Genomic DNA, 57,671 nt, shown 5'->3' with positions numbered 1-57,671 from the left:
ACTTCATCGGGGTAAAGCTTGCGCAGGGCATCTGTCCAGCCCTGGTCTACCAGGTTTTTAAAGGCCAGCCGGGTTTCGGGTCTAAAAAGCGCATCGTCCAGCCAGCGCTCGGGTTTGTATACGTCCAGCTCGGTGGGCATCACATTATAATCGCCCGTTAAAACCACAGGCAAGCCCGATGCGATCAGCCCGGCGGCATGGCTGGCCAGGCGCTGAAACCAGCCCAGTTTATAATCAAACTTTGGCCCCGGCGCAGGGTTGCCGTTTGGTAAGTACAGGCAGCCGATAACCACATCGTTAATAACCGCTTCTATGTAGCGGCTTTGTATATCTTCCGGGTCGCCGGGCAGGCCCTGGCGCAGCTCTTTAATTTCCAGGCCGCGGGCCAGTATGGCAACGCCGTTCCAGCTTTTTTGCCCGTGCCAAATGGCATTGTAACCGGCATCGTTTATAGCTTGCAGCGGAAAATTCTCCTGTGGTGCTTTTAGTTCCTGCAGGCAAACCACGTCGGGCTGGGTTTCCTGCAGCCAGCGCAGTAATACCGGCAGCCGGCCATTTACACCGTTAACATTATAGGTAGCTATTTTCATATGGGCTGTTTTGGGGATGTGGCGGATAGATGCGACCACGGTATCAAAGCTATCAAAACGCTGCAAAAGATAAAAGTATGTGCAGCGTATAAATGCAAAAACCCCAAATGTTAAACTTGAGGTTTGCGGTGGGGCCCTGTAAGGGCACCCGCTTATATATCGAACCGGATGCGGTTAAGCAGCCAGTAGTTGTTTTATAAACGAGAGGTTCTTTTTGCGTTGCTGCTCGGCTTTGTATTTCTGCAGGTCGGCGTCTATGATTCTTTTCAATTCAATATCGAATGCTTTTAACAGGATAGTGGTGTGTACTGAAGTTTTCATATTCTTAGCGTTTTTTGTTTTAGTTGATACTTAGATATAATAAGAACAATGCCAAAATTCGAGAGGGTATATTTTTAAAGAAAACCGCCTTTAACAGGCATTCAGTGCCTATTTTACTGTATGGTAAAACATACAAACCGGTATTACGTTTAGGATAAATGCGGCCAAATATAATCACCTGCAAAGGCCTTATATTTGCTGCTGTTAATAAACATTAAATCACCATGAAATACACCGCATCGCGCCTGTCTGAAGGCAATAAAGTATTCCCCGCCGAAATTTATACCGAAGAGAACGGCGTTACCATTAAGATCCCCGGCTTGTTTAGCAGCGATACCACAACCATTGCTTACGAAAGCATATCGGCGGTTGAAATAGATACGCCGCTAATAGGCTTTTCCACAATCCGTTTTTACCATAGCGGTAATAAGGTGGAGGCGCACGGCTTCACTAAAGACGACGTAGAGGAAATAAAGACCTACATAGAAAGCGGGCGCAACCGGGCGAGAGGGTAGTTAGTTTGCCGGAGAGTGCTTGCCAATAGCATATAGGTTAAAGGCTATGTGTACACTAAAGCACTATAAAAGCTTGTATACCTATGTTAACCCCGCAAAAATATAACTTACTGATTGATAGTATTTTATAAAGTTAACATCTGGAATTGTGTTAACTTTTGTAAACTTTTTTATCCTAATTGAAACCGGCGCTATTTTTTAATGATATAAAAATGAATGGTTTTCCGGGTAACAAAGCCCAGGCTTTCGTAAACCCGGATGGCGCGCTTATTATCATAACGTACATGTAAAAACGGGATCTCCCCGGCGGCGAGGATCCGCTTCACCTGGAATTGCAATACTTTTTTTGCGTAGCCGCGCCCCAGGTAATCGGGGTGTGTACAAACAGCGCTGGCTTCGGCATAATTAAACACATGCATGCGCTGCCCAGCCATGGCAACCAGGTTATCGCCATCAAATATGCCGTGGTAATGCCCAAAATCAATAGTACGTGCTGCAAAGGGGCCGGGGTTGGTGAGCTTGGTCAGGGCCAGCATTTGCGGCACGTGCGCTTCGGTTAAAGGGACAAGTTCTGCCTGCGCGTCAATGGCGTCAACAGTGCTTTGGTTATGCACCATCTGCAAACACCTGATGTACAGCGGCACTTGCCAGGGCGCGGGGATCTCCATTTCTACAGGCGAGATAAAGCCGTAGGCCCTATCGGCAGGCGCCAACTCATACAGCTGCTGAAAGTTAGCCGCGGTGTTTTCTTCGAAGCCAACAAAGGGCGAAACCTCCTCGTCAAAATACCTGATCTGCCCGCTACCCTTGGCGAGATTTTTATTGCCCGAAATTAGGGCGTTCCAGGCGGGGTTATCCAGTACGTGGTCCATGTGTTTATACTATGGGGTAATAGTACAAAAAAGATAGGTACGCCCAAACGCGCAATTAAAACGGGACATAATAATGACACGCCGCGCCTAAATGATTATTTTTACCCGTCTATCCTCAACAACTTGCGCTACTTTTTTCATATCGGTTACCTCGGCACCAATTACCACGGCTGGCAAAAACACCCGGACGGCATCAGCGTTCAGCAGGTTTTAGAGGCCTGCCTTAGCCAGGTATTTAAAAAACCAACTTACATAACCGGTTGCGGCCGCACCGATGCGCAGGTACATGCCAGCCAGTTCTTTTTCCATATGGATGCAGATGAGCCCTGGGATTTCGACCTGGTCTTCCGGATGAACAATATCCTGCCGGATGATATCTCGGTTTTTGACATCATCCCCATGGAGGGCCTGCCACACGCCCGCTTTGACGCCACCGAGCGCAGCTACGATTATTTTATCCATACCTATAAAGACCCTTTTCTGAGCAATTTTAGTTCGATGTACCTGGTTAAGGATTGGGATGTAAGCAACATGCAGCGCGCCGCCGGGTTATTGCTCAACTATACCGATTATCACGCCTTTTGCAAAATGCCTGGCCGGAACGAGCACACCATCTGCAACATCAGCGAAGCAACGATCTTTATCGATAGCACGGGTGATAGGCTGCGATTCCATATTTCGGCGAACCGCTTTTTAGGGCGCATGGTGCGCATTATCACCGGTAAGCTGATGGAGATAGGTACCGGCAAATTAAGCGTTGATGAATTTGAGGCACACCTCATCAATCCGCAATTGCTGCAGTTGATCAAACCAGCCTATCCGCAGGGATTGTATCTTAGTAAAATAAAGTACCCGTACTTAGATCTGCCGCTACGCAGCGATTTTACCCAGATGCTTGCCGGCGGGGCAAATGGATGGGTAACCAATAGTTAAACTACCTGATGAAGAAATTAGCCTATATACTTTTATGCCTGTTATATTGCCTACCGCTAAGCGCTCAAAAACAGGCGGCAGTCCCTGAAAAACCCTGGTGGAAGCAAAATAACCTGCGGGTGATACAAACCAACCTGCCCGATTACGAAGCCGCTACCCTGAACCCTGATTCGCTGGTGGCCGATCTGGTGCATTTTTCGGCAAATACACTCATCATCAACGCGGGTGGCATTATGGCGTTTTATCCCACAAAACTCGATCTGCAATACACCAACCCTTATATGAAACCCAACATGCTGGGCGATGTGGTGCGTAAATGCCACGAAAAAGGTATTAAGGTGATCGTTCGGTTTGATTTTAGCCGCGTGCACGAAAGTATTTTTAAGGCCCACCCGGATTGGTGCTATATTTCGCCAAAAGGCGAGCGTATCATCAATACCAATATGTACGCGGTATCTATCAACGCGCCTTATGTACAGCAGGGCGCGTTTAAAATTATGGGCGAAGTGATGGATCTGTACCCTATCGACGGGATCTTTTTAAATATGCCCGGCTACCAGGTAAACAATGCCTACGAAGGCAAATACCTCGGCATCGATCAGAACGAAGCCGATAAGAAACGCTTTTACGAATATAGCCACGGACTAACCCTTCCAACCGAAGAAAACCCAACCGATCCCACGTACATCAAATACCTCGAATTTAAAAAGCACACCGGCGACGATTGGTCCAAACGCCTGTACGACCTGGTAAAATCAAAGAACAGACAGATAGCCATTTGCACCTATACCGAGAAGTATGTAGATATCATCCGCCACGAATCGCAGGCCAATAACGGCGTGCCATACTGGCCGTACACAGCATCGGACAATGTGAATAACGCTTCGCATTCCTTCCCCGATCATATCATCAGCAACGCCAGCATTCAGCAAATAGGGTTTCAGTCGAGGTATAATGCGGTGGAGCCTGCAGAGGTTGCTATCCGTTTGTATGAAAATATTACCAACGGTTCGGGGCTTGATCTGAGCCTGATGGGCGATATGCGGGGCTACGAGGATGAACGCAATTTTAGCGTTATCAGCAAAGTGTACGCGCTCCATAAAAAACATGAGCAGTATTTTGGAAATTATACCTCCACCGCAAAAGTGGCGCTAATAGCACCCGGACTATGGCCCGGCGGCCTCCCCATGCAGGAGCACCGCGGCATACAGCTGATGCTGAAAGAAGCGCATATACCCTTCGATATCATCGTAAGCGAACAGATAGAGAACCAAGCGGATAAAATTAAAGAATACGGACTGATCATCCTGCCGGAAACAACCGGGCTCACCGCGGCTGCCATACAGGTTTTGAAAGATGCCCTTGCCCGTGGCAGTAACATCATTGCCACTAACACCGCAATGAGCGATAATCCGCAAGCCCTGCTGGATATTTTTGCAGCAAAGGCAATAGCCAAAGATTACGATGGCAGCGGCAATTACCTGCAGCCCGATAACGCCGCCATTTTTAAGCGATTGAAGTTGCAGCGCATGATCATGCTGAAATACAACCTGGCGCAATATGATCTCGCTGCTGCAGACAGCCATTACCTGCCTATCCTTAGCAAAGGCCGCCCCGGCCCGCCCGAGATTATTGGCGGGCATACGCTAACGGGCAATTATGCCATGGCGATGAAGAAAAACGGGAAAGGCACAGCGGTAATATTACCGTTTAACATTGGCCGCCTGTATTACCAAAACGGCTACCAGGAACACAAGAATATTTTTTTAGATGTGATGGAGCATGTTTACCCCCAAGCCATGCAGGATGTAATTACCAACGCGCCCGAAAAGGTAGAAGTAATAGTACAGCAATACGGCAAAAACAACGCCACCGCGAGCAGTAAAAGAGACGGGCTGATCTTGCACCTGGTAAATATTACCGGCTTTAGCGGCGCAAGCTATTTTGAGCCCTTACCCGTGTACGGATTAAATTTTAAGATCCGTTGCGATTTTAAACCGAAAGAGGTAGTAATGTTGGCTACGCATCAGCCTATAAAATTCACCTGGCAAAATGGAATGGTGAATTTTGCGGTTAAAAGCCTTGCGGATTATGGGGCGGTGTTGATAAATAAATAATTCATAACCCAATCGTCATGTTGAACCTGTTTAAACACCCCATCATAAAAGTAACTACTACGCTAAACGGCTTTGCACACCCGCGAGCCTTGCATGTGGGATCCTGAAATAAATTCAGGATGACGGTTGGATAGCGCTTTACACTACCTCAAACAAATGAAAGCCATACGGCTCAATAATTAAAAACTTCTCGTTGCTGCCAACAGTAAACTCCCGCTCCGCCCAATGGTCGTATACCTTATCAAGCTCATTATTATGCTCTCTAAAGGCATACCAGGTTAAAAAGGCTTCTTCGGCACTAAAGTTAAAAACACAGAACAACTGCTTGCCGTTATGCTGGCGCAGGTAACCCGCTACATGGATATTATAGGGTGCCAGCCAGGTGATGTTGGAATGATCGGCCACTACAGGCAATTTCCTGCGGATACTGATCAGTTTCTGCGTTGCCGCGAAGATCCTTTGCTCGGCGGTGCCGGGTTTATCTATCAGTTTGTTCTTTTTCCAATCAATAACGGGGCGGTGCATCCAGCGGTTATCGTAGCTTTTGCCTGGGTCGGTTAAGTAAGAGTAATCGTTGGTGTAACCCAGCTCATCGCCATAAAATAGCATGGGCACCCCTCCTAAAAAGAAACTATGCGCCTGCATCAATAGAATTTTACTTAGCGCGGTTTCGACGGCGGGTTGGTCTTTCTCTGCCGAAGCTTTTTCCAGTCCGCACATAGCAGCCAGCGAACCGCTTATGCGGGCATCGCCCGTTTTGGGGTTTACCGAGAACAGCGCCCCGGTTGAGGGGCTGCCCGGGAATTTACCCGAATAGTATTCCCACAAAAACCGGCGATGCTCATACGGCTCAAATCCACCCATCCTGATGATGTTATCATCATATGCCAGCCCGATATCATCGTGGCAGCGGGTGTAGGTTATCCAGGTTGCGCCATGCGGTTTCTGTGCAATATCGTGCTGGGCACCCAGCATTACGCGGATGGTGCCGGTGGCCAGCATATCCCATTGCAGCGCCATTTGGGTGGCGTTGTAGGCGAAATCGCATTCCTTGCCTTTAAATAGCCCGGTGCCAAAATATTTCATGATATCTTTTGGCGCGGCAATAGCTTCGGCCAGCAGGGCCATGCCGGGGGTTGCTGCAAGCACGCATTGTTTTATCAGGCGTAAAATGGTGTGTGTTTCGGGCAGGTTCTGGCAAATGGTGCCTAATTGTTTCCAGATAAAGATAGGGGCATCTATCCTCAGGATATCCACACCCAAATTGGCGTAGAACAATACCGTATCTACCATATCAACAAATACGGCTGGGTTGGTGTAGTTCAGGTCCCACTGGTAGCCGTGGAAAACCGTCATCACCCATTTATTACACTCGGGCACAAACGTAAAATTGCCGGGCGAGCTTTCCGGGAAGATCTCGGGCATGTGGCGCTCAAACTGCTCCGGTATGGGGCTGTCGGCATCGTACATGTAAAAGTAGTCCTGGTATTTGGCATCGCCTTGTTTGGCTTTCTCTGCCCATTCGTGGCGGCTGGAGGTATGGTTCAGCACAATATCCACCATCAGGTACATATCCGCTGCTATCATTTTTTGCTGCAGGGTGCCAAGGTCTTTCATGGTGCCAAAGCGTTTATCCACCTTCCGGAAATCGGATACCGCGTAACCACCGTCGCTTTCACCTTCGGGGCTTTCAAATATGGGGAGGAGGTGTAAAAAGTTTACGCCAAGCTTTTCAAAGTAATCCAGTTTATTGCCCAGGTTTTTCAGATTGCCGCAAAAGCGGTCAACGTACAGGCTCATGCCGGTAATGTCGTTACTCAGGAACCAATCGCCCAGGGCGGCCTTTTCATCGTCTTTTCTTTTTAAGGCGGCGCCGCGTGCCACGTAGGCTTTTATCACCACATCTATCAGTTGATGAAAAAGCTGTTCGCCAGCCGGGTGCCGGGCATATAATTCGTTATAAAGCTCCTGCATGGTTGCCGCGCTGGCTATCATCCGCACATAAAAGGCGTTATCCGCGCCGGCTATGTCTATCTTGTTCCTTTTTAAGGCAGCGTTAACCTGTTGATGTAATTGCGAATTATACACGGTGTCAGAATTTATATTTTATCAAAAAATTAATGCCCGCCGCCTACGGGTATAGCCACCTCGTCGGCATCGGTAACCACGTTTTTTTTAATGCGGGTTGTTGCCAGCGCGGCTAATAACAGCAGTACGCCGGCAAAGTTTATCGCGTTTGCGGGGTCATCGCCAAGCAGGTGCTTGTAAATATACCCAAAGCTAAGGGTTTGTAATATCATGGGCACTACTATCATCATATTTATAATGCCCATGTATACCCCGTAACGCTCTTTGGGGATGCTGCCCACCACCATAATGTAAGGCACGCCCATCATGCTGGCCCAGGCAACGCCGAAGCCAATCATCGGTGCAAATAAAAGTGTAGGATTGGTAATGTGTACAAACAGCAGCAAGGCTATACCCGCCATGGCTAAACAGGCGATATGGACATATTTAGCGCTGAATTTTCGCGCCAGCCAAACCAGGCCAAAGGCCGAGCAAAAGGTGATGATATTGTAAAAGCCGTTCACTTCGCCGGTTAAAACTACCGCTTGCTCGTACAGGTGCTTGTCGCCATCGGGCGTGGTATGAAACACCGATTTGGCAATACTGAGCGATACGAACTGCCAGTAACAAAACATGGCGTACCATTGAAAAAGGTAAACCAGCGCCAGTTTCCACATTACCGGTGGCATGTCTTTTATCGCAGCAAAAATTTCTTTGATGGGTTCAAAAGCGCCCCGCTTTCGGGCTTTCAGTTCGGCGAGCTCTTCTTCGGTGGGCGGGATCTCCGGCGTGGTTAGTACCGACCATATCACCGATACGATAGAACAAACGGCCCCTACAAAAAACGAACCGAACACCCAATACGGGATACCCGAGCGGCCATCATCGGTAAGGGTTTCGCCTTTAATGATGCGCTGAAAAAAGCCCAGCGAAAGGTTGGCCAGCGTAATGCCCAAACCGGTAAAAAAGCTTTGGGTGAGAAAACCCATGGCGCGTTGCTTCTCGGGCAGTTTATCGGCTATAAAGGCGCGGTAAGGTTCCATGGCGGTATTGTTAGCAGCATCCAGTATCCAGAGCAAACCCGCGGCCATCCAAAGCGATTTACTAAAGGGGAACGCGAACAGGCAAAGGCTGCAAAAAATAGCGCCGATTAAAAAGAAAGGCTTGCGCCTGCCCCAGCGCGGGCTCCAGGTTTTGTCACTTAAAGCACCTATAATGGGCTGGATAAGTAAGCCCGTCATCGGCCCTGCTAAGTTTAACAGGGGGAGGTCCTCCGGGCGTGCATGCAGAAAGGTATACAAGGGGTTGATGGCGCTTTGCTGCAAGCCAAAACTATATTGGATGCCGAAAAAACCAACGTTCATGTTGATGATCTGCCAAAAGCTGAGTTTCGGTTTAAAAAATGCCATAATAAGAGGTATGGTTAGGAATAATTGGTTGATTACAAGAGCAGAACAATATACGATTAGCTTTTACAGGATAAAATTTATCGCTATTAAAAAGGGATTATTTATCGCATCAATTAAATAAGCCACGGGCCATTTGCCGATTATGTAAAATTAAGCTGTGCTATGCCTGGATATTTGGAGGTGCGGTAATTTATATCCAATTTACAACCGGCAGGCAACGGTATTTTACAACCATACGAAGCCGTGATTTATGAACTAAATAGTATGAGCGGCATTACTGATATCCAAACCCTCCTGAAAACCATGACGCCCGAACTGAATGCGGGAGAATATGTTTTTTGTGCGGTGCCAACAGTTGATGGGATCAATATGAAAGATGTTATCTGTTTTTTCAGGGAGGCGGAGGCGATAACCATTATAATCAACAAGGAAACCGCGGATGCCTTAGGCCTGTCATACGATTATGTTGCTGCCTGGATAACATTAACCGTCCATTCATCTTTACAAGCGGTTGGTTTAACCGCCGCATTTTCGGCAGCGCTGGCTAAAGCGGCTATCAGTTGCAATGTAATAGCAGGGTATTATCATGACCATATTTTTGTGACTTACGGCGATGCAGAAAAGGCAATGGAGGCTTTGAAAGCCCTGCAGGATTAATTTAGTCCCCCTCTTCCTGCAAACGCTCCTCTTCCAGGTCGAGGCGGTTCTCGATGATGCGGATGATGTCATCGTCGAAAGCGTCATTTGTGCGGAAGGTATGCAGGGCGGTACGTTCGTGCTCCATCACTTCCATCATCACCTTTTTAAAGCGTTGCATCATCTCATTGGTTTCTGCGCGCTTTTCGGCATCATTGGCCGAAGCTTTAAAAAGCTCTACCTTATATTTAAATAATTCGTGCCTGCTTTTCAGCATCGTATTGTTATCGAGGTCGGTTTTGTATTCGTCGCTAAGTTTGGCAACGGCTGCCGAATACAGCTGCATTTCTATTTCCAGCAACTGCTGCTCGTCTGTTTTTTCGTTTTCCAGGCCTCCTGGTTTTATCCATTTAATTACCAGGGGCAGCGTAAAGCCTTGCCCCACCAGCGTAATAATGATCACCATAAAAGTAATGAACAATATGAGGTTACGATTTGGAAAGGGGTGCCCATTCAGCATCAGGGGGATTGAAAGGGCCGAAGCCAGCGAAACCACCCCGCGCATACCTACCCAGCTTAAAACAACCGGGTTGCGCCAGCCGGGTTTGTTTTGGGCTACAGTAATATACCTGCTGATGAATTTGGTAAACACGGCCGAAAACAAAGCCGAAACTAATCGCACCAATATAACCACACCCGTAATGATGAGGGCGATTTTAAAGGCTTCGCCCATAGATACTGCTTTAACGCCTTCAATAATGCCCGGTAACTGCAGGCCTATCAGGAAAAACACCACGGCATTCAGCATAAAAACGATAGATGGCCAAACCGCGTTTGATTTTAGGCGGCTGCTATGGCTAAGCACATAATGATTTTTGTAAGAAATGAATAGCCCGCCTGTAACCACCGCGAGCACGCCGGACGAATGCACGGTTTCTGCAGCCAGGTAAATGAGATAAGGCAATACCAGGGCAAAGGCGATATCCAAATTGCTATTGGTAGGTACCCAGCGGTAAATGGCGTAAAACACCAGGCCAAGCACCAAGCCAATGGCAATGCCCGATAGGGTAACCAGCACAAAACCGCCGGCCGCGTTGTACCAAACAAAACTGCTGCTGATGATGGCAGCCAGCGCGAAGCGGAAGATAACCAAGCTGGATGCATCGTTCAATAAACTTTCGCCCTCCAGTATAGCTACCATTCCTTTTGGCAATTTGGTGAACTGCAGTACCGATGTTGCCGCGGCAGCATCTGGCGGGGAGATGATAGCACCTAATAAAAACCCCTGCGCTAAAGTAAACCCCGGTATGAGTAGCCAGCTGACCCAGGCCACGGCACCCGCTGTAAGCAGTACAAAACCCAATGCCATCACAATAATAATTCGGCGCCATTTCCACAGCGCCTTCCATGATGTGTTTTGGGCCGCATCGTATAAAACAGGCGGTAGTATGATCAGGAAAACCAGGTCGGGGTTAATCTGCACATCGGGGATACCCGGAATAAAGCTGATGACCAGCCCGGCTATCACCAAAAAGATGGGGTAAGCTACTTTTAACTTTTTTGAAAGCACCACCAAAAACGAAACGCTAAGGATGAGGCTTAAGCAAAGGAGTAAAATTTCGTGCATGTACAGGCGAAGCTAAGTATAGGTGAAATGAGCCTGTAAGTTAAATGTTTAAAACTGGAAATAAAAACAAGTGCGGGGACTGTAGGGTTATTCCCCTTTTTCTACCATTTTTTTTAATCCCTTAAAACCTTATCCCAACCTTTTTTTGAGCGCTTATACCTTTTTTCGGCATCGGGAATGCGATCCGGCAGGTAAAGAGCCAGCGCTCAGCTTAGTTCTTATAAGGCACCACGTTGGTTTTGTCGGTTATATCGCCAATAACGCTATCAAGCTCGTTTGCGGATAGTGTTAAATATCCTATGATCTCTTCCCTTGCTTCCGAATTGTCTATCGCATCGCTTAATAAAGGCACAAGGCCCATAATGCGGGCGAGCGGGGCCCTCACCAGGTGCGATTGCATCCAGGATATCTCTTTAAGTTTCTCGTTCTGTTGCTCTATAGCGTTGATGTACTTTAGCCGGTCGGTAATATCATTTGCCAAAATAATGCGGGCATTTTTCCCCTGGTACTGGATATTGGCGCTTTTGATATCAACCATAATAATCTCGCCGCTCTTTTTCACATGCCTGATAACGCCGGAGACGTTATACAGCGGATTGTCTTTATATTTATCTAAAATGTCATCCAGTTGTGGTATGTCTTCAGTCGGCCTGATATCTTTAATGGTCATGGATAAAAACTCCTCGCGGGTGTAGCCATACAGGTCTATTGCTGCCTGGTTCATATCCAAAAACCGCAGGGTATCCGTATCAAAAACCCAGTTTGGCAGCGGGCTTAGCTGGAATAGTTCGCTGTAGCGTTTTTGCGAATCCAGCAAAAGTCCTTCGGTTTGCTTGCGCTCTGTTATATCCTTAAAATAAACAGATAGCCCGTTGGCAGATGGGAAGGCGCTTATTTCGTACCACTTTTTTAAAGGCGGATAGTAATCTTCGAAATGTACAGGCTTGTTGATCTCTAAAGCAAGGTGGTATTTATTGTACGATTCGGAGCCGATAGCATCTGCAAATATGTCCCACAAATTATTTTGCAGCATTTCGTCTTTTGATTTAAACAACACCTTTTCAGCCGTCTTGTTCCAGTAGTTCACCACCCAGTTTTTGTCTACCGCGAAGAAAGCGTCACCAATACTTTCCAGTATCACGTTCCTTTCTTCCAGCGCAGTTTTGGCGTTAATTTCTGCTTTTACGCGGGCATCAATATCCTGGAAACTGCCGTAAATCCTAACGCATTTGCCGTCAACAAATTCCGGTTCGCCTACCACCCTCACCCAACGGGTGTTGCCTTTGGCGGTAATTATTTGCAATTCTACATCGGTAGGGCTGCCTTTTTGGATGGATTCATCCAGTAACCGCACAATGGTATCCCTGTAGTCCCCTTCCCGGTAAAAAGCAATACCACTTTTTAAGTCGGGCTGAAAATTGGGCTCTACTTCATGAATTTGCTTGGTTATTTTAGACCAGTAAACGGTCCCTTTTTGCAGATCTATCTCCCAGCCGCCCACCATGGCCAGGCTGGTGACCTTTCCAAGCAGGTTCTTAAGTTTTTTCTTATCGGTTATATCCTTGCCAACGGCAAATATTAAGCCCTCTTCGCTTGCGTTGCTGGCCGTCCACGAGAGCCAGATCACCTTGCCCGATTTGGTAACAAAGCGATTTTCGAAATATAGCGTTTGCTTTTGGTTGATGAAGCTTTTTAGCCGGGTTTTGCTGGTTTCCAGTTCATCCGGGTGCAGAAAACCGCCCAGCGCTGTTGATAGGATCTCCTCTTCAGAGTATTCCAGCAGGGCGCTCATCGCGGGGTTAACCTTTTTAAAACGATGATCGGTGCCGATGATACAAAGGATATCCGGCGCAAAGTTAAATACCTGGTTTAGCTCCTGCTCCAGCTGCTTCCTTTTTATTTCGGCACCAAAATAGGTGCTAAAATCTGTAAATAGCTTTGTTAAATTATCGTCGGCCTCTTCGCCCTCGCCCAAGCCAAGCAGCAGTGCACCAATTGTTACATTGCCGGATATAAGAGGTATAGCATAGGCTTTTTTTAAGCCCACTTCGGCTGCTGCATCTTTCCTTACAAAATCATTTCTTTTATCAAGATCATCCCAAAACTGTACTTTGTTGGTTTTCCATGCCGCCCCGGGAAGCCCTTCACCCTTAACAAATCCCTTTAAATGCGGGGTTTTTTGGTAAAATGCTTTCATCTCATCGGTGTGAGCAACATAAGAAACCAGGCTGATCCTGTTTTTATCGGCACCTATGAGCCAGATCTCGGCAAATTTAAAATGCCCATAGATAACTAATCTATCCAGCATCCGGTCCAACGCTACCGGCAGCTCCATTTGCTCGTTAAACAACAGGCTGATATCGGCGAATAAGGCACTTTGCAGCTCTTCGTTCTTGCGTGTTGTTACATCGCGTTCTATCGAGATCCAATGGGTGTACCAGCCATGTTCGTCGGCAACGGGTGTGAGCGTAAAATTGATCCAAAACTCTTCCCCGCTTTTTTTATAGTTCAATAAGGTTGCTTCGCAGGGCTGCCAGCTCCGGATGGACCTGCTTAAACGGGCAAGTTCTTCTTTATCAGTTTTAGGCCCCTGAAAAATGCGCGGCGAGAGGCCAACCACTTCTTTTGCCGTGTAGCCGGTCATTTTAGTGAAGGCTTCGTTTACGTATAAAATGCGCGGCCCCGGGTCATCAAACGGCTCGGCTTCGGTAATTAATACCGAATCGGTAGTGTTGGTTATTACCGATTCTAATAGTTTTAAATGATGTTCTTCTTTCTTTTGTTTAGTAATATCCCTGATAAATACCGATACGCCGCCGGCCGAGGGGTACACCCGGTTTTCCTGCCAAAGCTGTAGCGGGGCGTAAAAATCTTCGTTGCAAACGTATTTTTTTTCGATAAGCGCGGTTTGGATAGCCTGGTACGTTGCGGATCCAACGGCATCCGGAAAAACGTCCCAGATGTATTTCCCAAGGAGCGATCTCAGCTCCATTTTCACCATTTTCAATACCTGCTTATTGGCGTAGGTGTAACACAAATGCTCATCCAGCGATATAAAACCGTCTGTCATGGTGTCCAGCAACTCGTTTATCTGGTAGCTCTGCTTCTTAAATTCAAATTCGGTTTTTTTCTGCTCGGAGATATCGGCAAAGTTGCAAACTATCGCTTCTATGCCGGGCTCATGAAGCATGTTGGTAAAGGTGCTTTGCAGCCAGATGTAGTGCCCCTGGCCATGTTTTAACCTAAAACTGCAGTTTTGCGGAACGCCGGTATCTAAAACGCTCTGCATTAAGCCGGTAACATATGGGCGCTCGTCAGGATGTATGGCGGTAGGGAGGACGGGAGGATACCGATCGGCATCTGTCCAGCCATTAATTTTACGGGCAGAGTGACTACTGTACAAAATGCCGAAGGATGTATCGAGCAGCAGCAGGCCGAAATAGCTATTTTCCAATAGCTTTTCGATGCGAATGTCGGTGTCTATCAACCTTTGGTTTATCATGCAACAGAATCAAAAACTAAAAGGAGCTAAACGGGGGGACGAGTGGCTATAAACAAAGCTAAATATTAATAGCGGTTTATTTTTACCGGTACAGTTTATTGTTAACATACAGTACTATAGCTACTTAAATTGAGTTTTTTGCAACTATCTGTAAATAAACAGATGATGCTGGCAAAATTGGTAGCTTGTTGTACGTTGCAGCCGGTATAAGGTTTCTAAAACGTGGTAAATAAAATTAAAAAGGAGTCTTATTTCAGCGCCTTTTTTATGGCTTTATCCGTTGCCCCGGCCATAATTTTATAGCCAGCCACATTAGGGTGCACACCATCGAGGGTTAGTTCGGCTTTTTGGCCGTTGCGGCTATCTGCAAGCGGGGTAAAATAATCAAGCAGGGTGATGTTGTTGGCAGCAGCGAAGTCTGTTATCTGTTTGTTAAGCGCTATGATCTTACCGGCTGGCTCAAGGCCTTTTCGCCAGGGGTATTCGTACACGGGCAGGTAGGCGCATAGTATCACTTTAATATGGTTCAGTTGTGCCAGTTCCACCATCGAGCGGATGTTATCCATAATGCGGTTGATGGTTACATGCCCCTGTGTACCTGCAAGATCGTTACTGCCCGCCAGTATAATTACCGCCGCCGGGTTAAGGTTTATCACATCCTGCCTGAAACGGAGCAGTAATTGCGGCGAGATCTGCCCGCTTATGCCGCGGTTGATGTATTGTTTATTATTAAAATATTCGGGCACCAGGGCTTTCCAGCGCTCAAAAATAGAACTCCCTAAAAAAACCACACGCTTATCGCCCGGTGCGGGGAAGGGGAGCGCTTTATTTTCGGCTTCATAATGGCGCAGGTCGGCCCAGTCGTCGCTAAAGTCTTCTTTTACCGCTATAGCTTTCTTAACTGTATCGGGCGCTTGCTGGGCAACCAGGGTAGTTGATAGTAACAGGGCCGGCAACAACAGGGCTAATTTCATTACAACAGGCTTAATGTGTGGATAGGCAAAGCTACATTCAATTTATAAAAAAACAGAAGTGTTTTAAGCTTGATTTTTATGGCGGATATTTATTATATTGGGTACATAAATCGCCTTATTATGAAACCCGCCAAGTTGATACTGCCCCTGATGCTTTGTGCCGTTGCTTTTGGCTTTAAAAATCCGCCCCGGTCTGATAAATGGGAACAATTATTTAACGGAAAAGACCTCAGCGGGTGGGATACCTACATAGGCCCCGATCTTGACGATAAAGGCAAACCCATTACCGGCGTACCCATTGGCCTTAATACCGACCCGAGGCTGGTTTTCACCATTGTAAAACAGGATGGCGACAAAGTTATCCGCATCTCCGGCCAAAACTGGGGAGCCATATCCACCAAAAAAGAATACGCCAATTACCATTTACAGTTGCAGTTTAAATGGGGCGCGCTTACCTGGGGCCAAAAAAAGGGGCAGAAGATGGATAGCGGCCTGCTGTACCATTCGGTTGGCAAATACGGCGCGGACTACGGTGCGTGGATGCGGTCGCAGGAGTTCCAGATAGAACAGGGTAACAGTGGCGATTACTGGGGCGTAGCCGGGGGCATGGCCGATATACCGGTGATAAGGCGATACGAGAAAGATTACATTTACAACGTTGGCGGCATGATGAACACTTTTGCCGAAGGAGGCAAAGCCGGGCGGCACTGTATAAAAGGCAGCGATGCCGAAAACCCTAAAGGCGAATGGAACACGCTTGACCTGTATTGCAACGGCGATACCAGCATCCATGTAATAAACGATAAGGTGATGATGGTACTGTACCATAGCAGGCAAATGGAGAACGGGCAACCGCAGCCACTTACCAAAGGAAAAATCCAGATACAATCTGAAGGCGCCGAGGTTTTTTATAAAGAAATTATGATACAGCCTATTACCCAATTGCCTGTAGAGCTGGTTAAGCAATAGTGCCTATCTCCTGGTTGTTTTCTGCCTTTTCGTACGCGTAATTATGCGCAGGATAAGGCACAATAAAGGTTTGCTCCACCCGCTCCGAACGTTTGAAGTACGAGATCCACACAGCCGCGTAAATGATCTTCCTTACCATCGAGCTTGCCGTATCATCACTTACATCGCCATTTAAAGCGGTGGCAAAAATGCAGTCGGCCACGGCAAATACCGCTATATAAGCATAAAAACCAGTGATGTATTTAGGCAGGATATCGCGTTTGTTTATTAACAGCACAAGGCAGAATACAGCGTAGCAAATGGCAAACACGTTACCCGCGGTTTCGAACGCAAATAAGGCTTTAAATGCAGCATCGTTAATACCCGCCGTATGGGTGTTCCAGGTGCGCACATCAAAGTAATTGCCAAATATTAAGGTATAACCAACCATAAACGGCGTTAAGGCCAGCCCAATGGCAATAATAATGAGCCAGCCGCCAATTGGTATAAACGTTGCGCCGGGTGCAAACAGCACACCGTGCGTTTCGGTACGGTAAAGCCTTACGCCCAATAGCCCTAATAAAACGGCCAGCCCAACAGCAAAAGCCAGCATCCAATAGTTTAAGTGGAAGGGCACTTTGGTTACATCGGGCGTGTAGGTAAAGCTATACCCCAGTTCGTCATCGGCTATCTTCTTGAAGTCGGTACGCGCCTCATCCTGGTCGGCAACGGCAATAAAACCCTTTAAGCTGCTGAATTTATAATCGAGCGTAAGCGTGTCTGCTAATACCGAAATCTGCGAAGAGAAGTTATAGGCATCACGGGCGATAGTGGTAGTGCTTTTGTCTATGTTCCATCCGTTGTTCATTACTACGTTAACCTTGTACTCTAAATTGCTGGGGTAGTTAAGGGTAACCGGCAATTTGGAATTGCTGCTAATATCCGGCAGCTGATTATTGATGTAGGCAGCATAAAACGACGCGTAATATTGCCCGGGCTCTTTATCCGCTTTAAAGTAATTTGGAATTTTGTAATGCTCAATAGTGGTCAGCTCGTTATTCTCCGTGTCGTCCTTCACGGCAATCGAATCAGCAGCATATTCAATCTTCGGGTAGCTTCTGGCATAAAAATTCAGGTAGGATTTCTCTGTTTCGGCCATGCTGCCCGATGCCAGTTTATCGCGCACCCTATCGGCCTCGTTTAAGGTATAGGTTGATATCACTTCCAGTTCGGCTTTGCCTTTGGCATCTTCGGGCACGATGAAATTTTCGGTAAGCACCATCCGCCCGCTTTTTGATGGAGCAATGCTTGTTAAGCCATTAGTGCCAGGTTTTAGTACCAGGCCTTTAACATAATTAGGGAAATAGATATTGGTACCGCTGCCGCGCTGGTAAGCAATGGTGGCATCCACATAAACCGGTTTGTTGTTCATGATGGCCACGCAGGTAGCATGATCAAATACCGTAGGCGATGGAACGTAATCGCCCAATGTTTTACCCGCCGAGGAACTGATCAATACCATGTGCGCCTCAATACCGTTTGCCATTAAAACAGACGCTAATAGTAGGGCTTTATCCTTACAATCGCCATAGCGTTGGTTGTAAACCCGCTCCGGCGTGTTGGCACGGTGCGAATATTCGCCAAGTTCGATACCCATATAGCGTACCTCATCCTGCACCATCTGCACCGCGTTGCGGAAATATTTTTCTTTGTTTCCACCTGCATCGGCTTTTAGTTTGGCAACCCTGGCAGCAAGACTGCCTTTTAGGTTGGTAGCTATTGGGTTTACTTTTAAGGCCCAGTCGGTAACTTCCTGCCAGGTGGCGTAATCGCTTACTTGTATATGCTGGTAATTATCAAACCATCCGGGTTGGTTATCGGCATAAGGCGGTACTTTGGTTTGCAATACATTCCACTCGTAACAGGTTAGTCCGTTTTTATTGGAGATGGCCGCTGCAGGCGCATTATTAAAAGCTTTAAAATTTAGTTTTCGCTGTGGCGATGCAAACAGGGCCTTATATATCTGGGCGTAAGGCTGGTTTAGCTGCAGGTAAATATCATCGGTAAATTTGCTGCCGAAGATGGGGTTGCGGCCGGTAATGGTGTACGAATATTCTATCCGGTCGCCTTTACGGATATCATCCAATATGCAAAAAGCCGAAAAGCTGCCCTGGTAAATAAAGCGGGATAATTCCTTTTCATCGGCTATAACCTTAAATGATTTTAGGTTGAGGCGGCTGCTTGCCCTGCCATTGCGCCAAACGGTGATATCGTGTATATCAAGCCGCTCGTAAGATGGGTTGAACGAGATAGAGATCTCCGAGCCATTTTGTATACCCGCCGATGATACAATTTCGCGTATTACACGTTTATAATCGGCTTGTTTTTCTACGTGGATCTGCTCTTCAAAAAGCTGGTAAAAGAAACCGTTCTCTACCTGCCTTAGGGGCAGTTTTTTATCCGAAATCTTAAAAGGGTTTATCCAGGTTGGCCGTGCAGAAATATGTACGGCGGGCGTATCCGCATTTGCCGAAAATATATTACATAGCAGCAGCAAAGCACTGCAGGCCAAAACCAATAAGGGGCTTAATCTTTTACACATACCAGCCCTGAAAATAATAAAACTTAAATTATTTACCAATAGTTTAAAAAAATTTCGGCGGCGATATAAGCAAAAAACAACGAAAGTCAATATCAACGGGCATTAAGTTAATGCACTATTTATTTGTCGAGCCCAGTATATTCCGGTCAATAAACGCTAACCGTAAATAAAACATTAAGCTATACTTTAGGCCTTCAAATGCAGTTTGTAATATCTGGGCTGGTTTTGTTTTTCTTGTTTAGACTGATGGCTTGGTTCGGTTGCGTATTGGCTGTTTTGGCACCATCGTTTTAAGCATGTAAATAGGAAACCTTATTGTTTTTTGTACAGGTAAAATCTGGCCGAATCTCCCCGATGGGCAACATTTAATGCGGCGGACCTTTCCCAGAACGTGGTAAGTTCATCCGGCGTAAATAGCTGTTCAACCGGGTAGTCTTCATGGGTATCGGGTAATGTTAAAGGAATATCTCTTTTGTATAATTCGCTTCCCAAAAACTGAAACGCGGTGGAGTCGAAAATTGTTTTCGAGACCTTAAAGCCGGTTCTCTCTGCTAAAATTCCCATGCTGTTTATGGTATGCAGTACAAAATGCCTCGGTGCATCTAACTGCACCCAGTTTTCTTTGTAAGTATCCCAGGCCTCGCCCAATACCGGCACGCATATCAAAAACACTCCGCCGCTTTTTAACAACCTGTGGCATTGTTCCATTTCCTTAACCTGCTCGTCCACGTGTTCTAAAACGTGGTGGGCTATCAGCACATCGTATGTGTTTGATGGTAGTTCGGACAGGTCCTTCTTTAGCACCTTTACCCCAAAGCCATAGTCTATTTCGTTACCTATAAATTTATCTACGCCGGTAACATCTTCAAAGCCGAGGTTAAATAATTCGCAAATAAGCCGTCCTTTACCACAGCCTATGTCCAATATTTTTGCACCGGGCATGGTGTTAAAAGGCCTTAACAGATCCAAAGGGCCGGTATTCGGTTTGCTGTATTTCCTCTTCATCCGCATACGGCTTACCAGGCGTTTCAAAAAAGGCTGCCTTTTCAGTGGCGGCACGGGCTGGTTAAATGCCATGTAATACGGCGGATAGTGCTTCTGAATATCGGCAGGCACGTCCATTATTTGGATGCTGCCGCAATGGGGGCATTCGCCATACGGGAATTGCTTACGGGTGCCAAACATCATTTCTTTAAAAATGTAGCTGGGTTCAACAGGCGTATCGCATATCCTGCAATTTATCAGCGCTTTATTGTTCATATAGGTATGGCCCAAATATAGGCTAATTACATTTCAGTTTAACCAGCTGGCCAGTAGCTAAAGAGCAATTGCCCGTAGTTGAGATAAATACTTTAACGCTTGATATTTTAAATTATAATATATATTATTGTGTGCCAATGACACAATAATCGCACATTGTGTTGAATACCAATAATTAATAGAAATAATTTTTATGAGAAGAAATTATCTAACGCTGCTTGTGCTGCTTCCTGCCCTGGCATCGGCACAAACCAAATACACCGAAAGTAAGAACGGCGATGTGGTAACCGTGGTAAACACCGGCGGCCAAAAGCTGGGCTACTCGGCATCATCTGGCGTTAAAGTTTTAACGGTTGATGGACTGGCCTTTAAAGACCTTAATAAAAACGGCAAGCTGGATAAATATGAAGACTGGCGCTTGCCGGTTGATGTGCGCGCAAAAGACCTGGCAGGTAAAATGAGCGTGGAGCAAATTGCCGGGCTGATGCTGTACAGCCGCCACCAAATGATCCCCTCTATCCCGGTTGGCCCGTTTGCGGGTACTTATAACGGCAAAACGCTGGCCGAAAGCGGCCTGAACGCCTGGGACCTTTCCGATCAGCAAAAAACATTTTTAAAGAATGATAACGTGCGCCACGTGCTCATCACCTCGGTACAAAGCCCCGAGGTAGCAGCCAAATGGAACAACAACGCGCAGGCCTATGTAGAAGGCATTGGCCTGGGTATCCCCAACAATAACAGTTCTGATCCAAGACATGGTACTTTAGCCACAGCCGAATTTAACGCCGGTGCCGGCGGTACCATTTCCATGTGGCCAGGCTCCTTAGGTATGGCCGCCACTTTCGATCCATCTGTTACCGAAAATTTCGGCCGCATAGCTGCGCAGGAATACCGCGCGCTGGGAATCGCCACGGCACTATCTCCACAGGTTGATATCTCTACCGACCCGCGCTGGAACCGTGTGAGCGGTACCTTTGGCGAGGATCCGCAGCTGGCAGCCGATATGGCGAGGGCTTACATTGATGGTTTCCAAACCTCCACCGGAGATAAAGAAATAAAGAACGGCTGGGGATTCAACAGCGTAAACGCCATGGTGAAACACTGGCCGGGCGGCGGTGCCGGCGAAGGGGGCCGGGATGCGCATTACGGTTTTGGTAAATATGCCGTGTACCCGGGCAATAACTTCCAGGAACATTTTATACCTTTTACCCAGGGTGCCTTTAAACTAAAAGGTAAAACAGGCATGGCCGCGGCGGTGATGCCTTATTACACCATCAGCTTTAACCAGGATACCAAAAACCACGAGAACGTGGCCAACAACTACAACAAATACATTATTACCGACCTGCTGCGCAACAAATACAAATATGATGGCGTGGTTTGTACCGACTGGCTGGTTACCGGCGACGAAACGGTGATCAACAGCTTCCTTTCCGGTAAATCGTGGGGGATGGAAAAAGCCACCCTTGCCGAGCGACACTACAAAATTTTGATGGCCGGTGTTGACCAGTTTGGCGGTAACAATGATATGGTGCCGGTAATAGCCGCTTACCAGATGGGCGTGAAAGAACATGGCGAAGCATTTATGCGCGCCCGTTTTGAGCGATCTGCCCTGCGTTTGTTAAGGGGCAGCTTCCGCACAGGCTTGTTTGAAAACCCTTACCTCGATGTAGAAACCACAAAGAAAACCGTGGGGAATGCTGGTTTTATGGCAGCAGGTTACCAGGCGCAGCTAAAATCGATAGTGATGCTGAAGAATAAGGCAAACGTATTGCCTTTGCAAAGCGGCAAAACGGTGTACGTGCCTAAGAAATTCACCCCTGCGGGTAAGAATTTCCTGGGTATGCCTTATCCAGAGAAAACCGAATACCCGGTAAATATGGAGACCGTGAAGAAATACTTTAAGGTGACCGAGAACCCGGATGAGGCAGATTACGCGCTGGTATTTATTGCCAGCCCTATAGGCCACGGTGGTTACGATGCCGACGATGTTAAAGCCGGCGGAAACGGTTACCTGCCGGTATCTTTACAATATGGCAAATACACCGCCGAAACTGCCCGCGAAACCAGCTTAGCCGGTGGCGACCCATTGGAAAAATTCACCAACCGTGGCTACAAAGGCAAATCGGAAACATCAACCAACGTAACCGACCTGGCCATGGTGACTGATACTTATGCTAAGATGAAAGGCAAGCCTGTGATCGTATCGGTAAACTTAAGCAACCCAATGGTTTTTGCCGAACTGGAAAAACAAGCCAACGCCATCCTGGTAGATTTTGGCGTACAAGGCCAGGCGAGCCTGGATATCCTGACGGGTAAAGCGGAACCATCAGCCTTATTACCATTACAAATGCCTTTGGATATGAAAACCGTAGAAGCGCAGTTTGAAGATGTACCGCATGATATGAAGGTGTATACCGACAGTGAAGGCCACAACTACGATTTTGGCTATGGATTGAACTGGAAAGGTGTGATAAAAGATGCGCGGACGGCTAAATATATAAAGGCTGTAGCGAAACCATAGTACACGGATTAAGACAGTTGTAGAGATTAGGGAGGATTACATAACAAGCGCTAAGAAAAGATTGGCCGCAAAGATCATAGAGAAAAGGCATAGCGTACACACAGCATACACAAAATTATAAGATTGAAAATCTAAATCAGTTTAAACAAACGGAAACCGGCAAATTGCAAGTTCGCAATTTGCCGGTTTAATTTAAATAGTATCTGCCTTAGTTTACAATTAATATTTAAACGGGTAAACTCCCGGGCCTGGATTTGCGGTATAGGACTTAGCAAAACGGCCATAATTAGGGCTTTGAACACCGTCATCGGTGCGGCTATCAGCCAGGTTAACCGTTGATAAGGTGCCGTTTCCGTTTACTCCATCAGATATGATGGCTAAATTTCCTTGGTTAGTAAGAACCAGCATAAGATTTCGTGGATTTTGTGTGCCACATTTATAATAATACGTTTGCGATTCAAAAATGGCAGTGGTGCCCTGGTATACAACTAAATTCATATCCGGCTGCAAGTACATTTTTGTAGGCGCTGTGGTGTATTTATTGCTCGCCCATAATACCTTCTTTGTGTTATATTCGTACACCACCAGGTTTCCGTCATTTTGGAAGTCAAATTCATACGCACCAGCCCGCCATGCCCCTTTAGGAATTTCTACGTAAGGCGAAGAGGATGATAAAGGAAACCGGCCTATTATAGTGTAATAGCTTGGCGCATATGGAGTAGTGCTTCCTGTTAGCGATAGCTGGCATGACGTTGCATTTAAAGTTTTTGGTAATTCTTTTTGCGTCTGAACGGTAAAGGTTGTTGAGCTATCGCCTTCTGTAGCATTGGTTTTTACATCGATAGTTTGAACAACATTTTCCTTGGTCTGCGCCTTTGTTTCGGCAATGGGGTTTTGGCTTTTAGAACAACCAACAATTAAAAACAGGGCAATAATAAATAATGCATTTTTCATGTGTGACTTGATTTAGATGAATTTATGCTTCAAAGGTAAAGAACAAGAATGAAATTTTCTCGATAGTTAATAATAAAATAATTATTTATTTTTTTGGTTAATATTAATTTAACTTAAATGTTGGTTGTAGACTATAGTTCCATTGTAACGCAGTAAATTACAATGCGGGATTTAGCAATTTTGCCTTAAATTAGTGAACGGAATTACCAACCGCCTTTAAGCCAATGATAATGAAACGCTTCCTCATCCTGCCGCTTACCCTGCTGTGTGCTTTTGCATTCGCGCAAACGCCGTTTAAAGTTGTAAAAACCGATGCCGGGCAGATCTCGGGCACGGAGAGCAACGATGTGAGCGTACATATCTATAAAGGCATTCCTTTTGCGGCCCCGCCGGTTGGCGATCTGCGCTGGAAAGCCCCACAGCCGGTAAGATCATGGGATGGAGTAAAGGCTTGTACCGAATTTTCTAAAAGCCCAATGCAGGGCAAGCCCAACGAGTTTGGCGTTTACACCCGCGAATTTTTAATAAAGGACGAGCCGCTGAGCGAAGATTGCCTGTACCTTAACGTTTGGACAGGTGCAGCCGCACCATCAGAAAAACGCCCGGTGCTGGTATGGATCTACGGCGGTGGTTTTAGTAGCGGCGGCGCCAACGTGCCTATTTATGATGGCGAAGCCCTGGCAAAAAAGGGAATAATATTGGTAAGTATTAATTACCGGGTAGGCATCTTCGGCTTTTTCGCCCACCCGGAACTAACGAAGGAGTCGCCAAACCATACCTCCGGTAATTACGGACTGATGGATCAGCTGGCCGCCTTAAAATGGGTGAAGAAAAACATTGCAGCCTTTGGCGGCGACCCTGCTAATGTGACCATTGCGGGGCAGTCTGCAGGTTCTTTTGCGGTAAACTACCTGGTGGCATCGCCATTAGCCAAAGGCCTGTTTAAAGGCGCCATTGCCGAAAGCGGCGCGCACATGCTGAAAGGCCCAAACAGCGGCGTAACTTTAGCCCAGGGAGAGCAAAGCGGGCTGAAGGCAGCCGAGGCATTACACGCTGGCAGCCTGGCTGAACTGCGAAAATTACCGGCAGAGGAATTATTGAAACAAAACAATTTTCGCCCGATAGTGGATGGCTATTTTTTACCGCAGGTACCGGCGGATATTTTTGAGGCGAATAAGGAGAACCAGGTACCGCTCCTTACCGGCTGGAACGAGGATGATGCCTTTATTGGCAGTATAAAAAACGCAGCTGATTATACCGAAGGCATTAAAAAACGCTTTGGTGATAAAGCTGCGGAGGTTCTCAAACTTTACCCCGGCGGTACAAATGCCGAAGCCGAACGTTCGCAGATCAACATGTCGCGCGATATGACCTTTGGCGTGCATAATTACATTTGGGCGAATGTGCAAAGCGCCAAAAACAAGGCGAAGGTGTATATGTACCGCTTTACCCGCCGGATGCCGGCTACCGAAGCGTTTAAAAAGTACGGGGCCTTCCATACCGGCGAGGTGGGTTACGTGTTCAACAACCTCAAATTTTTAAACCGCCCTTTTGAACCGGTGGATCAGCAACTGGCAGATACCATGTCGAGCTACTGGGTAAATTTTGCTACGTCGGGCAACCCTAATGGTCCCGGTTTGCCCGCATGGCCTGCGTATAACAGTAATGGTAACCAAACCATGATACTGGGCGAAAAGCCTACCGCCGTGCCTTTACCCGGTAAGGATGCTTTAGATTTTATGTATAAGGATATGGTGAAATAAACCCGGTTAAGCCATGGCCCATTTGCCCCGTGGCGGGTTGTTCGGGGTTGTTCGGGCTGTTCGCGCAAACAAACGAACGCGAACATTTAAATCTTTGCTGTACCTTTAGCTAACCTGTTATAAATTTTTCTGCATATGAAGTTTATCTGCACCGCTGTATTGGCATTGGCTTGCTTTACTTTTTCAATAAATGCCGGGGCGCAAAGCGTAAACCCCGAGCTGTTATCCCGGCAATGGAAAGCTTCCTGGATAACCGTACCAAACGAGCCGGCGCACGACTATGGCATCTATCATTTTCAGAAATCGGTAGACCTGCCAACTAAGCCGGCGAAGTTCATTATCAATATTTCGGCAGATAACCGCTATAAACTATATGTAAACCATACGCTGGTATCCTTAGGCCCCGCCCGCGGCGATACCTACTACTGGAACTATGAAACCGTTGATATTGCCCCATACCTTATTGGCGGGAAAAACACCATTGCTGCTGTGGTTTGGAACGACGGCGAGTTTCGCCCGGAAGCCCAGATAACCCAGCAAACCGCCTTTATTTTGCAGGGCGATACCGGCATAGAAGAAGTTTTTAATACCGATGCTAGCTGGAAGTGCATCCGCGATAATGCCTACAAGCCCCTGCTTGGCGTGGGCTACAGCACCTACTACGTTGCCGGCCCCGGCGAGCTGGTAGATATGCACAAAACGGTTAAAAATTGGCAGGATAGCGACAGCGGCTGGCTCAACGCACAAAGGATAGACAGGGGTAACCCTAAAGGCATCACCAACGCCTTCGGGTGGATGCTGGTACCATCCCCATTGCCGCAAATGGAGATGAAACAACAGCGCCTTGCCGCCATGCGGAAAGCTACAGGTATTACGGTTCCGGCTTCCTTCCCTGCGGAGAAGACGGCCATTACCATCCCTGCCAATACCAAAGCCTCGCTACTGCTGGATCAGTCTTTTCTTACAAACGCCTATCTTACCGTTAGCTTTAGCGGCGGCGATAATGCAGGCATCTCCTTCACCTATGCCGAATCGCCGATGAAGAATGTGGGTAACACCTACCAAATTGTAAAACCAAACCGTAACGAGGTGGAGGGCTATAAATTTGTTGGCCGTAAGGATAGTGTGATCTCTGATGGTACTTCCAAGCAAAGCTTCACTACGCTGGCCTTCCGCACCTACAGGTATATTTTGGTGAATATTTCTACTAAGGACGAACCGCTAACCATCGATGACATTTACGGCACCTTTACCGGCTATCCCTTTAAATTCAACGCCAAACTAAATGCAGGCAACCCCGAGATGCAGCAGATGCTGGATATTGGTTTCCGCACCGCCCGTTCCTGCGCCATGGAAACCTATTTCGATTGCCCGTACTACGAGCAGCTGCAATATATAGGTGATGGCCGCATCCAGGCACTTATCTCTTATTACAACACCGGCGACGATCGCCTGGCCCGCAACGCCCTCAACCAGATGGATCATTCGCGCCTGGCGGAGGGTATTACGCTGAGCAGGCATCCGTCGTTTAGTCCGCAAATTATTTCCACGTTCTCGCTTTGGTACATCAGTATGCTGCACGATTACTGGATGTACCGCAACGACGAAACCTTTGTAAAAGATAAGCTGGATGGCGCGAGGCAGGTGCTGGCCTTCTTCGCCAAATATCAGCAGGCTGATGGCTCGCTAAAAAACCCACCATACTGGCGTTTTGTAGATTGGGTAGGAACAAAAGGCTGGGATTTTGGCCAGCCGCCAAAAGATATCAACGGAAACTCCGCCATGCTGGATATGCAACTGCTGTGGACACTGCAGCAAGCCGCCGAAATGGAAGGCAAGATAGGCCTGCCCGTATACGCCGAAATGTACAAAGCCCGCGCGGCAAAGTTAAAAGCCACTATTCAGCGTAAATATTGGGACGCGGGCAAAGGCTTTTATGCCGATGCAAGCGATAAACAAACCTGGTCGCAGCATACCAACGCGCTGGCAATCTTAAGCGGTGTTGCCGGGGCTAATACCATTTCGCTCGCCAAAAAATTAGAAGGGGATAGCAGTCTGGTAAAATGTACCATCTATTTTAAATACTACCTGCACCAGGCGCTGGTAAAAGGCGGGCTGGGGAATGATTATATGAACTGGTTGGATATTTGGCGAAACAACATTAAAATGGGCCTGACTACCTGGGCAGAGATCTCCGACCTGGAGCACGACCGCAGCGATTGCCATGCCTGGGGAGCCAGCCCCAATATCGAGTTCTTTCGCACCGTGCTGGGTATAGATAGCGACGCGCCCGGCTTCAGCAAAATAAAAATTGAACCACGCCTGGGCAAAATGGAGAATGCCTCGGGCGAGATCCCGCACCCTAATGGCGTGGTAGCGGTTAATTATGCAAAAAGCGGTAGAAAATGGTCTATTAATATCAGCCTGCCTATGCGTACCAATGGGGTGTTGGTGTGGAAGGGCAAAAACTACCCGTTAAAAGGCGGGAAGAATGTATTGAGTATTTGACCATGATTCGCCTGATTTAAGGATTGCATGAGCACCGTTATGTTCTAATCAAGTAATCTTAAAATCAAGTGAATCAAGGTTCAGAAAAAAGCATTAGGGATAGGCGTGGATACCGGCCCGGGGATAAGGCCGGTGCAGTATGAGCATATAGCCCGGCCTGCCTGCCGGTAGGCAGGGCCACAGGGCGATGCCCGAATAATGTAAATGATGTTAGTAACCCAATTCTTGTTTTTTCAATGTCATAAAGACGGCATAACCCCGCGGCAGCAAACCTTTTACAAAATAAAAGACTTAATTAGCCGTGTTTCTTAATTATGAAGAAAAATTAGGTAGGTATCATTTTAAATGTATATTTGACACTTATTAAATGTATAGTGTTTTAATATACATTTTATACAGATTTATTATTAAAAATGTGATATTTACAAACTTTAAAACCCAAAAACGGCTATAAACACTACCGGTTCATGAAAACAACACCTTCCCAGTTAAAAATCCTCTCTATTGATATCGGTGGTTCCAGCATTAAAGCCACAATTTTGGATAACAAAGGCAATCTGAAGATGGATTACAAGAAAGTGGTAACGCCAAAACCGGCTAATCCCGAAAATGTCATCAAATCGATAAAAACACTGGTGAAGGATTATCCGCCGTTTGATAAAGTATCAGTTGGCTTCCCCGGTTATGTACGCAACGGCGTAGTAAAAACCGCTCCAAATCTGGGTAACGATTTTTGGAAAGATGTGAATTTTCGCCAAAAACTGGAAGAAGCTTTGGGCAAGGATGCACAGGTAGTGAACGATGCCGATATGCAGGGCCTTGGCGTTGTAAGCGGCAAAGGGCTGGAGATGGTAATTACCCTTGGCACCGGCTTTGGTACGGCATTGTTAATGGATGGGCACCTGCTGCCGCATTTAGAGGTAGCGCATCATCCGGTATCAAAGGGCCGCGATTATGACGAATACATCGGCGATATAGCCCTTGATAAAGAAGGCGTAAAAAAATGGAACAGCCGTATTAAAAAGGTTTTTAAGATCCTGAAAACCGTGTTTAATTACGACTACCTATATATAGGCGGAGGCAACTCTGATAAGCTTACTTTTAAGCTTGATAAAAATATGAAGATTGTAACCAATGCCGATGGCATAAAAGGTGGGGCGAGATTGTGGGCAGAAGATAAACACCCGGTTACACACACTGCAATGGCAACCCCAACTAAATAACAAACCTTTCTTTTATACGATGATGGAAAAACCAAATGAAGCACTCGAAAAATTAGCGATAGATACCGTAAGGATCCTTTCTGCAGATGCTGTACAAAAGGCAAATTCGGGCCACCCGGGCACCGCAATGGCATTGGCCCCAATGGGCCACGTATTGTGGACCAAATTTTTAAACTACAATCCCAAGAACCCTGATTTTGCAAACCGCGACAGGTTTATCCTTTCTGCCGGTCACGCTTGTATCTTGCAGTACAACTTCTTGTATTTAACCGGTTACGATCTTTCGTTAGATGATATTAAGGCTTTCCGCCAGTTAAACAGCAAAACTGCCGGCCACCCCGAATACGGTTTGGCACCTGGTGTTGATGTTACTACCGGCCCGTTGGGCCAGGGTTTTGCAAACGGTGTTGGTTTTGCCATTGCGCAAAAACACCTTGCTGCACGCTACAACAAACCTGGTTTCGACCTTTTTAATTATAACATCTATTCCATCGTAAGCGATGGTGATATGATGGAAGGTGTAACTTCTGAGGCTGCTTCTTTAGCCGGCCATCTTCAGTTGGGCAACCTGATATACTTATACGATGATAACCACATCTCGATAGAAGGCAGTACCGATATCGCCTTTAACGAGGATGTGAGCGCCCGTTTCCGTTCGTACGGATGGCATGTGCAGGAAGTGCCTGATGTGAACGATACCCACGCTTTAGAGCTGGCATTGATCAACGCAAAATCTGAAACACAAAAACCATCGCTGATCCGCGTTCGTTCGTTGATCGCTTACGGTAGCCCAAATAAATCGGGTACTGCAGGTTCACACGGTTCGCCACTGGGCGCCGATGAGATCAAATTAGTAAAAGAATTCTTCGGTTTCGATCCTGAAAAATCGTTCAACGTACCGGCTGAGGTATTGGAATATTACCACGCAAAAGGCGCAAAAGGCGCTAAGGTGGAGCAGAAATGGAATGAACTTTTTGCCAAATACAAAGAGAAATTCCCTGAATTAGCCGCCGAATACGAAACCGCGTTTGCCGGCGAATTGCCAGCAGGATGGGCCGATAAACTGCCTGTATTTAAAGGAAGCGACCCTAAAATGGCAACCCGCCAGGCATCTGGTAAAGTGCTTAACGCCATTGCCGCCGGCCTGCCAAACCTTATTGGTGGCGCGGCCGACTTATCGCCATCTACTGAAACCAACTTAAAAGAATACGATTCATTCACGTCAGAAAATCGCGCGGGCCGCAACTTCCACTTCGGTATCCGCGAGCATGCTATGGGTTCGGCCCTTAACGGTATGGCTTTAACAAAAGGCTTATTGCCCTTTGGTGCCACCTTCCTGCAATTTGCAGATTATATGCGCCCGCCCATCCGTTTGGCGGCCATTATGAAGATCAGTCCAATATTCGTATACACCCACGATAGTATCGGTTTAGGAGAAGATGGGACAACCCACCAACCCATAGAGCACTTAGCAACATTGCGCGCCATTCCTAATGTTACCGTTATCCGCCCGGCAGATGCAAACGAAAGTTCATTTGCATGGAAGGTAGCCATAGAGAAAAAAGGCGGCCCAACTGTATTGATATTTACCCGCCAGGGATTACCAATCCTCGATCAGGATAAATATGGCAAGGCATCGGGCGTAGAAAAAGGCGCTTATGTTTTATCTGAAGCAAGCAAAGAGATCGACCTGATACTACTGGCAACCGGTTCTGAAGTAGCCCTGATCATGCAGGCACAGGAAAAACTGGAAGCAGAAGGTATCTCTACCCGCGTGGTAAGTATGCCATCGTGGGAGTTGTTTGAGAAACAGGACGCTGCCTACAAAGAATCGGTATTGCCAAAAGCAAGCCGCAAACGTTTAGCTGTAGAAATGGCATCCCCAATGGGCTGGCACAAATATACTACCGATGAAGGCGATACACTTTGCATGACCACCTTCGGCGAATCGGCACCGGCAGAAGACCTGTACAAACACTTCGGCTTTACGGTAGATAACGTAGTTAAAAAGGCGAAAGCGCTGTTGTAGACATAAGAAATCAAGAGTCAAGAATCAGGATTGGAGCCTCCTTCTTGCTTCCTGGCTCTTGACTTCCTGCTTCTCTTCAAAATATGAGTTTAATAAGCGAGCTTAAATGGTCCTCCGAGATCATCAATCCAAGCGGTAAGCAAAAGGTAGCGCAGCAAATTGCCGGTATGGTGAAAGATGGCGATATACTTGGCGTGGGCTCGGGCTCAACGGTGTATATGGCCTTGCTGGCTATTGCCGAACGCATTAAAGCCGAAAAGCTGAATGTGCTGGCTATCCCGACATCGGTAGAGATCTCGATGTTTTTAAGCAAGCTGGGCATACCGATGACGACCTTGTTTGAGCACACGCCCGATTGGCTTTTTGACGGAGCCGATGAGGTTGACCCCAAAAACAGCCTGATAAAGGGGCGGGGAGGGGCAATGTTTAAGGAGAAACTTTTAATAGCAAGCAGTCCGCTGAATTATATTATTGTGGATGATACCAAGATAGTGGATAAAATAGGTACAAATTTCCCTATCCCTATCGAAGTTTTTCCGCAGGCTTTATTACATGTGGAGGCTGAATTGAAAAAGCTTGGAGCTAACAGCATTGTGCTTAGGCCCGCAAAAGGTAAAGACGGCCCGGTGATAACCGAGAACAACAATTTGATACTGGATTGCCGCTTTGATGAAGTGCCCGATACCATGGAGCGCGACATAAAATCGATAACGGGAGTGATAGAAAGCGGGCTTTTTATAGGCTACAACCTGCAAATTTTAGTAGCGGCCAATAGTTAACCGGTTTTTTACGCTGCTGTAACGGAAGGATGAGATTAGTTTAACAATATATCCCCGGATAATTAAGAACTTTACATAAAATAAAGAGGCTATCTGCCTCATAAACAACAAGAAATAGAAACATTAATAATACCTGATATGGCAACTAACAACGTTAAACAAATACACGATTTTGGCCAGAGCATTTGGCTTGATTTTATCGACCGCGAGATCATTTCGTCGGGAAAATTGCAAAAGCTGATAGATGAGGATGGCGTAAGAGGCGTTACCTCTAACCCGGCAATCTTCGAGAAGGCCATCTCCAGCAGTTCTGACTATGATGCTGATATTGCAACTTTTGGTAAAGATGCAGGCACGACAGAAGAGTTGTTCTTTAAGTTGGCCATAAAAGACATTCAAGCTGCCTGCGACCTTTTCGATCCGCTTTATAATGAAGGCGTTGTAGGTGCCGATGGTTACGTAAGCTTGGAAGTATCGCCGTTTTTGGCGCTTGATGCCGAAGGTACCGCTGCACAGGCAGAATTGCTTTGGAAACAGGTTGACCGCAAAAACGTAATGATCAAAATTCCGGGTACCAAACCGGGTTTAAAAGCCATACAGGAATCTATTGCCAAAGGCATTAACATCAACGTTACTTTACTTTTTGGTTTAGAGCGTTACGAAGAAGTAGCCAATGCATACATTGCCGGTTTGGAAGAGCATTTAGCTGCCGGCCATAAAATTGCACACATATCATCAGTAGCCAGCTTCTTCTTAAGCCGTATCGACGTAATAGTTGATCCGTTATTGGAAGAAAAAGGTGCTAAAGAACTGGTTGGCGAAGTTGCCATCGCATCTGCTAAAAAAGCATACGAAATTTACAAAAGAGTGTTCAGTGGCGAGCGTTGGGAAAAATTAGCCGCTGAAGGCGCAAAACCACAGCGTTTGCTTTGGGCAAGTACCGGCAGCAAAAACCCTGCATTTAAAGATACTAAATACGTTGAGGCTTTGATAGGCCCGGATACTGTTGATACCGTTCCATTGGAAACTGTTGACGCGTTCCGCGATCATGGCATTGCTGCCAACACCTTAGAATTAGGTTTAGACGAAGCAACAGCCACCTTAGCAAAACTGAAAGAGCTGGGTATCGACCTTGATGCCATCACCCAACAACTGGAAGATGAAGGTATCGAGAAGTTTAACAAACCTTTCGAAAAATTACTGAAAGCGATAGAAGAACAAAAAGAAAAGGTTTAACGATTAAGTTCCCCTCTCGAGAGGGGTTAGGGGTGTGTTCGTCTGCATGGCTAACACACCCCTTCCACCGCTCGCACACCCCCTCTCAAGAGGGGAGCAATAAAACATCTGCCAATAAATGAAATACACACACCTCAAGATCCTTTTTTTTGACGTAGGCGGCATCTTGCTGACTAACGGATGGGGCCACGAATCGCGTAAGGAAGCAGCGAAGAAATTCGGGCTGGATTACGAGGAAGTGAACGCCCTGCATAACTTCATTTTTAATGTGTACGAAATTGGCAGCATCACGCTGGATCAGTACCTGGATACGGTGATATTTAACCATCCCCGCGAATTTGTGCGCGAAGATTTTAAAGAGTTTATGTATGCGCAATCGAAAGAGTTGCCGGATATGCTGAAGTATTTAAAAGAGTGGAAAAAGAACTACGGTTTCCGCGTCATCTCCATCAATAACGAGGGCAAGGAACTGAACGATTACCGCGTAAAGAAATTTAAACTGCACGAGGCTTTTGATGCGTTTATCTCGTCGTGCGAGGTAAAAATGCGTAAACCCGATCCGGGCATCTGGCAATTAGCCATGGGTATTGCCCAGGCCTCGCCCGAGCAATGCGTATACTTCGACGACCGGATCATGTTTGTAAAAACAGCCGAAAAGCTGGGTATCCGTGCCTTTCAGCATACCGACTTCGAAACAACTAAAAAAATATTAAACGACCTTAAAGACGAAAACCTCAAATAACATGAGCGCAACAACAGATAAATATGCCTTTGGCATGATAGGCCTGGGTGTTATGGGCCGCAGCTTACTGCTCAACATGGCCGATCACGGCTTCGCGGTAGCAGGCCATGATAAAGATGCCGGCAAAGTATCCTCGCTAAACGAAGAAGCAGGCGACCGCAAGGCAAAAGGCTTTGGCGATGTAAAAGAATTTATAGCCAGCCTTACCATCCCGCGCGCCATTATGATGCTGGTACCTGCGGGTAAAATTGTAGATGCCGTAATTGAGGAGCTTACGCCACTGTTGGAGAAAGGCGATATTTTAATTGATGGCGGTAACTCGCACTTTACCGATACTAACCGCCGTGTGGAAGAACTGGAGGCCATTGGTCTGCACTTCTTTGGTATGGGTGTATCTGGTGGCGAAGAAGGCGCGCGTAAGGGCCCAAGCATGATGCCGGGCGGCGACAAGCAAGCCTACAACGTAATGAAACCGATATTTGAGGCCATTGCCGCTAAAGTGGATGGTGTGCCTTGCGTAACTTACATTGGTCCGGGTGCATCTGGTCACTTTGTAAAGATGGTGCATAACGGTATCGAGTATGGTATTATGCAGCTACTGGCCGAGACCTATGAGATCATGAAAAAAGGGTTGAAACTGGATAACGATGCCATTGGTAAAATTTTTGCCGAATGGAACGAAGGCCGTTTACAATCTTTCCTGTTGGATATCACCAAAGATATTTTCAAATACAAAGCACCGGGTACAGATCACCTGCTGTTAGATGATATTAAAGATGAGGCCCGTGCCAAGGGTACCGGTAAATGGACCTCGCAAAGCGCTATGGACCTGCAGGCACCTATCCCAACGGTAGATACCGCGGTATCTATGCGCGATATGTCTAAATACAAAGCCTTGCGTACCCAGGCAGCGGCTATTTACAGCACAGCCGATCACCAGGCCATCGAAGGCAATACCGAAGAACTGGTTGCCGCTTTAGAGCAGGCCTTTTACTTCACCATGATCATCAGCTACGCGCAGGGCATGCACATGCTGTCTAACGCCTCAACCGAATACAAATACGAGCTAAAGCTTGATGAGATCGCCAAGATCTGGCGCGGTGGATGTATCATCCGTTCCAAATTCTTGGAGAACATCTACGGAGCTTACGGTAAAGACCAATCATTGGCGCATTTACTGTTAGATGCCGATGTGGCCGCCCTTGTAGAAGGCACGCTGCCGGGTATCCGTAAAATTGTTTCGTCTGCTGTATCTGCCGGTATAGCGGCGCCGGCTTACGCGGCATCGCTTAGTTATTTTGATGCCTTCCGCAGCGAGCGCATGCCATCAAACTTAACCCAGGCGCAGCGCGATTATTTTGGAGCCCATACTTACGAGCTGATAGGAAAAGAAGGAACCTTCCATACCCAATGGGTACCTAAAAGCTAATTACGTTTACCTCAAAAAAATATCATCATGAGTAATGTAAAATCTGACCCTACCATATTTATCATTTTTGGCGGCACGGGCGATCTTAACTCCCGCAAAATTGCCCCGGCTCTCTATAATCTTTTTTTAGATGGCTGGATGCCAAAGCAATTCTCTATCATCGGTACCGGCCGTACCAAGCTAACCGATGAGCAATTCAGGGATAATTTGCACAAAGACATCGACCAATTCTCGCGCAACGGCAAAACCGACGCTAAGAAATGGGCCGAGTTTGTAAAGAACATCTACTATCAGGTATCAGACGCTACCGATTTTGAAACTTATAAAGAATTTGGCAAGCGCATCGACGCGCATAACGAAGAATGGAAAACAAAGGCCAACGTGTTGTTTTACCTCGCGGTTGCGCCTAATTTCTTCCCGATAATTGCTTCTAACATCTCTAAGGCTAAACTGGCCGAGGATAAGAACAGGGTGCGTATCATCATCGAAAAACCGTTTGGCCACGACCTGGAGACCGCCAAGGAATTGAACGAATTGCTGAAAGGCATTTTTGACGAGTGCCAGATCTACCGCATCGACCATTACCTGGGGAAAGAAACCGTACAGAACATCATGGCGTTCCGTTTCGCCAACTCCATTATGGAGCCGCTATGGAACCGTAATTATATCGAACACGTACAGATCTCGGTTACCGAGCAACTGGGCGTGGAAGATCGCGGCGATTACTACGATGGCTCGGGCGCAATGCGCGACATGATCCAGAACCACCTGCTGCAATTGCTTTGCCACATTGCCATGGAACCACCGGTGAGTTTTGTTGCCGATGAAGTACGCGACCGTAAGGTGGATGTGCTAAAGGCCATGCGCCGCTTTACACCCGAGGATGTGCGTAATTCTGCGGTGCGCGGCCAGTACGGCAGCGGCTGGATGAAAGGCAAGGAAGTACCCGGCTACCGCGAAGAGCCAAAGGTAGATGCGGATTCAAATACCGAAACCTTTGCCGCGTTTAAGTTTTTTGTAGATAACTGGCGCTGGCAGGGTGTGCCGTTTTATGTGCGCACCGGTAAACGGATGCACCAGTCGTCATCGGTGATCACTATCCAGTTTAAGGATGTGCCGCATTTGATATTCCCTACCGAGGCCGCCGAAAGCTGGCAGCAAAACAGGCTCATCATCAGCATACAGCCGGAGATGAGCATCCGTTTGCAGGTGCAGGCCAAACGCCCGGGTATTGATATGGTGCTGAACGTGGTAGATATGGTGTTTGATTATAAAGGAACGTACACCAACCAGGCCCCCGAAGCATACGAAACCCTTATACTGGATACCATGCATGGCGACCAAACCCTGTTTATGCGCGGCGACCAGGTAGAAGCTGCCTGGGAACTGGTAATGCCGATTTTGAACACATGGCAGCATAAAAAGAGCCTGAATTTCCCTAATTATTCTGCCGACTCCTGGGGGCCGGAAGCCGCTGAGGCATTAATAGCTCGTGATGGTTTCAACTGGTTCACTATACCGGTTAACGGGAAAAAATAAGGGTACTATGAAACTGAACGTATTTAAAACCGCCGACGAAGTATTAGCCAGCCTGGCCGAATTTTTTGCCAAAACAGCTAAAGAAGCCATAGAAAAGCACGATAGGTTCACTGTGGCCTTAAGCGGCGGCAGTTCCCCAAAAAAGCTGCACGAATTGCTGGTGAGCGATTACCGCAATAAAGTGGAATGGAATAAAGTATGGTTCTTTTTTGGCGATGAGCGCGATGTACCGCTGACCGATTCGCAGAGTAATTACCTGATGGCGAAGAACACTTTGTTCGACCCGCTGGGGATAGATCCCACGCATATTTTCCCGGTGCATACCGATCTGGGTGCCGAAGAAGCTGCCAAACAATACACGCTCAATCTCATCAATTTTTTCGACGGGCACAACGCCTGTTTCGATCTCGTTATATTAGGCCTGGGCGATAACTCGCACACCGCCTCACTATTCCCACATACTTCGGTACTAAAGGATGAAAGCGCGTCTATCCAGGCGCTGTATATCGACGAGGTAAAAATGAACCGCATCACCTTTACCGCCCCGCTCATTAATAATGCGCACCACATCGCCTTCCTGGTATATGGTGAGGGCAAGGCAGAAGCCGTAAAACATATTTTAGAAGACGAGCAGGATATTGAACTGTACCCCGCCCAGCTGATTGTAGAAACCAGTGATGGCGATCTGCAATGGTTTTTGGATGAAGGCGCGGCAAGCAAACTCGAAAATAAATGATCAAGAAAGCCTCCTAACCGGGAGGCTTTCTTATTATATGGTACCTCGATTGCGCAAAAAAACAATAAGTTAGTGTACAACCTGTAATTTATCGTATATTGGTTACTATAAGCTGTTTGATGTAAAGCCAGCCCTGGCTGCGGGCTTGAAGACCTGCAACTTATAGTTAATCAATAACCTTTAATCACATGTTAATAATGCTACGCTGTAAAATACAGCGCCCTGTTATTACGGCCTTAGCGGGCTTTTTTTTGTGTAAAGCACTAACTGTTGGTGCGCAAATACCAACACCGCTCAGGCCGGATATCACCATAAGTAGCTTTATTGATGTGCCTGCAAATTGCTCAAAATTGGCGCAGGACCCTACCGACCATAGCATTGCATTTATCAACTGGAACGGTAATTTCTATGATGTGCATGAGAGCGGAGGAAAATATGTGAGTACCCTAAGGGCAACCCGGGCAGACCATGGGATTACCATATTGCAGGGCATGGCGTTTAAAGGCAACACGCTGTTCCTGATAGGGAATATCAAAACCGGCAATGCGGGCTATGTTGGCAAAATTATGAAGGGTGTAAAACAACCATCGGGCAAGCGGGTGTGGTCCACAGTAATGACTACTGAAACTTATGGCCTAACAAATACAGCGTTTGATCATGGTTTCAGCGGAATAACCGTTAGCCCGGATAGTAATTATTTATACTTTAACAGCGGATCGCGTACCGACCATGGCGAAATACAAAACAATGGCGGGCTGAGGCCCGGGCTCAGGGAAGAGCCCCTTACTTCGGCCATTTTTCGCATCCCGATAAACTCCAGTAATTTGATTTTACCAAACGACTCTGCTAAACTGGCGGCCATGGGCTACCTGTATGCCGATGGAACGCGCAATAGCTTCGACCTGGTTTTTGATAAGAATGGCAATCTTTATGGTTGTGAGAATGCAGGCGACCGCGACAATGCGGAAGAGTTGAACTGGTTAAGGCAGGGGCATTTTTATGGTTTTCCATGGCGGATGGGCGGCGACAATACCCCTATGCAATATCCGGGTTACAACCCATCTGTAGATAAGCTGATCGATAGAAATTCCATTTCATACAAAGGCGGGTACTTCTACAACGATCCGGCTTATCAAAAAAAACCAAACATCCCCTTTATCGAAGCTATTGTTAACCTCGGCCCGGACGCAGATAAGTATCGCGACTCGGTAAGCGGTGTAGTGAGGGATGCAGGTGACGATGGTGTAAGAATAACCACCTTTACCAGCCACCGCTCGCCTTTAGGGCTGGTATTTGATAAGGATAGCGTGCTGACAAGCGAGTTTAAAGGCCATGGCTTTATTATGGGATGGACCGCTGCAGCTACTGCAACCACATTAGGGCCCTACGCCGAAGACGTGGGGCAAGACTTGATGCATATTCAGCTGATTTATAACAGCGCTACGGATAATTATGACATGCAAACCATCCGCATAGCCGAAGGTTTTAACAATCCTGTGGATGCCGAAATGATAGGTAATGTTATTTATGTGTTGGAATACGGCGGGAAGTCGCCAAAAATATGGAAGGTAACAATGCCCCCGGCGCCAAATTGCGGTACCGACGCATATCTTACCAAAGAACAGTACAATAACATCCCCGGGGCACAAATAACAGATCTTATCGGCAACAGCAGCTATCCCGATCATCCCTCGGTAACTACACATATTAATGCGTTTGAATCGACCCTCAATGCCGACGATAACTTTGGTACGCGCATACGTGGGTTGATAACACCACCCGTAACCGGTAATTACACATTCTGGATAGCAGGAACCGACCAGGCCGAATTTTGGCTCAGCACCGACGCCACACCCATGCGTAAACAAAAGATAGCAACCGTGCTCTCAGCAACTTTATCCCGGGAATATGGGAAGTACCCGTCTCAAAAGTCGGCCGCAATAGCTTTAACTGCCGGCCAAAAGTATTATATAGAAACATTGCAAAAAGCAGGTACAGGCGGCGATAATTTATCCGTAAAATGGCAGTTGCCGGATGGTTCAACCGAACTGCCTATTGCATGTACACGGCTTTCGGCTTATATTTCACCGCTGGTTGACCCCTTAGTCGCCAACCCGCTTAGGGTATTCCCCAACCCGGCTACAAACCTGATCAATGTAAGATTCTCGGCAAAAAGCACCGGCAATGGCGAAATCACCATTAGCAGCATAGCGGGGGTTAAGGTTTACAGTTCCAAAATGAGGCTGTACTCGGGAGATAACATCATGACCATTAACAGCACCAAGTTAAGCGAGGGGGTTTATGTTTTGCAGTTAAAAGACGGCAGCAAAGTTTATGAGAAAAAGGTGGTGATAGGAGGTAAGTAATAAGCCTCGCGCTTTTTTAAATCATCGCCACTACCACGTTATCGTCAATTTCACAATAGCTTAATTCATCATGCTTGCATTCCCCTGCAAAGAATTGTAATTTAGGCTTACATAAAAACTACCCCGCCTATGCAAGATTATCAACAACAACTCCGGGCCATGTTTGTGCCCGAGGAGGAGATCCCTGCCCAGCACCGTATAGAAGAAATTCACCAGCGCGAATATCTGGTTAACGGCGAAATGCGCCAGTGGAGCGGCGACGTAAGCGAAGTTTACTCGCCCGTAATGCTGCCTGATGCCGATGGTGTATTGAAACGCAAGCTGATTGGTACCTATCCCGTTTGCGGAGAATACGAGGCCATGGAAGCGATGGAAGCCGCCCTGAAAGCCTATGATAACGGCCGCGGCGAATGGCCCACTATGAGCATTGTTGACCGCATTAAGTGCATGGATAAATTCGTGTACAAGATGATAGAGCAGCGTACGCTTATCGTAAAACTTATTATGTGGGAAATCGGTAAATCCTACGCCGACTCTGCCAAGGAGTTCGACCGCACGGTGGAATACATCAACGCCACCATCGACGGCTTAAAAGACATCGACAGGCAATCCTCGCGTTTCGAGATGGCGGAAGGACTGGTTGCCCAGATCCGCCGCTCCCCGCTCGGCGTGGTGCTTTGTATGGGGCCATTCAACTACCCGCTGAACGAAACCTTTACCACGTTGATCCCCGCCCTGATCATGGGCAACACCATATTATTTAAACCACCTAAGCACGGTACGCTTTTGCATTATCCATTGCTGGAGGCTTTTAAAGATGCCTTCCCTAAAGGAGTGGTAAATACTGTTTACGGCCGTGGTGCGGTGGTTACGCCGGGGCTGATGGCAACAGGCAAGATCAACGTGCTGGCCTTCATAGGTAGCAGCAAGGTAGCCAACGATCTGAAGAAACGCCACCCCAAAGTGAACAGACTGCGCGCGGTGCTTAGCCTGGATGCCAAGAACGCCGCCATCGTTACCAAAAATGCCGACCTGAAACTCGCCGTAAGCGAATGTATCCTGGGCGCATTGTCTTTCAACGGTCAGCGCTGTACGGCTATCAAAATTATATTTGTACATAAAGCGGTAGCTGATGAGTTTTTAAAGCTGCTAAGCGATGCAGTTAGTGCCCTGAAACCCGGACTGCCCTGGACGGATGGCGTAAAGCTTACCCCACTGCCCGAGCCGCATAAGCCTGACTATCTAAAAGAATGTATAGACGATGCCATAGCCAATGGCGCTAAAGTAATGAACGAGCATGGCGGCGTAACCGCCGAATCCTTCGTGTTCCCGGCGGTGGTGTACCCGGTTAACGAGAAAATGAAACTGTACCGCGAGGAGCAGTTTGGCCCCATCATCCCCGTGATACCTTTTGAGGATATTGAAGAAACTATTGATTACCAGATAGATTCGCCGCATGGGATGCAGGTGAGTATTTTTAGCAACGATGCCAAAGAGATCTCGGCACTGATAGACCCATTTGTGAACCTGGTGAGCCGCGTAAATATCAACAGCCAATGCCAGCGCGGGCCGGATGTATTCCCTTTCACCGGGCGCAAGGATAGCGCGGAAGGCACGCTTTCGGTGCATGATGCATTGCGGTCGTTCTCTATCCGCTCGCTGGTTGCTACTAAGCTGAATGAAGCGAATAAACAGCTTATCAATGAAATTGTAAATGATAATGATTCGAACTTTTTGAGTACGAAGTATATTTTGTAGGAAATACTTTAACCACCGTGTCATCTCGAACCGAGGTACGAGGGAGAGAACTTGTTAATGATGCAAAGTTCGCCACATTGCAATCCCGCCTTGCATATACAACAAGATATCTCGTCGCTGCGCTTTCCTCGATATGACATGGTGGCTTATTCTCCAGTAGGTAAGGGGCGCTGTGTTTTCTCTTCATTCCTATTGATGACCTCCGCCAATACCAAGTTCGGCACCCAGCTTGCAAAGGCTATAATGAGGTAATTATGCTCGAAACCAACACCATGCCCAAACGTGGTAAACAGCCAGATGTAGAATCTTAGCGTTACCGCGCCAAAGGCCAGCGCGTAGCTGCGGCGCATCATTTTTTTATGATCGCCAATGCGGCCCTTCATCACCAGCAGCCAGGCGGCCAGCGTGCAGACTACCCAAAGCGTGTTCTGGATTAAAAAAGAAGCGAAAACGCCCGGCCCACGGTTGACGAACAAGGTCATCACATAAGCTCCCGGCGCGGCGATAAACAGGATACCGAACACGTAAATTTTGCCCAGCGTTTTGTGCAGCGGGCGGTTATTGTAAACCTTTTTGGAGAACTGGAAAAACCCGATGATCAATATCACGCTACTGGCAAAAATATGGCAGTAAAAGGCCGGTAGGTACCAGCCGGTATCTACCGCATGCTGCTTAATATGCAGGAAAAAGGTGTCGTGCTTAAAATCCAGGTATTGTATAATAGTACCGGCACTTAGCACCATTACCCAAAAAAACGCGAAATACCACAATACCCGTATTACAATCCTCATCTCAGTGCCGCTACGGCAGGCTTCTTTATTTGCAGCTTACGGTTTATAAAATCGATGTTGTATTTATCAACGGCGGTTAAGGAATCGTCTACGTTAGCGTTTAAAACGGTATCTCTGCCTGCATATTTATAGCGTTGAAACACCTCATTCCATCTTGAGCTTTTAAACTGGTACCTATACGAGGCATAAATCTCGTTTTTCATTACCTGCAAAATTTCGGCGGTCGCGTGGTCTATTGTCTTGTGCTCACGATTTTCATAATTCTTTGTAATGGAGGTAAACATATAGCAGTCGGACAGGTACGAATCATCAAGCTTCACAAACTGCGTGGGGAACATCCTGCTGGTATTAAGCTTTACAAGCTTGCCGTTTACAAGCTTAAGATAATTGTAGTATGGGCCTTCTTCTATGTATTGGTTTTTGTCGAACAGGTCCTGCTCCAAAATAGCTGTGGTTTTATACTCAAAAAGCGAGTCGTTTATGGCCCTGATGCTGTTTTGATTGCAATCGCCGGTTAGTTGCCCGCCACCTTCGCCCTCACCAAAATAGGTATCAGCCTCAAATCCCATTACTTTGTTGTGTTTTTTATCAACCACCAAAACATTCTTGGTTTCATATAATCCGCCACGGCCACCTAAATAATCATTTACCACCGAGTAAAATGCGCTTTGAAACCAATTGCTTTCATCGTTTTCGGCACCATTGTATTTTACATCTATCGAGCGGCTACCCTGGCCTTCTTCCTCGTCTTGTGTTTTTCTTAACGGGTTTGGAAAGTTTACAAATTTTGCAAGCATTTGCCATTCAACCAGATAAGAGGGCGCTATCACTAACGATGACGTCATGTTCCTGTCGTTATACTCCATGGTGCTTTTGTAACTCTTTTCGCTTAGGGTGTAAGAGTTTGAAATGTATTTAACCCTGGGCAATACATCGGCTATTTTAAAATCTGCAATAGCTTCGCTTGTCGCCAGCTCTTTATTTAGATAGGTATAGGCTTCCCCGTTTTTTAAAACTGCGAGGTTTTCATTGTCTTTTAGTGGTAAAATAAGGTCGTAGGTTACCGGCACCACCAGCTTGCCGGCCATATTATAAAGGCCTTTTTTACCTCCTTTTTCAACCTCTATCAAGCTATCGATAGTGCCGCCGATATTGTGCACCATATCGTATTCCACCGGTACAATTTCCTTTAGATCGGGGCCAACCAAACCCATCTTATAATCTATGGGTGTAGGTTTCTCAGGGTCTTGCCAGTAAAAATTCTCCGGCAAAGTGCCTTTCACAACGTAAAACCAGGTCTTTTTATCTACGTGTTGAAACCATAGCACGCTATCGTAACGGGTTTTTAATTGTTCGGCTGTTTTAAAGGCAGCAAGGGTTTCTGCACTGTATAAATCTGTTTCGGGCACGGTAGCATTAATCACCTTATTTTGATACAGGGCATAGTCTGATGCAAAATCATCAACCTTAGCTGTTGAAATTTTGTACTGTTTGCCATTAGCCTTGTGAAGCGTAAAATTAATGTGCGAAGCTGCAATGGCTACACTGTCGTGTTTAAATTCTGCAGCAACAACGGCTATCACCATCAAGGGATTGGTAAAATCGACACCTGCCTGGTCCACATCCAAACTCACCTTGAACAGGGGTTTGCCTTTTCCGCTGATGCCACTTTTACCACAAAGCACTTTTATAAGCGCCTTGTTGGCTTTTGTATTGGGCCCTTCTTCAAAAAAAGCCAACGCCGCTTTAGTATTGCCGGCCTTTATTTCGCTGTTAAAATCTTTTAAAAAGGTAATAATGGCAGCCTTTTCGGTTGTTTTTGCTGTTTTGCATCCAACAAACAAAAAGCCGCAAACGGCTACCAGCACAACGGCTGCCGCAATAAGGATAGGTTTGGTTTTCATGTGATAATGATAAGCAAATAAAATTAGTTATAAAAGTTCTTTCGCCCGGCTCAATCAGCGCTAAATGCCTACGATGGTGTGTTTTAAACACTATAGCATTTCTCTATATGCCATAGATAATTGAGATAAAAACACAGCGCCAAAAGCCCTATATTTGTTGCATAAATTTTAATAAAACATCCATTATGTTGACAATAGGACAACAATTCCCAAAGTTTTCTAAAATAGCCGTAACAAGCCTCGAAAAAGGTAAAGAGTTTGAAACCATCACATCTGATTTTTTGGTGAATGATGATAACGTATGGACCGTAATGTTCTGGTGGCCAAAAGATTTCACTTTTGTGTGCCCGACAGAGATTGCCGAGTTCAACAAAAACTATGGTGAGTTCCGCGACCGCGAAACCCGTTTAATTGGTGCTTCTACCGATTCTGAATTTGTACACGCTGCCTGGAGAAGAGACCACGACGATCTGCGCGATCTTAAATTCCCGATGCTTGCCGATACTTCAAAATCATTAGCCGAAGACCTGGGTATTTTGGAGCCAAACGAAAAGATCGCTTACCGCGCTACCTTCATTATCGACCCTACCGGTATCATCCGCTGGGTATGTGTTAACGATTTGAGCGTTGGCCGTAACGTTAAAGAAGTTTTACGTGTGCTTGATGGTTTACAAACAGATGAGCTTTGCCCATGTAACTGGGAAAAAGGCGAGGAAACGTTAACCGTTTAATTTTACTACCCCTATATATATAGCCCTTGTGCCCTTAGGTGCAGGGCTTTTTTATACCATAACATATTTACCATGAACGAAAGTACCGAGATTATACAAGAGATATTACAGAGCCTTAACCTGGATACTGCCTACCGTACCGCCAGCCTTACTTTGCTGGAAAAAGGCGAGTCGCGCTATTTGAGGGATTTTAAGCTGAATTTAACCAGCACCCTTACATCGGCCCACCTGAGCGAAAAGGAATGCGCCCTGCTGGGCCTAAGCGCCGCTGTAAACAACAATAACCTGCCGCTTACCAACTACTACACTCAATACGCCGAAGCGCAGGGTGCTACCGCTGCCGATGTTGCAGAGGCCGCCGGTTGTGCGTCGTTATTGGCATCAAATAATATATTTTACCGTTTCAGGCATTTTACGCAGAAGGAAAAGTATACCCAGATCCCTGCGCGGATCCGTATGCAGCTGATGATGAAGCCGGTAACCGGGAAAGAATTTTTTGAGCTGATGAGCCTGGCTATATCTGCCGTTAACGGTTGCGAGATGTGTGTGAACGCGCACGAAGATTCGCTGATAAAACTTGGTACTACCGAGGAGCGGATATTTGATGCGGTACGTATAGCATCGTTGGTAACTGCTACCGGGAAGATTGTTTTTTAAAAGGCTGCTTATTATAATCCTGAAACAGTCAAATTTATTGCCCGTTTCAGGGTTTATTAATTTTATTGCGGCTGTTGGAGGATAATTATTCGTCGCCCCATTCGAACATCGGATCATTGCCTTTTGATTGTTTTTTAATCTCCAAAATCCTTTCTCGAAAATGTAATCGGGGGGCCTCTACAAATCTTACTCGATTTAAAGGTAGGTTATGAAGCATTCTATATCTCGATAAAAATCGATTTTGGCTTTTCTCCCAAGCCTCGCCTAATCCTGATATATAATTATGATAAAGTAATATTTGCTCATCATTTGACATTTGAGCACGAACAATCTTTAAATATTCTCTAGATTTTTCATAGGTAAAGAGTTGTTCTTGTTCTTTTCTGACCACGAATTTTACCGCACTAAATAAATGACGGTAATAGTGCGCCAAACGGGATTCATGCCCTGTAAACGGTGCGTATTTAATGTGAAGATCTACGTTTTGCCCACCTACTAAAAATTCTTTTTTTCCTCCAAAAGTATCTTTATGTTCAATTCGAATCTCTTTAAGTTTGACCCTGCAGGCTGCTATGAAATCTACGTGTCCATGGTCGTCTATGAGGCTTGAAAAAGAACCAAAAAAAAATAGTCGATAAGCTATTTCTTTGAGGTCCCCTTGTGGGATATTAAATTTATCTCCACAACTTTTGCATACGGCGAAGCAGGCGTTTAATTCTTTAACCATCGAAACAAATACTTTACGCCCCTCAATAGATCGCTCGATTTGGGTTCGACTAATGGTCTCATTTCCATCGCTTTTTGAAATAGTAGTAGCAGTTAAATAACTATACCCAGCAATTTTCATTTCATTGATATTCTCTTTGTGTAATCTAATCATTTCAAAAAACTGCGATTCAAACTGTTGCAATTTGAACTGATCTTGTACTTGATTATTCGCGCGTAGTTGTGCCCAGAATGCAATGAAAGTCAAAAATCCGGCAAGTAAAGCAATAAAAGGGGCCGTTGTTCCTCCTATTGTATCACCAATCTGGGCTGTCGTTTCTGTATTAAACTTTTCAGGGTGATGGATATAACTATAATATTGAACTATTGTCCAAATTGAAAGATATCTAAGGTAAATGGCAGCAATAACGAATGAGAAAAATATGAGTAAGACAATCCACCAAGAAGAAAAAAAAGTTTTCATATGAATAATTTACCTAATATAATTATTTACACCATTTAAATGTATTACGATGGTAAAGTGATTATTTGAGAGTGCATAGGTGCCTATTACGAATCTTTAATAAAAAAAGGCGCCTCCTTTTGGGCGCCCCTTCTTTATCAAAACAGTCAACATGAAAATAATATGAAATTAAATTTGGGTTTGTTAATTAAAAACAACTAATTTTATAGCATAAGATTATAACACCTCTCTTAATCATAATTTTTTTTAACTAACACTTTGTGAATCCGGAGGGGGATTACAAATTTAATTGTTGATTTTTTTGGAGAAACCGTTCAGTTGACAAGACTGAACGGTTTTGTTTTTTAGTGCGAATCGGTAACCGCCTTCAGCTTCTTAAATGGCTGCAGGTATAGTAGTGGTATGGAGAACAGCATCACCAGGCCCGAGATCCAGTAGGCGTCATCATACGATAGCAACATTGTTTGTCTTATCACCGTTCCTTCTATAGCAGCATAAGCCATATGCGTAGCATCCAGTATTGATTTACCTTTAGCCATAAAACCTTGCGTAAGCATGTGCAGCCTTTCGGTAAATGCCGGGTTATACGGGTTTACGTGCTCTATCAGCACACTGCGGTGAAAGCCCTGGCGAATATGTATAATAGTTGTTAAGGCTGCTATACCAAAGGATCCGCCTAACTGCCTCATCATGTTGTTTAAGCCCGAGCCCTGCCCAATTTCTGCGCCTTTCAAATCGGCCATGGCCAGCGTGGTTAGCGGTACAAACAATAAAGCCATACCCACACCGCGTATCAGCAAGGGTATCAATACATCTCTCTCGCCTGTTGCCAGGGTTGAATTGCTCAGCATCCAGGTAAACACAAAGAACAGGAACATACCAACAGTAGCCATAAACTGCGCGGGGATGCCTTTATTAAGCATTTTGCCGATGAACGGCATCATGAATATGGTACACAAACCCCCGGGGAACAACAGCTCACCTGTTTGCTGCGCGTTAAAGCCAAGCAAATTCTGGCAGAACACCGGGAACACGAATACCGAGCCATACAGCCCGAATCCTAAAATAAAGGAGGTGAACATCCCTACCGAAAAACTGCGGTGCCGCATAATGGCAAAGTTTACAATTGGGTGGTCGGTACTCATTTCGCGCCAGATGAACAGGAGGGTTCCTAAAACAGCAGTTACCGTTAACACGATGATGTAGGTTGTTGCAAACCAATCTTCCGATTCACCTTTTTCTAATATGGTTTGTAAACTACCTACCGCTACAGCCAGCAAGCCAATCCCCCACCAGTCGATGGGGCGCTTCTCCGATTTGGGCGTTTCTTTAATAAAAGTGTAGGCCAGGAAGGCAGCTAATGCGCCTACCGGTAGGTTTACGTAAAAGATCCAGGGCCATGAGTAGTTCTCGGTGATCCAGCCGCCGATGGTTGGGCCTACAGTTGGACCTACTACCGCGCCTAAACCAAACAGCGCTGTAGCTGTACCAATTTGCTCGCGCGGCCAGGTCTCTATCAGGATAGTTTGCCCGGTAGATATTAACCCCCCACCGGCAATACCCTGTAGTATACGGAAGGCCACCAGTTCATCCAGCGTGGTTGCATTACCGCACAAAAACGATGCGATGGTAAATACGATGATAGAGGCAAGAAAGTACTGTTTGCGGCCGAAGCGCCCGCCCAACCATCCCGACATGGGGAGGATGATTACGTTTGCAACCGCGTAGCCGGTTACCACCCATGCAATATCTTCCAGCGTGGCGCCCAGGTTACCCTGTATGTGCGGTATCGCTACGTTTACAATGGTGGTATCTATCAGCTCCAGCAGCGATGCCATAATTACCGTAATGGTAATTATCCATTTTTTAAAGCCAGTTTCAGCCATGTTATTTAGTCTTTTGTATTTACCGAAACATCAACGCTCATACCCGGGCGTAGTTTCGCAAGGTCTTCTTTGCTTCCGGTCAGTTTAATTTTTACCGGGATGCGCTGCACAACTTTCACAAAGTTACCGGTAGCGTTATCCGGTGGCAGTAACGAGAACTTAGCACCTGTAGCAGGCGAAAAGTTGTAAACCGTACCTTCTACTTTAAGATTAGGGTAGGCATCAACCTTTACATCAACTTTTTGCCCGTTCTTAATTTTCTCCAGTTGGGTTTCTTTAAAGTTGGCGGTGATAAAAATGCTGTTATCGTTCACTATCGAAAACAAGGTTTGGCCGGCCTGTACCAATTGGCCCACCTGTACATTCTTTTTAGATACCACGCCTGTTGCAGGCGCTTTGATATCTGTATAAGAGAGCTGTAGCTTAGCGTAGTCGATATCCACTTGTTTCTGCGTTACGCCGGTATTGGTAACCTTTAATTGGCTGCGGGTGGTAGCTACCTGCTCCAAAGCAGCTTTATATTTGTCTTTTGCTGCATTGTAATTTGCCTGCGCCACTTCTAAATCGGCTTTTGCCTGGTCAAATTGCTGGCCGGTTATGGATCCATCTTTAATCAGGTTAGCGTAACGTGCGTAGTCTTTGCGTACCTTATCTAACCGGGCACCTGCCGATGTTACTTCCGCTTTAGCGCTTGATGAGTTTGCCGCGGTGGTAGAGATCTGCGATTCGCCAACGCCAATGTTAGCGCTTGCGCCTACTTGTGCTGCCTGAGCCTGCTCCAGTTTAACCTGATAATCGCGCGGGTCTATTTTCACCAGCAGCTGGCTTTTGTTTACGTGGGTGTTTTCTTCGAACATAATGCTATCCACATAGCCGCCAACGCGCGCTACTACGGGGCTTATATCACCGTCTATCTGTGCATCGTCGGTATCAACGTGCTTACTAAAATATATGTATTCTTTTACACCGAAAATGATACCACCGACAAGTATGATCCCCAATATGATAGGAAGAACTCTGTTTGGTTTCTTTTTGGTTTCTGTTTCCTGAGTTGCCATTTTATTTTGATTTTGTATTATTTGTTAAGTGTTCCGGTTGATTTTAATAGAGTGTAGTAAGCAAGGCCTGCATCAGCTTTAGCCAGTTCCAGGTTAATTTCGGCCTGGTAAAGCAAGGTTTGCGCATCGGCACGATCGGTAGCCGATGAGATATTACTCTTGTATTTCGATTCCAGGATCCTGTTATTCTCCGTAGCCTGGTTGATCGATGTTTGCAGCAGGTTGATCTTATCTATCGCCGTTTTATAGTTTTGATAGCTTTGGTTCACCTCGTTTTTGATGTTATCGGTATAGATGCCTTTGTTTACGATCACTTCTTCGCGTTGTAAACGTGCTTCGGTAACCTTGTTTTTGTTGGTCCACAGCGTACCGAAATTCCAGCCAAGGGTAACACCTAATGATATCGGGGTAATAAAATTACCGCTCTTTGGGATAGGGTTAGCCGCTACACCCACATAGTAGGCACTGCCCGAAGCCGAAAGCGTTGGCGATGTATTTGCCCGGATGCTTTTGATATTGGTTTCGGCAACCTGGGTGCGCAGGTCCATCTGGCGTAATTCTGCACGGTGTGCAAGCGCGGTATCAATATAGTTTGCCAAAGGCGCTGCAGATCTGTCGGCCTCCGTAATCTGGGCAATACTCAACTGGGTAGTTTCTGGTAAGCCAAGCAGGATATCCATATTATAATTGATGATGCGGCGATTGTTCTCCAGGTCGATACCGTTCAGCTCGATGTTGCAGCGCTGTAATTGAAAACGCAATACATCGTTCTTGGTAACCAAACCCTGGTCGAAAAAGCGCTGCGATTGTTTTATCTGCGCATCTATAGTGGCTAAATTCTGCTCAACCACTTTCTTGGCCTGTATTACCTTGTAAAGGTTATAGTAAGCATTGATCACGTTGTAAGCTATCTGGTCGCGGTCGTTAACGGCATCAAGGCGGGCAACCTGCGTAAGCAGGTTGGTGCTTTCGCGGGCGTAGCGTAATTTATTGCCGGCCCATATTATCTGGTTTAACGATAGCGTACCTAAGTAGGCGTTGGCGCTGCTGGGCAGGCTCAGGCTTTCTTCACCAAACTCCAGCCTGTGGGCCGGGATCTGTGCGCGGCTGTAGCCAAAGCTGGCGTTACCGGTTGGCAGGGCCAGGTCCTTAGCCTGTTCAAATTGCGATACCGCATGGTCTATCTTCGATTGTGATAGCTTAAGTATTTTGCTGTTTTCCAATCCCAGCTTAACGGCTTCGTCAAGTGTAATGGTTCTGTCTTGTGCCGCTACCGGGTTGGTAATAAGTAATGCCGTAATTAACACAGCAAAACCACCCGCGGCCTTAACAGCTCTTGTTAGTAGATGAGGTTTCAAGGGACTATTATTTATGGTTGTCATTTTAGTTTTGTAGGTAAGCTTTCAAAAGGTTCTTCAAATATTTTTTAAGGCGGGGCTTTAATTTCTCTTCCTGTGCCTGGCTGTCCAGTACATCATAACCCATTACTACCGATGAAATATGCGGTGTGTTGATGAGGTAGTTTTTAGTACCGAATATGGTTGCCACCAGTAATTGCTGATCAGTGTCCTTATTGAAGTCACCGCTTTTAATACCCTCGGCAATGATGTTCTGAAAAACGATGACGTTTTTCATGATGATTTGGGTAATTTTATCGGTAAGCTCCGTTTTTTTGGTTTTGGAGATTTCCCTGTTCAGCATAATATGGAAACAATTGTTGTTTACCACGCGCTCCACGTAGCTATCCACATACTTATCCAGCTTTCCCCAGGGAGACACATGGCCATCATCACCAATTTCTGCCAGTAATTTTTGGAAGTAGGCGATGCGGCGTTCAAAAATTGCCAGGAACACACCTTCTTTAGAGCCGAAGTAATAATTAAGCATAGCCATATTTACGCCGGCTTCGCCGGATATAGCACGGGTGGATGCTCCGTCGTAGCCAAATTCTGCAAAGATCCTCTCCGCTACATCCAGGATATGATCCTTTTTATCTGTCTTCTCTTTTTCCATTGTGGTTATTATCACGGCACAAAATTAATCAATCGATTAATTAATTAAAATTAATTTTGTCAAATTAATGTAAGACATTGATAGTCATGATTAAGAAATTAATTGGTTAAATTCGGTTGAAATGTTAGCTTAATCGCACGCATATTTGACTCACCCCGAATGCGCTACGCTGTTCAACCCTCTCTACCTGCGGTAAAGAAGGTGAAGAAAAGAGAAAGAAAAAACTCCCCTCTTTGCGCAGGAGGGAGGGGTTGGGGGTGAGTCAACTCGCCAGTAAGATATTCGGATTATGTGAATCATCGCCATGGCTGACATAAAAAAGCAAAACCATTTATCACCCCCATATAATATTATTGATACCTTATCCGCCTAATAAGTGTTTATAATATATTTGTTCTTATGAAGCGTACTTTGCTGTTTACCCTCGCCTTATTTCTTGTTTATCAAAGCCTTAATGCCCAAACCGCCCCGCCCAGCGATATCGGTACCATACAACAGAATTTTAAAAAACTGAACGTTTTGGGTAGCGTGCTCTACATTGCCGCCCACCCCGACGATGAAAATACCCGCCTGCTGGCTTACCTGGCGCAGGAAAAGCATTACCGCACGGGTTATTTATCCCTTACCCGCGGCGATGGCGGGCAAAACCTGATAGGCAACGAGCAAAGCGAATTACTGGGACTGATCCGCACGCAGGAACTTTTGGCCGCCCGCCGTGTAGACGGCGCCGAACAATTCTTTAGCCGTGCTACCGATTTTGGTTTTTCTAAAAACCCGGAGGAAACGCTGAAGTTTTGGGACAAGGATAAAATATTAGGGGATATGGTTTGGGTGATCCGCCAGTTCAGGCCCGATGTAATGATCTGCCGTTTCCCTACAACAGGCGAAGGCGGCCATGGTAACCACACCGCATCAGCCATATTAGCCCAGGAAGCATTCAGCGCCGCGGCCGACCCGAAACGCTACCCCGAACAATTAAAAAATGGCGTTACCCCGTGGCAAGCCAAACGCCTGCTTTGGAACACTTTTAATTTTGGCAATACCAACACCACATCGGAAGACCAGTTTAAGCTGAACGTTGGCGGCTACAACCCCATCCTGGGCGAAAGCTATGGCGAAATAGCCGCCGAAAGCCGCAGCAACCATAAAACGCAGGGCTTTGGCTCGGCGCGTCAGCGTGGCGATGCTTTTGAGTATTTTAAAACGATACTGGGCGATGCCCCAAAAACCGACCTGATGGATGGTGTAACCACCACCTGGGCCCGCATCCCCGGCGGCGCACCGATAGGCGAAGAACTGGCCGCTATCCGTAAAAGCTTTAACGACGATACGCCCGAAGCTTCGGTACCGGCACTGGTAAAACTGCTGGATAAGGTGGATATGGATTTTGTAAATGATAAAACCATGCAAACCGTAAGGCTAAAAGCCGGCGCGGTGGAGGAATATACTTACTGGCACAAGCAAAAAGCAAAAGAGTTAAAAGAGTTAATAGCCGCGTGTGCCGGATTGTGGTTTGAGAGCTATGCGGTAGAACCTTCCTATGCAGTTGGCGATAGCATTCGCATCCGAACACAGATGATGGTTAGAAGCGATGTCGCGATAAAATTTTCCGGTTACTATTATTTGGACTTTAGTGACGCTGATGCGATAGGGGGAATATCGATGGGCGGAATAAATAGGGACGCAACCCCCATTGAAAAAAATACTTTAAAAACTGTTGACAACATAATAAAAGCGAAAGGAATAACGCAACCGTATTGGTTGAAGCAATCCCATAGTATTGGTTCCTACAATATCGACTACCTCGACAACGGACTTGCTGAACAAAAGTCCCTACCGGAGAATTTTCCAATTACAGCAAACTTTGCGTTTACTATTTTGGATAAAACCATAAACCTAAGCAGGCCCGTCCAATTTAAATACGTTGACCCCGCCCGCGGCGAGATCTACCAGCCTTTGGAAATTACCCCACCGGTAACCGCTACTATAGCCGAAAAAGCTTACGTATACAATAGTTCGGTGCCGCAGGTTGTACAGGTGAAACTCAAAAGCTATACCAATGCCAGCGGCAACGTCAGCATAAAACCAATTGCAGGCTGGAAGATAACCGGCAAAGCCGATTTTGCCGGCAAGAAAAAAGGCGATGAATGGACCGCCAACTTTACCATCGCACCAACAGACAATAAATCGAATACGGCAGACCTGGATGTTGTTGTTACCGCCAACGGCAAATCCTTCTCACAAGGCTTACTCAGTATTAAATACAACCACATCCCCGCCATTACCATCTTCCCGCCGGCGCAGGCAAAGCTGGTAAACATCGACCTGAAAACAGCCGGGAAACGCATCGGCTACATTGCCGGTGCAGGCGACCTGATCCCCGATGCCCTGCGCGAAGTAGGCTACCAGGTACATCCGCTAACCGAAGGCGAGATCATCAACGGCGACCTGAGTGTTTACGATGCCATTGTAATAGGCGTGCGTGCCTATAACGTGAACCAGCGCCTGGCCTACGAGCAACCAAAGCTGATGGAGTATGTAAAAAATGGCGGCAACCTGGTGGTGCAATACAATAATAATAACGGATTGGTTACCAAAGCACTTGGGCCGTACCCCTTCCAGGTGGTGAATCAAAGGGTGACAACCGAGGATTCGCCGGTTACTATTTTAGATAAGGATAGCCCGGTGCTGAATTACCCTAACAAAATAACCCTGGAAGATTTTAAAGGCTGGATACAGGAACGCAGTGTATACATGGTAAGCAATATCGACCCGCAATACAAAACCCCGCTGCAAATGGGCGACCCGGGCGAGGCACAAAGCAATGGCTCGCTCATCGTAGCCGATTATGGTGCCGGCCGTTTTGTGTACACCTCGCTGGTTTTCTTTAGAGAATTACCTGCTGGCGTGCCAGGAGCGTATCGTTTGTTTGTGAATTTACTGAGCAAACCTCCTAAAAAAGAAGGTGTAGGATATTTTAAGTAGAAACAGGTGGCTCCGCCGGAGCCGCTTGAAACAGCACAAACACCCCGTCATGCTGAAATTTTTTCAGCACCCCACACGGCAGGTGGACGGTATGCAATGCGGCAATGCTTTGTGGCTACTTATATGATGGGTGTTGAAATAAATTCAACATGACATTCATTATTGTGACGCACTCAGTTAGGAGTATTGTGCTTATAGCTATAAAGAACGAATGATCGGGGCTCCATCCGTCATGCTGGAATTTTTTCAGCACCCCACACGGCAGGTGGACGATATGCAAGGCCGCGATGCTTTATGGCTACTTACATGATGGGGTGTTGAAATAAATTCAACATGACATTAATTATTGTGACGCACTCCGTTAGGAGTACCGTGTTTATAGCTCTAAAGAAACGATAATCAAAGGCTCCGTAGGTGCCACCTTTCAACGGTATAAACTGCGGCGGCTATTTCTCCTTAAACGCTTCCTGCATCATTTGCTGTAGTTCTACCTGGTGGCTTTGTACGGCCTGCTGGCCTAATGCGGCGCCTTTTTGCAATAACACAGGTTGTTTCTGATTAAGCTTTAAGCCGAGCGGCGACCGGTAGAATAAAGCCAGGTCGGTCAATTCTTTTTCGGTGAACTCCTGTGCGTAAAGGCTGGCCAGTTGATCCTTCATCGAGTCCCAGCTGATATATTTAGCCACGAAAGCGTTCATCACTTCAATAAATTTAACGCGTTTATCTTCGGGTAAGGAAGAGCTGGCCTGCTTTAGCATAGTGGTTATACCCGCTTTGAACTGAACATCTGCTTGCGATGCTATCAATACATCTTCGGCAGCTTTTAATTGTTTGGGTGTAACCGCCGGGGTTTGCGCTTTAACTGCTGTGCAGAATAAGATGAAAGCAATTAAGAGTTTAAATTTCATACTTAGATTTTTATAAAGATCTTACGAAGATAAAACACCCACATTACTAACCAAAGGATCAGCACAATTAAAATTGCCCCCAGCAGCGATGCATTTACGGGCGAAAAATAAGGGACAAACAAGTGCTCGTAAATAGATTTCCCGTCCCATTTTATCAGGTTGTAATAATGCGGTATAAAGCCCGACAGCACGTAAGCTGCAATGGCATTGGTGCCGAAAACCACAAATGGGTAGGTGAGGCGTTTATGCCCCTGCACGTCTATCAGCCAGAAGCAGATGGCCAGGCCAATAGTTGCCAGGCCGCCGGTGTAGAGTACAAAAGAGCTTGTCCACAAGGCTTTGTTGATAGGGAAGAACAGATCCCAAAGCAGGGCCAGCAATACTGCGATAACACCATAGGTGAACATCCAGCTTACTTTGATGCTGTCGTCGCGGTCCTTGCGTTTGAGCCAGGTGCCCACGCGGATACCGAACAGGCCGGTGCCGATAGCAGGCAATGTACCCAGCAAACCTTCCGGGTCCCAGGTGCGGGAGGAGCGCCAGAGGTGGTCGGGCGTAAGCAGTGTACGGTCTATCCAGGCGCCTAAATTGGTTTCGGGTTCCAGGTTGGCGTAACCTACGCCGGGCACGGGGACAAAGGTCATTAATAAATAATAGCCTACTAATGCGATAACAAATACCCAGTCGCGCGTTTTTTGTGAGGTTTTAAGGTAGAGCACGGTGCAGATAAAATACACCAGCGCGATACGCGGCAAAACGCCCGGCAGGCGCAGTTTGCTCAGATCAAAGTTCCAGCGGAGGATAACTTGTGTACACCAGGTGATGAGCATCAACACCACCATGCGCCGCAGTGCGGTAAGTATCATTCTCGACTGGTTTTCGCCGCTTGCCTTCCTGCTTTCCATAGCGTAAACAATAGATATCCCCACCATGAAGAGGAAGAAGGGAAACACCAGGTCGGTAGGCGTGCAGCCATTCCAAACGGAGTGTTCCAGCGGTGCGTAGATATGGCCCCAATCGCCGGGGTCGTTAACAAGGATCATACCTGCTATAGTGATGCCTCGAAATACATCGAGCGATAGCAGGCGGGGAGATTTGGTAAGGGCTGTGGTCATTGACTATTATATTCTAATGAGCTATGTCATTGCGAGGCACGAAGCAACCTCATAGGACAAGTGGCGAACTTTGCATGCCGGATTGTCCTATGAGATTGCCGCGCTATCGCTCGCAATGACAAAGTGGTTATGTTACTAAAACTTAAAACGTACAAACGCCTCCATGGCCGCATATTCGGCCATACCGAGTTTATCATAGCAAACGGCGGTTTCGCGGTTACGGTCCTCGGCACGCACCCAAAATTCGCGGGCATCATCACCGGGGAACACGGGGCGGTCCTTTTGGCTCTGGTGCTTAAAGATCGCGTTGCGCTTGCGGATCACTTCGGCAGGAGATAAAGGTACCGCCATCTCAATTTCGTGGGTAGCAAACTCGTGCCATGCACCGCGGTAGAGCCACATCCAGCAATCTTTTACCCAGTCTTCGGTTTCCTTTAAACGCTGTAAAGCAGCAAGGATAATATTAAAACAAACG

41 protein-coding genes and 1 pseudogene (1 of these 42 running past the window's edge) are annotated in these 57,671 nt (G+C 46.6%); 21 read left to right on the top strand and 21 right to left on the bottom strand.

Annotated features, from left to right (window positions below; genetic code table 11):
* On the bottom strand, positions 1-590 hold the 5' portion of the coding sequence (gene xth, locus IDJ77_RS05880; protein ID WP_191188490.1) for an exodeoxyribonuclease III. 187 nt of this gene lie to the left of the window's left edge; only the first 590 of its 777 coding nucleotides appear in the window; its start codon is at positions 588-590; its stop codon lies beyond the left edge, outside the window.
* A 174-nt stretch (positions 591-764) separates the two neighbouring features.
* Positions 765-911: a hypothetical protein gene (locus tag IDJ77_RS05875; RefSeq protein ID WP_191188016.1), complete on the bottom strand. Its 147-nt coding sequence runs from the start codon at positions 909-911 to the stop codon at positions 765-767.
* 224 nt (positions 912-1,135) lie between these two features.
* Between IDJ77_RS05875 and IDJ77_RS05870 the strand changes: the two genes are divergently transcribed.
* Positions 1,136-1,426: a PH domain-containing protein gene (locus IDJ77_RS05870; protein ID WP_191188015.1), complete on the top strand. Its 291-nt coding sequence runs from the start codon at positions 1,136-1,138 to the stop codon at positions 1,424-1,426.
* 191 nt (positions 1,427-1,617) lie between these two features.
* Here the strand turns inward: IDJ77_RS05870 and IDJ77_RS05865 are convergent, their stop codons facing one another.
* Complete coding sequence (locus IDJ77_RS05865) at positions 1,618-2,298, bottom strand: GNAT family N-acetyltransferase (RefSeq protein WP_191188014.1); 681 nt, start codon at positions 2,296-2,298, stop codon at positions 1,618-1,620.
* On the opposite strand from IDJ77_RS05865, the gene IDJ77_RS05860 reads away from it, so the two are divergent.
* Positions 2,299-3,231, top strand: a complete 933-nt coding sequence (locus tag IDJ77_RS05860) for a tRNA pseudouridine synthase A (protein WP_317174308.1) — start codon at positions 2,299-2,301, stop codon at positions 3,229-3,231.
* Positions 3,232-3,239: 8 nt separating this feature from the next.
* The gene (locus tag IDJ77_RS05855; RefSeq protein ID WP_191188013.1) at positions 3,240-5,348 is read left to right on the top strand and encodes an alpha-amylase family protein; all 2,109 of its coding nucleotides are present in this window, start codon (positions 3,240-3,242) and stop codon (positions 5,346-5,348) included.
* A 138-nt stretch (positions 5,349-5,486) separates the two neighbouring features.
* Here IDJ77_RS05855 and IDJ77_RS05850 read toward each other — a convergent pair whose 3' ends face one another.
* Together IDJ77_RS05850 and IDJ77_RS05845 are read right to left on the bottom strand one after the other, a co-directional pair.
* Positions 5,487-7,436 (bottom strand): amylosucrase, encoded by a 1,950-nt coding sequence (locus IDJ77_RS05850; RefSeq protein WP_191188012.1) that lies wholly within the window; start codon positions 7,434-7,436, stop codon positions 5,487-5,489.
* A 29-nt stretch (positions 7,437-7,465) separates the two neighbouring features.
* Positions 7,466-8,824: an MFS transporter gene (locus IDJ77_RS05845; RefSeq protein WP_191188011.1), complete on the bottom strand. Its 1,359-nt coding sequence runs from the start codon at positions 8,822-8,824 to the stop codon at positions 7,466-7,468.
* A gap of 264 nt (positions 8,825-9,088) precedes the next feature.
* Between IDJ77_RS05845 and IDJ77_RS05840 the strand changes: the two genes are divergently transcribed.
* Positions 9,089-9,481 carry an ACT domain-containing protein gene (locus IDJ77_RS05840; protein WP_191188010.1) on the top strand — a complete coding sequence of 131 codons (393 nt, stop codon included), beginning with the start codon at positions 9,089-9,091 and terminating at the stop codon, positions 9,479-9,481.
* 1 nt (position 9,482) lies between these two features.
* Here the strand turns inward: IDJ77_RS05840 and IDJ77_RS05835 are convergent, their stop codons facing one another.
* From IDJ77_RS05835 to IDJ77_RS05825, 3 genes are all read right to left on the bottom strand, one after another.
* Entirely contained in the window at positions 9,483-11,087 is a 1,605-nt protein-coding gene (locus tag IDJ77_RS05835; RefSeq protein ID WP_191188009.1) for a Na+/H+ antiporter, read from the bottom strand.
* 211 nt (positions 11,088-11,298) lie between these two features.
* Positions 11,299-14,589 carry a PAS domain S-box protein gene (locus IDJ77_RS05830; protein ID WP_191188008.1) on the bottom strand — a complete coding sequence of 1,097 codons (3,291 nt, stop codon included), beginning with the start codon at positions 14,587-14,589 and terminating at the stop codon, positions 11,299-11,301.
* A gap of 248 nt (positions 14,590-14,837) precedes the next feature.
* Positions 14,838-15,563: an SGNH/GDSL hydrolase family protein gene (locus tag IDJ77_RS05825; protein WP_191188007.1), complete on the bottom strand. Its 726-nt coding sequence runs from the start codon at positions 15,561-15,563 to the stop codon at positions 14,838-14,840.
* 120 nt (positions 15,564-15,683) lie between these two features.
* Here IDJ77_RS05825 and IDJ77_RS05820 point away from each other — a divergent pair, with 120 nt between their 5' ends.
* The gene (locus IDJ77_RS05820) at positions 15,684-16,532 is read left to right on the top strand and encodes a 3-keto-disaccharide hydrolase (protein ID WP_191188006.1); all 849 of its coding nucleotides are present in this window, start codon (positions 15,684-15,686) and stop codon (positions 16,530-16,532) included.
* Here IDJ77_RS05820 and IDJ77_RS05815 read toward each other — a convergent pair.
* Together IDJ77_RS05815 and IDJ77_RS05810 are read right to left on the bottom strand one after the other, a co-directional pair.
* On the bottom strand, positions 16,522-19,113 hold the full coding sequence (locus IDJ77_RS05815; protein WP_191188005.1) for a DUF3857 domain-containing protein: 2,592 nt from the start codon (positions 19,111-19,113) through the stop codon (positions 16,522-16,524). The genes IDJ77_RS05820 and IDJ77_RS05815 overlap by 11 nt on opposite strands.
* 312 nt (positions 19,114-19,425) lie before the next feature.
* A complete protein-coding gene (locus IDJ77_RS05810; protein WP_191188004.1) occupies positions 19,426-20,373 on the bottom strand; it encodes a class I SAM-dependent methyltransferase in 948 nt (315 codons plus the stop codon).
* 193 nt (positions 20,374-20,566) lie between these two features.
* On the opposite strand from IDJ77_RS05810, the gene IDJ77_RS05805 reads away from it, so the two are divergent.
* Positions 20,567-22,897 carry a glycoside hydrolase family 3 protein gene (locus IDJ77_RS05805; protein ID WP_191188003.1) on the top strand — a complete coding sequence of 777 codons (2,331 nt, stop codon included), beginning with the start codon at positions 20,567-20,569 and terminating at the stop codon, positions 22,895-22,897.
* 219 nt (positions 22,898-23,116) lie between these two features.
* On the opposite strand, the gene IDJ77_RS05800 is transcribed toward IDJ77_RS05805, so the two are convergent.
* Entirely contained in the window at positions 23,117-23,851 is a 735-nt protein-coding gene (locus tag IDJ77_RS05800) for a hypothetical protein (RefSeq protein WP_191188002.1), read from the bottom strand.
* 230 nt (positions 23,852-24,081) lie between these two features.
* On the opposite strand from IDJ77_RS05800, the gene IDJ77_RS05795 reads away from it, so the two are divergent.
* The 12 genes from IDJ77_RS05795 to IDJ77_RS05740 all read left to right on the top strand — a co-directional run bounded on the left by IDJ77_RS05795 (position 24,082) and on the right by IDJ77_RS05740 (position 41,959).
* Positions 24,082-25,614: a carboxylesterase/lipase family protein gene (locus IDJ77_RS05795; protein WP_191188001.1), complete on the top strand. Its 1,533-nt coding sequence runs from the start codon at positions 24,082-24,084 to the stop codon at positions 25,612-25,614.
* A gap of 135 nt (positions 25,615-25,749) precedes the next feature.
* Positions 25,750-28,122, top strand: coding sequence for an alpha-L-rhamnosidase-related protein (locus IDJ77_RS05790; protein WP_191188000.1), 2,373 nt, complete (start codon positions 25,750-25,752; stop codon positions 28,120-28,122).
* Positions 28,123-28,589: 467 nt separating this feature from the next.
* Complete coding sequence (locus IDJ77_RS05785) at positions 28,590-29,345, top strand: ROK family protein (protein ID WP_191187999.1); 756 nt, start codon at positions 28,590-28,592, stop codon at positions 29,343-29,345.
* A 19-nt stretch (positions 29,346-29,364) separates the two neighbouring features.
* Complete coding sequence (gene tkt / locus IDJ77_RS05780; protein WP_191187998.1) at positions 29,365-31,374, top strand: transketolase; 2,010 nt, start codon at positions 29,365-29,367, stop codon at positions 31,372-31,374.
* An 83-nt stretch (positions 31,375-31,457) separates the two neighbouring features.
* On the top strand, positions 31,458-32,153 hold the full coding sequence (gene rpiA / locus IDJ77_RS05775; protein ID WP_191187997.1) for a ribose 5-phosphate isomerase A: 696 nt from the start codon (positions 31,458-31,460) through the stop codon (positions 32,151-32,153).
* A gap of 138 nt (positions 32,154-32,291) precedes the next feature.
* Positions 32,292-33,389, top strand: a complete 1,098-nt coding sequence (gene tal, locus IDJ77_RS05770; protein WP_191187996.1) for a transaldolase — start codon at positions 32,292-32,294, stop codon at positions 33,387-33,389.
* Between the two features lie 118 nt (positions 33,390-33,507).
* On the top strand, positions 33,508-34,131 hold the full coding sequence (locus IDJ77_RS05765; protein ID WP_191187995.1) for an HAD family hydrolase: 624 nt from the start codon (positions 33,508-33,510) through the stop codon (positions 34,129-34,131).
* Between the two features lies 1 nt (position 34,132).
* Positions 34,133-35,560 (top strand): NADP-dependent phosphogluconate dehydrogenase, encoded by a 1,428-nt coding sequence (gene gndA, locus IDJ77_RS05760; protein WP_191187994.1) that lies wholly within the window; start codon positions 34,133-34,135, stop codon positions 35,558-35,560.
* Positions 35,561-35,587: 27 nt separating this feature from the next.
* Complete coding sequence (gene zwf, locus IDJ77_RS05755) at positions 35,588-37,099, top strand: glucose-6-phosphate dehydrogenase (protein ID WP_191187993.1); 1,512 nt, start codon at positions 35,588-35,590, stop codon at positions 37,097-37,099.
* A 7-nt stretch (positions 37,100-37,106) separates the two neighbouring features.
* Entirely contained in the window at positions 37,107-37,835 is a 729-nt protein-coding gene (pgl, locus tag IDJ77_RS05750) for a 6-phosphogluconolactonase (protein WP_191187992.1), read from the top strand.
* 188 nt (positions 37,836-38,023) lie between these two features.
* Entirely contained in the window at positions 38,024-40,201 is a 2,178-nt protein-coding gene (locus IDJ77_RS05745; protein ID WP_191187991.1) for a T9SS type A sorting domain-containing protein, read from the top strand.
* A 129-nt stretch (positions 40,202-40,330) separates the two neighbouring features.
* A complete protein-coding gene (locus IDJ77_RS05740) occupies positions 40,331-41,959 on the top strand; it encodes an NADP-dependent glyceraldehyde-3-phosphate dehydrogenase (protein WP_191187990.1) in 1,629 nt (542 codons plus the stop codon).
* 146 nt (positions 41,960-42,105) lie between these two features.
* On the opposite strand, the gene IDJ77_RS05735 is transcribed toward IDJ77_RS05740, so the two are convergent.
* Entirely contained in the window at positions 42,106-42,750 is a 645-nt protein-coding gene (locus IDJ77_RS05735) for a DUF2306 domain-containing protein (protein WP_191187989.1), read from the bottom strand.
* Complete coding sequence (locus IDJ77_RS05730; protein WP_191187988.1) at positions 42,747-44,654, bottom strand: YARHG domain-containing protein; 1,908 nt, start codon at positions 44,652-44,654, stop codon at positions 42,747-42,749. The genes IDJ77_RS05735 and IDJ77_RS05730 overlap by 4 nt, the downstream gene beginning before the upstream one ends.
* A 185-nt stretch (positions 44,655-44,839) precedes the next feature.
* On the opposite strand from IDJ77_RS05730, the gene IDJ77_RS05725 reads away from it, so the two are divergent.
* Positions 44,840-45,385 carry a peroxiredoxin gene (locus IDJ77_RS05725; RefSeq protein ID WP_191187987.1) on the top strand — a complete coding sequence of 182 codons (546 nt, stop codon included), beginning with the start codon at positions 44,840-44,842 and terminating at the stop codon, positions 45,383-45,385.
* Between the two features lie 72 nt (positions 45,386-45,457).
* A complete protein-coding gene (locus tag IDJ77_RS05720; protein ID WP_191187986.1) occupies positions 45,458-46,042 on the top strand; it encodes a carboxymuconolactone decarboxylase family protein in 585 nt (194 codons plus the stop codon).
* Positions 46,043-46,127: 85 nt separating this feature from the next.
* Here IDJ77_RS05720 and IDJ77_RS05715 read toward each other — a convergent pair whose 3' ends face one another.
* The 5 genes from IDJ77_RS05715 to IDJ77_RS05695 all read right to left on the bottom strand — a co-directional run bounded on the left by IDJ77_RS05715 (position 46,128) and on the right by IDJ77_RS05695 (position 52,188).
* Entirely contained in the window at positions 46,128-47,231 is a 1,104-nt protein-coding gene (locus IDJ77_RS05715) for a putative phage abortive infection protein (RefSeq protein ID WP_191187985.1), read from the bottom strand.
* Positions 47,232-47,575: 344 nt separating this feature from the next.
* Complete coding sequence (locus IDJ77_RS05710) at positions 47,576-49,117, bottom strand: DHA2 family efflux MFS transporter permease subunit (RefSeq protein WP_191187984.1); 1,542 nt, start codon at positions 49,115-49,117, stop codon at positions 47,576-47,578.
* Positions 49,118-49,122: 5 nt separating this feature from the next.
* Entirely contained in the window at positions 49,123-50,175 is a 1,053-nt protein-coding gene (locus IDJ77_RS05705; protein ID WP_191187983.1) for an HlyD family secretion protein, read from the bottom strand.
* A 17-nt stretch (positions 50,176-50,192) separates the two neighbouring features.
* Entirely contained in the window at positions 50,193-51,557 is a 1,365-nt protein-coding gene (locus tag IDJ77_RS05700) for a TolC family protein (RefSeq protein ID WP_191187982.1), read from the bottom strand.
* A 1-nt stretch (position 51,558) separates the two neighbouring features.
* A complete protein-coding gene (locus IDJ77_RS05695) occupies positions 51,559-52,188 on the bottom strand; it encodes a TetR/AcrR family transcriptional regulator (RefSeq protein WP_191187981.1) in 630 nt (209 codons plus the stop codon).
* A gap of 399 nt (positions 52,189-52,587) precedes the next feature.
* On the opposite strand from IDJ77_RS05695, the gene IDJ77_RS05690 reads away from it, so the two are divergent.
* On the top strand, positions 52,588-55,173 hold the full coding sequence (locus IDJ77_RS05690) for a PIG-L family deacetylase (protein ID WP_191187980.1): 2,586 nt from the start codon (positions 52,588-52,590) through the stop codon (positions 55,171-55,173).
* Positions 55,174-55,619: 446 nt separating this feature from the next.
* On the opposite strand, the gene IDJ77_RS05685 is transcribed toward IDJ77_RS05690, so the two are convergent.
* The 3 genes and pseudogenes from IDJ77_RS05685 to IDJ77_RS05675 all read right to left on the bottom strand — a co-directional run.
* Positions 55,620-56,081, bottom strand: a complete 462-nt coding sequence (locus IDJ77_RS05685) for a DUF2059 domain-containing protein (RefSeq protein WP_191187979.1) — start codon at positions 56,079-56,081, stop codon at positions 55,620-55,622.
* Positions 56,082-56,083: 2 nt separating this feature from the next.
* A complete protein-coding gene (locus IDJ77_RS05680; protein WP_191187978.1) occupies positions 56,084-57,196 on the bottom strand; it encodes an acyltransferase family protein in 1,113 nt (370 codons plus the stop codon).
* A gap of 135 nt (positions 57,197-57,331) precedes the next feature.
* Positions 57,332-57,671, bottom strand: a pseudogene (locus IDJ77_RS05675) (glucosamine-6-phosphate deaminase); the annotation flags it as partial.

It is taken from the genome of Mucilaginibacter pankratovii (assembly GCF_014773265.1).
In the GTDB taxonomy this organism is placed as follows: domain Bacteria; phylum Bacteroidota; class Bacteroidia; order Sphingobacteriales; family Sphingobacteriaceae; genus Mucilaginibacter; species Mucilaginibacter pankratovii.
The sequence above is the reverse complement of the archived record's forward strand: the minus strand, read 5'-3'. Positions and strand labels throughout refer to the sequence as shown.

Bases quoted from the DNA above. Each gene is read 5' to 3' on its own strand.
- tal (WP_191187996.1), top strand. From the start codon at position 32,292: ATGGCAACTAACAACGTTAAACAAATACACGATTTTGGCCAGAGCATT.
- IDJ77_RS05820 (WP_191188006.1), top strand. From the start codon at position 15,684: ATGAAACCCGCCAAGTTGATACTGCCCCTGATGCTTTGTGCCGTTGCT.
- IDJ77_RS05870 (WP_191188015.1), top strand. From the start codon at position 1,136: ATGAAATACACCGCATCGCGCCTGTCTGAAGGCAATAAAGTATTCCCC.
- IDJ77_RS05785 (WP_191187999.1), top strand. From the start codon at position 28,590: ATGAAAACAACACCTTCCCAGTTAAAAATCCTCTCTATTGATATCGGT.
- IDJ77_RS05875 (WP_191188016.1), bottom strand. From the start codon at position 911: ATGAAAACTTCAGTACACACCACTATCCTGTTAAAAGCATTCGATATT.
- IDJ77_RS05805 (WP_191188003.1), top strand. From the start codon at position 20,567: ATGAGAAGAAATTATCTAACGCTGCTTGTGCTGCTTCCTGCCCTGGCA.
- IDJ77_RS05825 (WP_191188007.1), bottom strand. From the start codon at position 15,563: ATGAAATTAGCCCTGTTGTTGCCGGCCCTGTTACTATCAACTACCCTG.
- IDJ77_RS05730 (WP_191187988.1), bottom strand. From the start codon at position 44,654: ATGAAAACCAAACCTATCCTTATTGCGGCAGCCGTTGTGCTGGTAGCC.
- IDJ77_RS05815 (WP_191188005.1), bottom strand. From the start codon at position 19,113: ATGTGTAAAAGATTAAGCCCCTTATTGGTTTTGGCCTGCAGTGCTTTG.
- IDJ77_RS05700 (WP_191187982.1), bottom strand. From the start codon at position 51,557: ATGACAACCATAAATAATAGTCCCTTGAAACCTCATCTACTAACAAGA.
- IDJ77_RS05795 (WP_191188001.1), top strand. From the start codon at position 24,082: ATGAAACGCTTCCTCATCCTGCCGCTTACCCTGCTGTGTGCTTTTGCA.
- IDJ77_RS05840 (WP_191188010.1), top strand. From the start codon at position 9,089: ATGAGCGGCATTACTGATATCCAAACCCTCCTGAAAACCATGACGCCC.
- IDJ77_RS05835 (WP_191188009.1), bottom strand. From the start codon at position 11,087: ATGCACGAAATTTTACTCCTTTGCTTAAGCCTCATCCTTAGCGTTTCG.
- tkt (WP_191187998.1), top strand. From the start codon at position 29,365: ATGATGGAAAAACCAAATGAAGCACTCGAAAAATTAGCGATAGATACC.
- IDJ77_RS05810 (WP_191188004.1), bottom strand. From the start codon at position 20,373: ATGAACAATAAAGCGCTGATAAATTGCAGGATATGCGATACGCCTGTT.
- zwf (WP_191187993.1), top strand. From the start codon at position 35,588: ATGAGTAATGTAAAATCTGACCCTACCATATTTATCATTTTTGGCGGC.
- IDJ77_RS05705 (WP_191187983.1), bottom strand. From the start codon at position 50,175: ATGGCAACTCAGGAAACAGAAACCAAAAAGAAACCAAACAGAGTTCTT.
- IDJ77_RS05745 (WP_191187991.1), top strand. From the start codon at position 38,024: ATGTTAATAATGCTACGCTGTAAAATACAGCGCCCTGTTATTACGGCC.
- IDJ77_RS05685 (WP_191187979.1), bottom strand. From the start codon at position 56,081: ATGAAATTTAAACTCTTAATTGCTTTCATCTTATTCTGCACAGCAGTT.
- IDJ77_RS05710 (WP_191187984.1), bottom strand. From the start codon at position 49,117: ATGGCTGAAACTGGCTTTAAAAAATGGATAATTACCATTACGGTAATT.
- IDJ77_RS05790 (WP_191188000.1), top strand. From the start codon at position 25,750: ATGAAGTTTATCTGCACCGCTGTATTGGCATTGGCTTGCTTTACTTTT.
- IDJ77_RS05715 (WP_191187985.1), bottom strand. From the start codon at position 47,231: ATGAAAACTTTTTTTTCTTCTTGGTGGATTGTCTTACTCATATTTTTC.
- IDJ77_RS05765 (WP_191187995.1), top strand. From the start codon at position 33,508: ATGAAATACACACACCTCAAGATCCTTTTTTTTGACGTAGGCGGCATC.
- IDJ77_RS05735 (WP_191187989.1), bottom strand. From the start codon at position 42,750: ATGAGGATTGTAATACGGGTATTGTGGTATTTCGCGTTTTTTTGGGTA.
- IDJ77_RS05800 (WP_191188002.1), bottom strand. From the start codon at position 23,851: ATGAAAAATGCATTATTTATTATTGCCCTGTTTTTAATTGTTGGTTGT.
- IDJ77_RS05695 (WP_191187981.1), bottom strand. From the start codon at position 52,188: ATGGAAAAAGAGAAGACAGATAAAAAGGATCATATCCTGGATGTAGCG.
- IDJ77_RS05845 (WP_191188011.1), bottom strand. From the start codon at position 8,824: ATGGCATTTTTTAAACCGAAACTCAGCTTTTGGCAGATCATCAACATG.
- IDJ77_RS05680 (WP_191187978.1), bottom strand. From the start codon at position 57,196: ATGACCACAGCCCTTACCAAATCTCCCCGCCTGCTATCGCTCGATGTA.
- IDJ77_RS05830 (WP_191188008.1), bottom strand. From the start codon at position 14,589: ATGATAAACCAAAGGTTGATAGACACCGACATTCGCATCGAAAAGCTA.
- gndA (WP_191187994.1), top strand. From the start codon at position 34,133: ATGAGCGCAACAACAGATAAATATGCCTTTGGCATGATAGGCCTGGGT.
- pgl (WP_191187992.1), top strand. From the start codon at position 37,107: ATGAAACTGAACGTATTTAAAACCGCCGACGAAGTATTAGCCAGCCTG.
- IDJ77_RS05690 (WP_191187980.1), top strand. From the start codon at position 52,588: ATGAAGCGTACTTTGCTGTTTACCCTCGCCTTATTTCTTGTTTATCAA.
- rpiA (WP_191187997.1), top strand. From the start codon at position 31,458: ATGAGTTTAATAAGCGAGCTTAAATGGTCCTCCGAGATCATCAATCCA.
- IDJ77_RS05720 (WP_191187986.1), top strand. From the start codon at position 45,458: ATGAACGAAAGTACCGAGATTATACAAGAGATATTACAGAGCCTTAAC.
- IDJ77_RS05855 (WP_191188013.1), top strand. From the start codon at position 3,240: ATGAAGAAATTAGCCTATATACTTTTATGCCTGTTATATTGCCTACCG.
- IDJ77_RS05865 (WP_191188014.1), bottom strand. From the start codon at position 2,298: ATGGACCACGTACTGGATAACCCCGCCTGGAACGCCCTAATTTCGGGC.
- IDJ77_RS05740 (WP_191187990.1), top strand. From the start codon at position 40,331: ATGCAAGATTATCAACAACAACTCCGGGCCATGTTTGTGCCCGAGGAG.
- IDJ77_RS05725 (WP_191187987.1), top strand. From the start codon at position 44,840: ATGTTGACAATAGGACAACAATTCCCAAAGTTTTCTAAAATAGCCGTA.